The organism is Streptococcus sp. 3167 (assembly GCF_013277175.1).
GTDB lineage: Bacteria > Bacillota > Bacilli > Lactobacillales > Streptococcaceae > Streptococcus > Streptococcus pseudopneumoniae.
Window position 1 is genome coordinate 1 of record NZ_VMML01000048.1, and the last position, 57,671, is coordinate 57,671.

Sequence of the window (57,671 nt, forward strand, 5' to 3'; positions counted from 1 at the left end):
AACTCTTACTATTATACAGGCTTTTCTAACTTTGTCAACACCTTTTTCTAATTTTTTTCATTTTTTTTGCATGAATTCCTAATGAGTACGGATGTCAAACTCTTTAAACACAATACGTAAGTCCTTTAGCACTCTTTGACGACCTCGGAATCGTTCATTTCTTAAGACGCGTTCTAGTTCTTCTTGTTTCTCTTTACTTTGTTTGTTTCTATAATCTCTTAGTGTTTCATGAAAGAGATAATAATCGTCTAGCCAGAGACCTCCCTCACTTATACGATGACTGATTTCACCCACTTCTTCATAGGGTTCTTTATTATATCTTCGTTTGTGGCTTTCTTGCTTACGGATATAGTCTAAAATTCGATTTCGAAACTTGGTTTTGAAATATTGCCTTAAACGAGGGATATCTTCTACCAATTCTTCTTCTCTACTAATCAATTCATGTAAGCAAATCATTCCCTCTTGGTCCCAGTCCGATAGCTCCCACAAATGAAGGTAATATTCATTTCTACACTTGTATACAATTCCTTGGACTTCTTCATATAATTCTTTAATCATAATATTCCCCTTTCTGTTTACAGTCTAACAGATTCAGAAACACTTTTAGCAAATTTCATCCATTCTGCTCCCTAAACCGTCTAAACTGCACAAAAAAGAGAGGTCTTGCCTCTCTCAGGGTTATAATTCTGCGATTTGGTTTAGGTTTACTTCTGCAACTGTGTCATTACCAAACATAGAGATAATCATTTTCACTTTGTTATTATCAATTTCTGTAATCTTACCAGTGTAATCTGCAAAAGCACCATCAATAATACGTACGGTTTGACCAACCTCAACATCGAAATCAAATTCTTGAACAGTTTGTCCCATAGATACCAAAATGTCACGAATTTCTTGTTCCAATAATGGAGTTGGTTTTGATCTGTTGCCGTGTGATCCTACGAATCCTGTAACGTTTGGTGTGTTTCGCACAACAAACCAAGCTTCATCTGTCATGACCATTTCTACAAGAACATAACCTGGAAATCGATTTTCTTCTACTTCTTTTCTCTTTCCATTTTTTTCAACTTGCACTGTTTGCGTTGGAATTTCAACACGTAAAATATTATCCAACATATTGTAGGTTTGCGCACGTTGCAATAGATTTTCTTTTACCTTATTTTCATAACCAGAATAAGTTTGTAAAACAAACCACCCTTTATCAAAACTATCCATGATATTTCCTTTCATAAATAGAAGATTTCTAGTGTAATTAACTCCACTAACCTTCTAAAAAATGTTAATAAATCGAATCAAACCTGAAACAATCAACTGGTCAAAAATGTAAATAATTACTACAAAGAAAGCTGTGTATTCCATAATAGAACGAAAATCTCTCCAGCTTTCCTTGCGAGTTGGCCATGTTGTGTCTTTAAGAAGTCTAAAAATATCTCCAATAAAACGCATCGCTCTCTCCTATCTCGTTTCTCTGTGTGTAGTGTACTTGCCACAATGTTTACAAAATTTATTTACTTCTAGTCGTGTAGGCTTGGGGGTTCCACTGATCTTGATTGAATAGTTTCTCGAACCACAAACCGCACAAGCTAGGCTTGCTTTTTTTAGTGCCATAACGCCTCCATCTTATCTATTATAACAAGAAAGCTAGGCTTTGACAAGCATCTTAGCGAAATAGATTGACTACCGAATCCCATATTGTTTGAGCCTTTTCCTTAATCTTCGCATCCGAGATAGCCCGACTAGCCTCATCTACTAGACTTTGCGCACGTCCTCGAATATCAGACAAATTATCATCTGTCTGGCTATTATCATTGGTTTGTACTTGTCTTTTTGTATTGGCTGGTGCAATTCCATTTTGCTTATAAGCATTTTCAACCGTAAAGGTACTTCCTGGCGTATAAGGTAAAATGGTATTTGCAATATTTCTAAAGACATGGGCTGCACCGTTTGAAGTAGAACCTGCTAGATAGTGATTTTCATCAGTGGTCGGAAAACCAAGCCAATGACTAATCACCACATCAGGAGTATAACCAATCACCCACTGGTCACTTGTGTACTCCGGATTGAAAACTGCTTCAGTTGTTCCAGTTTTCCCTGCCATGACATAGTCTGCAGGCGATGAACTAATACCGGTTCCGTTAGTGAATGTCCCCAACATCATACTGGTCATCTTGTCAGCTACAGACTTATCAATCACCCGTTTTTGTGAATTTTTATGGCTCGCAATGACCTGACCACTAGCATTTTCAATTCTACTAATAAAATGAGCTTCAGGCATTAAACCTTCATTTGCAAAGGCTGCATATGCTTGAGCCATTTGCAGAGGATTGGTTTCGACGCCACTTCCCAAGGCGACACCAAGAACACGGTCGACCTTATCCATGTTGAGTCCAAATTTTTCGCCTGCCTCAAAAGCCTTATCAACACCCAAATCATTAACAGTAGCAACAGCAGGTAGATTAAGCGATTCTGCCAAGGCTTGATACATGGGAACTTCTCGACTCTTTTTAATTCCTGCATAGTTATCAACCTTATAGCTGTCATACTGCATGGTATGGTTATCCAAGAGCTTATTCAAAGCCCAACCTGCTTCAACTGCTGGCGTATAAACAACTAAAGGCTTAATTGTAGAGCCAGGGCTACGTTTTGATTGAGTTGCATAGTTGAAATTCCGGAATCCAGTTTTATCATTGTCAGCAATCTGACCGACAACCCCACGAACTCCACCTGTTTTCGGTTCGAGAGCTACACTTCCTGATTGAGCAAATGTTCCATCCTCTGCCCTCGGAAATAGCGCTGTGTTTTCATAAACAACCTGCATATTTGCTTGGTAGTTTTGGTCCAGCTCTGTATAAATGCGGTAGCCATTATTGACAATTTCTTCCTCTGTTAGATTATACTTAGAAACAGCTTCATTAACAACCGCATCAAAGTAAGAAGGATAGCGGTAATCTGAGATTTTTCCTTCATACTTATCGTGCAATTGCGAAGTCATATCAACTTCTGCAGCTTCGGTTTCTTGGTTTTTATCAATATATCCTGCTGCAACCATATTTTGTAAGACAGTGTCGCGACGATTAGTTGAATCTTCTACGGAATTCAAAGGATTATACAATTCCGGCCCCTTCAGCATCCCTGCCAGAGCCGCAGCTTGATCCAAACTCACTTCTGATGCAGAAACTCCAAAGTATTTCTTACTCGCATCTTCTACACCCCACACACCATTTCCAAAATAGGCATTGTTAAGGTACATGGTTAAGATCTGATCCTTACTATATTTTTTTGTTAATTCTAAGGCAAGGAAAAATTCTTTCGCTTTTCTCTCAACAGTTTGACCCTGTGACAAATAGGCGTTTTTAGCCAGCTGCTGGGTAATAGTAGAGCCACCACCTGAACGACCAGCAGTGACAATCGCCAAGAAGAAACGACCATAGTTAATCCCATCATTTTTATAGAAAGAACGGTCTTCTGTCGCAATAACAGCATTCTGCAAGTTTTTACTGATGTCAGTCAGTTCAACGTAGGTTCCCTTTTGACCAGACAAGGCACCAGCCTCTTTTTCTTCACGGTCAAAAATGATAGTCCGAGTTTTCAAGGAATTTTGCAAATCATTGACATTGGTTGACTTGGCTACAGCAAACAAATAGGTTCCAACTAGCAAGCCTGCACTCAAACCTAGTATAAGGACAATCTTTGTTAGATGATAACGACGCCAAAATTTTCGAATTGGACCTACTTGGGCCAATTTTTTTCGATCACTACGAGAGCGACGTAGGCTAGTAGAATCAGAGTCCTCTAGTTCACTTGTTTCTTTTTTAAAAAGAGAAAGAAATTTCTCGAATAATTTATCTAATTTCATGCGTTTATTTTATCATCTTCATCATAGGAAGACAAGAATTTAGCTATTTCCTATCCAAATAGGGCTTTTTTTGTTACAATATCTGTATGCAATTCACATTTACATTACCAGACTCTCTACCTCAAATGACGGTAAAGCAATTACTGGAGGAGCAACTCCTCATCCCTAGAAAAATCCGTCATTTTTTAAGAATCAAGAAACACATTTTGATTAATCAGCGAGAAGTTCATTGGAACGAGATGGTAAGTCCTGGAGATGTTTGCCAGTTGACTTTTGACGAGGAAGATTATCCCGAAAAAGAAATCCCTTGGGGCAACCCAGACTTAGTGCAGGAAGTTTATCAAGATCAACACTTGATTATTGTCAACAAACCAGAGGGGATGAAAACCCACGGTAATCAGCCGAACGAAATCGCCCTTCTTAACCATGTCAGTGCCTATGTTGGCCAAACCTGCTATGTCGTTCATCGTCTGGACATGGAAACCAGTGGTTTAGTTCTCTTTGCCAAAAATCCTTTTATCCTACCTATTCTCAATCGCTTATTGGAGAAAAAAGAGATTTCTAGGGAATATTGGGCACTCGTTGACGGAAATATCAGCAGCAAAGAACTTGTTTTCAAAGACAAAATCGGACGTGATCGCCATGATCGTAGAAAAAGAATAGTTGATACAAAAAATGGGCAATATGCCGAAACGCATGTAAGCAGATTAAAGCAATTTCCAAACAAAACTTCCTTGGTTCGTTGCAAACTAAAAACAGGGCGAACCCATCAGATTCGTGTGCACCTTTCGCATCATAACTTCCCTATTTTGGGCGACCCTCTCTATAACAGCAATTCAAAGACTAGTCGGCTTATGCTTCATGCCTTCCGACTTTCCTTTACCCATCCGCTTACTCTAGAGAAATTAAGCTTCACTACCCTATCAGATACTTTTGAAAAAGAATTAAAAAAGAATGGATGATTGTGTCATCCATTTTTTCATATAAGAAAAGCAAGACCAGAGGCCTTGCTTTTTATCGACTCATGAATTATTTAGCGATTTTTGCGAAGTATTCAAGAGTACGAACAAGTTGTGCAGTGTATGACATTTCGTTGTCGTACCATGATACAACTTTAACCAATTGTTTACCGTCAACGTCAAGAACTTTAGTTTGAGTTGCGTCAAACAATGAACCGTAAGACATACCTAGGATATCTGAAGATACGATTGGATCTTCAGTGTATCCGTATGATTCGTTTGAAGCTGCTTTCATAGCTGCGTTCACTTCGTCAACAGTAACGTTCTTTTCAAGAACTGCTACCAACTCAGTTACAGAACCTGCTGGAACAGGAACACGTTGAGCAGCTCCGTCCAATTTACCGTTCAATTCTGGGATTACAAGACCGATAGCTTTTGCAGCACCAGTTGAGTTAGGAACGATGTTTACAGCACCAGCGCGAGCACGGCGAAGGTCACCACCACGGTGTGGTCCGTCAAGGATCATTTGGTCACCAGTGTAAGCGTGGATAGTAGTCATCAATCCTTCTACAACACCAAAGTTGTCTTGAAGAGCTTTAGCCATTGGAGCCAAGCAGTTTGTAGTACATGAAGCACCTGAGATAACTGTTTCAGTACCGTCAAGAACGTCGTGGTTAGTGTTGAATACAACTGTTTTAACGTCGTTTCCACCAGGAGCAGTGATAACAACTTTTTTAGCTCCACCAGCGTGCAAGTGTTTTTCAGCAGCTGCTTTCTTAGCAAAGAAACCAGTAGCTTCAAGAACGATTTCTACACCGTCGTTAGCCCAGTCGATTTGTTCTGGATCACGTTCAGCAGAAACTTTGATGAATTTACCGTTAACTTCAAATCCACCTTCTTTAACTTCAACAGTACCGTCGAAACGACCTTGAGTTGTGTCGTATTTCAACAAGTGTGCAAGCATAACTGGATCTGTAAGGTCGTTGATACGAGTAACTTCAACACCTTCTACGTTTTGGATACGACGGAAAGCAAGACGACCGATACGTCCGAAACCGTTAATACCAACTTTAACTACCATTAGTGATTTCCTCCTTATGAAAATCATGAAATTTTTATTGTGAAAAGAGTAACTTGAATCACTACAAATCACCTTTCAACAAACCTATTATATAACTATTTGAGTTGAATTGCAAGTACGGGCATTGTTTTTCTATGTTAGTTTCTTTTTGGGAGACGATAATCTAGTAACACCCTTGACTATTCATAGCGTAGCGATTCTACAGGATCCATTTTACTAATTTTACGTGCTGGGAAGTAGGCTGAGACATAACCAAGTAATAGAGCGAAAACTAGAGTTCCTAAAACAGATAACAAATTTAATTCAAAAACCTTAGTGATGGATGGGTAAAAGTGACTTACAATCGCATTCGCCAAACTTCCCACCCCTTGTGCAACCAAAAATGCCAGCAGCAAGGCGATTCCTACAATCCAGATAGCCTCGTAAATAAAAATTCCTTTGACATCACGATTTTGATAACCAACTGCCTTCATGACACCTATTTCCTTAGAACGTTGCATGATATTGATGTAAATAATGATACCAATCATGACCGCTGCTACCACAATAGCTTGTGATGAAAGTACAATCAACAATCCCTGAATGACACGAATAAAAGTAATCACAATATCAAGAACCTTCTGTTGAGAAAGAACAGTATACTTCTTGTTTTTCTGTAATTCTTCTGTTATCGCTTTTGTTTGTGATGGATCTTTGAGTTCCAAGATAAAATAAGATACAGCTTTTGTAAATCCAGCTTCTTTCAAAATCGTTTCCATTTGATGAGACGGCATGAAACTGTTGCTGTCCTCCAGGTCATCTTCATCATTGATCACACGTACAATCTTTGTTTGAAATTGAGCAGTCTTGCTAGCTTCAGCAGCATTTTCTACAATGCTGGCTGAGACTGATTTGCCAATAACATCACTAGCTGTCAGATTTTTTCCTGTCTGTTCATTCCAATTTTTTAGTAAACTGCTTGGAATCGTCAAGCCCTGTTCATTTGAATCAGTATAGAGGGAACCGGCTAATACTTTGTCCGCCTCATTACTACTAACAGAAATACTTGTATCCTCATATAGACTCACTACTTGAGCATAAGAAGGCATCGTTTGACTCAGATCCATTTCTTGACCATCTATAGTCATATTTGACATGATCATCCCAAAAGGACTCTCCAAATATTTAATAGCTTCTTTGCCAACTGTATCCGTGATATAGTTCTTATCATCTTGGTTCAAAAAGCCTCGTCCAACATTTTTTGTGTTTAAAGCAATCTGAACTTGAGAAGGGATTTGACCTCCATTCGTATTTTCATCAATCATCGAAATCAATGCATTTCCCAAGCCGAAAGAAATTAAGACTCCTACAAAACCGATTGAGGTTGCTAGCGCAATCAATAGGTTACGCCACTTTCTTTCCAGAAAGTTATTTAAAGAAAGTTTGAATTTATTTTTCAATGATAATCCTTTATTTTTTGACTTCTTCAACAACTTCACCATCCTTCATTTTGATAATCACGTCTGCATATTCAGCAACCTCTGGATTATGGGTTACAATCAATACTGTTTTCCCTGTTTGGGCTAATTTTTTAAACACTTCCAATACCATTTCTTGGGATTGAGAATCCAGCGAACCCGTTGGCTCATCTGCTACAATCATATCAGGCTGATTTACCAGTGCACGCGCGATTGCTACGCGTTGCTTTTGCCCGCCAGAAAGCTGTTTAACATTTTTAGCCATAAAAGTCTCCATGCCCAAGTTACTTAATTGCTCCTTTGCAATCATTGTCATCTCCCTGTCAGATAAATCTTTGACATAGAGAGGTAGCTTGACATTGTCTAAGACAGACTGATGAGGAATGAGGTTAAAGTTTTGAAACACAAATCCAATCTTATCTTTACGAAATTGAGTTAGTTCAATCTCTGATAAGTCACGGAGGGATTCCCCTTTAAAGTCTAAAATTCCCTCGTACTCCCTATCTAAACCACTGATAATATTTAATAGACTGGTTTTGCCACATCCTGACGGACCATAAATCGCAGTGATTTTCCCTTCAGCAATCTGCAGGTTAATATTTCTTAGAGCCTGCTCTTTCTGTTTGCCGTCCAAAGCGTAAAATTTTGAAATATTTTTAATGGATAAAATGGACATTCTTTCCCCCTTGTTTAAAACTGTTATCGTCATACATCATACTGATAGAAAATCTTTCAAGTTGCATCAGCACCGATTGACCCTATGGGCCTACTAGCTTAGAATTTTTTCTCTATTGCCTAGTTTGCTTCTGGATGTATAGCAAGTAATACTCTTCGAAAATCTCTTCAAACCACGTCAACGTCGCCTTGCCGTACTCAAGTACAGCCTGCGGCTAGTTTCCTAGTTTGCTCTTTGATTTTCATTGAGTATAAAATTCATTGTAACAAAAAAGCGGCATTTCCTCAATGACAGAAATGTCACTCCTATAAACTCTTTAACGATATCTTTCTAGATCCTCGCTCCATTCATTATCTAAACTAACGATTAACTTCTCATTGCCAAACATCCTCGCCATCATTTTTGCTTCTTCATACTTTTGTTTGGCTGTATCATAATCCGTCTGAATATAATATTTCCACTCCACCATCAAGACAATCGGTTGTTTTTGAAAATCTCGTGTTTTCTGCCCTATTTTATTTAAGGTCTCGACTGCCCTCTTAAAATAATGAAGCAACCCCATAATCTCTATACAAGTTAAAGAAGCTAACAAGGAGTCTCTAAGTAAGTCCAAACAATCGAACTCTATCTTATCAACCTGAGAACTTAATTTATCATGAAAACAAAGAATAGTTTCATGCTCAGACTTTTTTATCTCACCCTCGTTTAAACCATCCATTAACTGACAAAGAAAATACAGTCTCAATTTCAACAATTCCTCAGCCCTATATACATCTCTGGATAGTAAGTCTTGAAGACTGTCCTCAATCACACTGCTTCCATATAAGGAATTACTAGTCGCTCTCACTTCATCTATGGCTTGAAGACAATCCACTACCACTTTCTCATCACGTGGCAAATCATCATAAAAACACTCAAAAATCTCATCGAAATATTCTTCCTTTTGTTCCTGCAACTCCTTGTCTCCGTAGTCAGGATGATGTAAAAGAAAGTACTTTAATTCTTGGTAACGCTTCGGTAATTCCTTATAATCTGGCATCAAGACGTAGGACGGAATTTCTAGTCTATCTGCAATATATTCTAGTGTTTTTATCGTCGGGCGAAATTCTCCTTTTTCTATCCGCACCAGCTGACGGACTGATAATTCAGACTCATCCCCGCAAAAAACTGGACGACTAAGTCCTTTTTCTTCTCTTAAGCCTCTTACTTTTTCACCAAAACTGTTCATTCCTTCGGTTTTCTCCTATATTTTAAAAATATAATTTTTTATATTCTATCATAGTTTGGTGAAAACGACAAAAAAGAGACAGGAAATTCCTGCCTCTAGGCTGATAACAATTATTTACGGCGTCCTGGTCTTTCTTTGTAACCATAGTAAGAATCTTCGATGATTTCTTGCATATGGTCAACCATTGGAAGACGTGGGTTAGCTGGTGAACATTGGTCTTCGTAAGCAAGGAAGGCCAATTCACGAGAATGTTCTTTCCATTCTTTTTCATCAATTCCTTGTGCTTTGAAGTTCATTTGGATACCTACGCGCTCACCAAGTTCGTAGACAGCTTTTGCGTAAGATTCCACACCTTCTTCTGGAGTAGAAGCTGGAAGTCCAAGCATGCGTGCGATATCTTGGTATTTTTCATCTGCACGGTAGTAGTTGTACTTAGGCCATGTTGCTGTCTTAGCTGGACGTGTACCGTTGTAGCGGATGACGTATGGAAGCAAGATAGCATTAGTACGACCGTGGATTGTGTGGAATTGGGCACCAATCTTATGGGCCATTGAGTGAGAAATACCTAGGAAGGCATTTGCAAAGGTCATACCAGCAATAGTTGAAGCGTTATGCATTTTCTCACGTGAGTGGAAGTCTGCATTCTTAACTGAGCTTTCAAGGTTTTCGAATACAAGTTTGATGGCTTGAAGTGCAAGACCATCAGTGTAGTCGCTAGCCATTTGTGATACGTAAGCTTCAGTCGCGTGAGTCAATACGTCCATACCAGTGTCCGCAGCAACAAATCCAGGAACTGTCAATACCAAAGCAGGGTCTACGATTGCCACAGTTGGTGTCAATGAGTAGTCAGCGATTGGGTATTTACGGTTGTTTGCTTTATCAGAGATAACGGCAAATGGTGTTACTTCAGACCCTGTACCAGATGTAGTTGGAATCGCGATGAATTTAGTCTTCTTACCAAGCAATGGGAATTTGAAGGCACGTTTACGGATATCCATGAATTTTTGAACAAGGTCACGGAAGTCCACTTCTGGTTGTTCGTAGAAGAGCCACATTACTTTAGCAGCATCCATTGGAGATCCACCACCAAGAGCGATGATTGTATCTGGTTTGAAGGCACGCATAATCTCAGTACCACGGTTTACAGTTGTGATATCTGGATCTGGTTCTACATCAGCAAAGATTTGGTAAACAACCTTATTGCGACGAAGGTCAAGTTGTTCGATGATACGATCAAGGAAACCAAGCTCTACCATGGCATGGTCAGTAACGATCATGACACGTTCAACGTCACGACATTTTTGAAGGTATTGAATTGAATCACGTTCAAAGTATGTTTTTGAAGGAAGTTTCATCCATTGCATGTTATTTCTCCGTCTTCCGACTTTTTTGATGTTCAAGAGGTTAATGGCACTAACGTTATCCCCAACTGAGTTGCGTCCGTAAGAACCACATCCAAGTGTCAATGATGGCAAGAAGGCATTGTAAACGTCCCCGATACCACCGAAAGTAGAAGGTGAGTTACATATAACACGAATAGCTTTAACAGCTTTACCAAATTCTTTAGTCAATTCTTCGTCAGCTGTGTGGATGGCTGCTGAGTGCCCAAGACCGTTAAATTCAACCATTTGACGAGCCTTAGTAATACCATCTTCACGGCTTTCAGATTTTAAAACTGCGATAACTGGTGACAATTTTTCACGAGTCAATGGCTCATTTTCACCAACTTCTTTACATTCAGCAGCAAGAATGTTTGTTCCTTCTGGAACTGTAAATCCTGCTTGCTCTGCAATCCAAGTTGCTGGTTTACCAACGATGTCAGCGTTCAATTTCGCGCCAGCACAGTTTTTGCTGTTTGCTTTCACGCCGAAGCAGAACTCTTCAAGAAGAGTTTTTTCTTTTTTGTTTACAAAGTAAGTGTGGTAAGATTTGAACTCTGCTACAAATTCATCGTAAATTTCTTTATCAATGATAACTGCTTGTTCAGATGCACAGACCATACCGTTATCAAATGATTTAGACATAACAATATCGTGTGCAGCTTGACGGATATTTGCTGATTTTTCAACATAAGCTGGAACGTTTCCGGCACCTACCCCAAGAGCTGGTTTACCACATGAGTAAGCCGCTTTAACCATGGCATTACCACCAGTTGCAAGAATTGTCGCAACACCTTCGTGGTTCATAAGGGCACTTGTTGCTTCCATAGATGGTTGAGTAATCCATTGCACACAGTTTTCAGGAGCACCAGCTGCGATAGCTGCATCACGAACGATTTGAGCTGCGTGAGCTGATGACTCTTGAGCTGATGGGTGGAAGGCAAAGACGATTGGATTACGTGTTTTCAAAGCAATCAATGATTTGAAAATAGCTGTTGAAGTTGGGTTGGTTGTTGGAGTAATACCACAAACAACACCAACTGGTTCAGCAATAAGAGTCAATCCTGTTACATCGTCTTCTTCGATAACGCCAACTGTCTTAGTGTGGCGCATGTTGTTTACTACGTGTTCACAGGCAAACAAGTTCTTAGTTGCTTTATCTTCAAATACACCACGTCCTGTTTCTTCAAAGGCATGTAAAGCCAATTCTCCGTGGGCATCCAAAGCTGCTACTGATGCTTTGGCAACGATGTAGTCAACTTGCTCTTGATCCAATTTACGCATTTCTTCAAGGGCAACTAGAGCTTTTTGAACCAACTCATCTACGTGTTTTTCAGCAACGAGTTTCTTTTCCTCTGGTGTCACAGTTTTTTTATCAGCCATATTTTCCTCCATAGCTTTCAAGGATCGATATCCTTTGTTAATTTTTTCACAAGTTTATTATAACGCATTATTTCAACTTTGTAAACAGTTTCATAAACATTTCACAAAGAATTTTTAAACTCTTGTGAAACTTTTCTCATTTTCTTTTCTTATCAGGTTTTATCTTTGAAGTTTGTGAAATTTATTTCAAATATTTTTTATTTCACAAACTTGCTTGGAAGAGGGATTTGGAAAGAAAAGGATTTGCAAGTAAGCGCTTACTTAAAACTTCTAACAATACCTCCTTTGATAAGGAGGCTTTATTTTTGTTGAAAAACCCCTTGTTTAAAAGTCCCTTCATAAACAACTTCTTGTTCTGTTGTTAGTTTTCCTTTTCCTTCAGCCTGACCATTTACAAAATCACCTTCGTAGGTCCAACCTTCTTTAGATTGAAAAGTACCTTTTCCATTGAAGGCTCCATTGTTGAAGCCACCTGTATATTGGTCTCCATTTTGGAAGGTAATGGTACCTTGCCCATTCATTTTACCACGGACAAGACTGCCATCGTAAACAATCGTTCCATTATCAAGCTTTAGAACACCTTTTCCGGGAATATTTAGAAAAAAGACGAGTACAGCACAAAAAACAATGGTAACTACTGCTAAAAGCTCTAAACGTGGACGAGTCAGATACACTCGATACTTTTCATAAAAATTCTTAAGATTTTCCACCTTCACTCTCCTTTTCTAAACGTTCTAGCCAAACTTGACAGCCCTCTTGAACACGTCGATAGGTTTCCTCAAAATCTCCTGTATACCAAGGGTCTGGAACACTTTCAGATGCAAATGAGCAAATCTTATCTTGACAGTCTGCTGGACACATCTGACGTAAGTCAGAAATATTTGAAGCGTCCATTCCGATAATATAATCAAAGGCTTCAAAATCTTCCTTACTAATCTGAAGCGATGTCTTGTTCTTGTCATGAGGAATCTCATACTGTTGAAAAATTCCCTGAGTCCCCTTATGAATCGGATTGCCATGTTCCCAAGAGGAAGTTGCTCGACTTTGGATTTCGTAGTTATCTGTCATTGATTTCATAACAAACTCGGCCATAGGGCTACGGCAAATATTTCCCAGACAGACAAAGACTAATTTTTTCATCCCACTTCCTTTCTTTTATAGAAAAACGGGAGTTCGTGATCCCGTCTTATTTTTCAATTGCGCCTTCTAGTGAAGCTGTTTCTTTCAGCGGTAATACTGTCTTGATAGCAGCTAGTTCAAAAGTCAAGTAAACTCCATCTACGTCAAGAACAATTGTTCCCTTCTCCGTATCTACTTCATCGACTGTTCCATAAAGGCCCCCGATTGTAATCACTTCATAGCCTTTTTGTAATTTATTCAAGCTTTCCATACGCTTTTGTGCTTGTTTCTTTTGAGAGCGTTGCGTAAAGAACATCAAGCCCACCATAGCCACAAGAATGATTAAAAATGTATATTGTGATTCCATTATATTCTCCTTTGTCTTTTACATAGAACTACTATATCAAATTTCAGTTACTTTTACAAGATTGTACCTTGCTTTTCTAGTAAGAAAAACCAGAGCTTGCGCCCTGATTTTTAGGATTATTTCAAGTTTTGAACAACTTTTACAAGATTTTCTACAGTAAAGCCATATTCTGCCAATACTTTTGGTGCTGGGGCAGAGGCTCCGAAGGTATCAATACCTAGAACGGCACCATCAAGACCAACGTATTTGTACCAGCTTTGAGTTGCACCCATTTCGACTGCAACACGACGGCGGACTGCATTTGGAAGAATTTCTTCCTTGTATGCTGTATCTTGTTTATCAAAGACATCTGTAGATGGCATGCTGACTACGCGGACTTTTGCACCTTGACTAGCCAATTCTTTGGCAGCTGAGACAGCAAGATTAACCTCTGAACCTGTCGCAATCAAGATCGTATCAAAGTCTGCTGCATTTTCATAGACAACATAGGCACCTTTTGCAACCTTGTCGAAGTCTGTTCCATCTTCAACAATCAAGTTCTGGCGTGTCAAGACAAGGGCAGTTGGTGTTTTCTCACTTGTCACTGCAAGGTACCAAGCTGCTTGCGTTTCACGCGCATCTGCTGGACGGAAAACATTTAGATTTGGCATAGCACGAAGACCGGCTAAGTGTTCAACTGGTTCATGAGTTGGACCGTCTTCCCCAACTGCGATTGAATCGTGGGTAAAGACATAAGTCACAGGAAGTCCTTGTAAGGCTGACAAGCGAACAGCTGCTTTCACATAGTCAGAGAAGACGAAGAAAGTACCACCGTATACACGAAGTCCACCGTGAAGAGCCATCCCGTTCAAGATCGTTCCCATTGCAAATTCACGAACACCAAACTGAATGTTGCGGTTCAAGCGATTGGCATCGTCTTGAAGTCCGTCAGTCTTGATATAAGTCATGTTTGAGTGAGCTAGGTCAGCTGATCCACCTAGGAAGGTTGGTAATTTAGCTGCCACAACATTCAAGGCGTCTTGACTTGAATTACGAGTTGCTTGAGAAAAACCATTTTCTAAAGCTGGGAAGTCTGCTGGAGTCACTTCGACTGGATCACGTCCGTCGATGATGGCTTCTACTTCTGCAGCCAGTTCTGGATGAGCTTCTTTATAATCTGCAACTAATTTAGTCCAAGCTTGATAAGCTGATGCGCCACGGTCTGCAACATGTTCTTTGAAATCAGCATATACTTGTTCTGGAATTTCAAATGGTTCGTAGTCCCAACCGAGGGCTTGACGAGTTGATGCAGTTTCATCTGCTCCAAGAGGGGCGCCGTGTACAGCATTAGTTCCTTGTTTGTTTGGAGAACCGTATCCAATAACCGTCTTCACTTCAATCAAAGATGGCTTGCCTGAAGCTTTTGCTGTTTCGATAGCAGCATGGATGGCTTCCAAGTCTGTTCCATTTTCAACCAAGGCAGTATGCCAACCGTAGGCATTGTAACGGTCACGAACACTTTCTGTAAAGGAATCCTTTGTCTCACCATCCAAGTTGATATCATTTGAATCATAAAGAACAACCAACTTATCCAGTTTTTGCAAACCTGCGTATGAAGCTGCCTCGCTTGAGACACCTTCCATCAAGTCTCCGTCTCCACAGATAACGTAAGTATAGTGGTCAAAGATATTGTAGCCTTCACGGTTATATTTGGCTGCCAAGAAACGTTCTGCTTGGGCAAAACCAGTAGCAGTTGAAATCCCTTGCCCTAGAGGACCTGTCGTAGCATCAATCCCTGCCGTATGACCAAATTCTGGGTGACCTGGTGTTTTTGAACCCCATTGACGGAAGCTCTTGATTTCATCCATACTAACATCTTCAAAACCAGAAAGGTGAAGAAGAGCATAAAGGAGCATTGAACCATGACCTGCTGAAAGAATAAAGCGGTCGCGGTTAATCCAGTTTGGTTGAGCTGGATTGATATGAAGTTGTTTTGTAAAGAGGCTGTAAGCCATCGGAGCCGCTCCCATAACCACACCTGGATGACCTGAGTTGGCTTTGTTGATGGCGTCAATACCTAGGAAACGAATTGCATTAACAGATAGATTTGACATAGAATTTCCTTTCTATTTGAGGTGATTATTGAATCACACATTCTATTCTACTATTATATGAAAATTATCCGTATCATGCAACATACGGATAACCTCCAAAGAATATTTTTATATTATAGCAAAGCTTTAAATTGAATGTTAGAGTCTTGTTCAAAACAATCGTCAAAACCACGTGGATGATGGTATTCTACTAAGTGTTGATCTTGAGGATAAGTATACTTACCGCCAACTTCCCAGATAAATGGATGGAAATCGTATTGCAAGCGATCTTTTCGCATTTTCCAAAGTTCTAGAATCTCATTAGTAGAAGCCATGAAGTTAGACCAGATATCATAGTGAACTGGGATAATGACTTTGGTACGCAGATTTTCTGCCATACGAAGAAGGTCGATAGATGTCATTTTGTCTTGGATACCTACCGGATTTTCACCATAGTTATTCAAAGCAACATCAATTTTAAAGTCTTTACCATGTTTTGCAAAATAGTTTGAGAAGTGAGAATCTGCACCATGATAGATGGTTCCACCTGGTGTTTCAAAGATATAGTTAACAGCCTTTTGAGCCATTTCTTCATCTGTAACAGCCAAGCCAGCAAGTTCACCGCCTGTCTCATCAGCACCGTTCACTGGGAGAGTTACCAAGCAAGTACGGTCAAATGATTCTACTGCATGAATCTTCATATCTTTTAATTCGATAGTGTCACCTGGCTTCACAACGATGATACGTTCTTTTGGAACCCCCCATCCTTCCCAGATTCGTCCACAGTGGTAAGGACCGATAAACTTAACATGCTCTAACTTAGGATTGTTGAGAATTGCTGCAGCTGTGTATGGGTCGATATGATCACTGTGGAAGTGTGAAACTAAGTAATAGTCTAGTTCGTTGATAGCAAATGGATCGATAACCATTGGCTGAACACGCAAGTTTGGTTGCAACTTACGAACACCTGCCATATTTGCCATTTGGTGCCCACGAACCATATCTTTCACTTTTTTGGTTGATTTTCCACGGTTTGACCAAAGGTCCATGACAACGTTAGCACCAGCTGGTGTCTTAATCCAAGTACCACAGTTGCCTAGCCACCACATGGCAAAGTTGCCTTCAGGTACGACTTCTTCTTCGATTTCTTCGTTCAACCAGGTTCCCCACTCTGGGAAAGTGGCTAAAATCCATGACTCTCTTGTAATTTCTTTGACGTTTGGCATATGTCGCCTCCTTTGGATATAATTGTTATCTTTGAGATTAGTATACCACCCTTCAAAACACTAAAAAAGACCAAGAAAAACACAGGTTTGTGTTCATCATTGGACTGTCCTTCAAATATCTTCCAAAAAAGCTTGAACTACTATTTCTTGATTTATAAGTGTTTGAACCTCTTCTTGGAACTTACTAGCCAACTTGCTGTCTGCAATATAAGACGAAATAAGACTAGAAAGATTTTCACTGAAACTTTTGCCCTCATTACCAAATATATTGTGTTTAAGATAGTCTAGCATTCTCAAAATATCTTCTGCTTCAAGGATAGGATTAACCCTTAAAATCGGAAATCTGCTATCCAAATCATCATTAGTAGTAATCACTACATCAACTTGTGCAATATCTTCCACACTCTTAAATTGTTCTGTTGTAAATACAGTGTCAATTTGCTCATTTGGAAAATAGAGTTTGCATTGTTTCAGCAAAAGTCTCGAAACCGCAACACCTTCATCACAAACGAGATAAACTTTTTTCATATTTTTTTGAGACGATGGTGTATACTTTAAAAATCCTCCAATATGAATCGTCAAATAGGCAATATCATCGTCTGTTAGCCGAATAAACCATGCTCCTTCTAAAATTTCCGCAGATTTTCTAGTGACTAAAAATAATTCTCCATACTTGGATCGAATTTGTTTTGTTAGAGGATTTTTAGAAAAAATACCGTAAGTCTTTCTAAATAACAAGGCTTTACAGTGGATCATCAAATTTCGTAACAAATCATCCTTGTTCTCAATCTCCATTCGGATTTGTGATTCAAAATACCAGATAAATTCTTCTAAAGCAAGTTTTAATTGCCGAAAATCATCACTTTCTGCATGAATATCCAAATCTTTACGATAGGAGAGGAGGAGAACAGCTACAAGAGAAACTTCAAGTCCTGACAAAGAAATTTCAAACTTTTGAAACAACCGTTCTCCTAATTTCTTAGACACCTGATACTCTATTCTTTTTCTTATCAAAGAAAATTCTTTCTCTATATCCTGATGTCTTTCTTGATACTGTTCAACATTATGACAGCTTAACAGCAAATAAGGTAGAACCTGCAACATAAAAGTTATTTCATGATGGTTTATTTTCTTCCCTAAATCTTGTTCAACTAAAGGAACCTGTTCCTTAAAAAATTGGTTCATTTCAACAGAAAGCAAACACTCATCATCTAACCTCTCTTTCATCTTATCTTCTAAAATAGATACAAAAGTGGCATTTTCTTCCATAAAAATATGATATAGAAGCGATTGAAGATACTGAATTTTATTAAGAGGGTGGGCATGAAGGTGGTATCCCTGTGACTTGCTCACTTGCAAGGTCACCTGATATTGTTCCAAAGTTAGTTGATAACGAATGCTATTCAAATCATTGAGAACAGTATTCCTAGATACCTCTGTTAACTCTATCAATTTTTCAATCGTAATACGTTCTTTAGAAATACCTATCCATAGCAACATTATCATCATACGTTCATGCGCACTCATGATATAATCGTACGAATCTACTTCCAATAATAGTTTACAACAAGCATCTCTCTGCTCTTCCGTTAAGTGAATACCAATTCGTGGAATACTAATGATGTGAAGCGCCTCGTCAACCAGAGCAGCATTGATTTTGTCAATGTGATAATAAATTTTCCTTCTTGACTCTTTCAAATCTTTCGAAATCGCCATAATCGTTTTGGACGTTTCTTGATCCATCAAATATTGAAGCAAATCACAACTTGCCTTATCCAGTACCATATTAAAAAATCCCCCAAATCTATTGATATCACAGCAATTCTTTTTATTTTACCATATATATCAAGCGCTATTTCTAAAAAATCTTTCAAAATTACTTCAACTCCAACTTTACTCTCAATAAAAATCAAATGTAAAAAGAGGAGCTAAATTTATCTTTTTCTCCTCCTTCATCGTTCTTACTTTTGACCATAATAAGCATTTGGTCCATGTTTACGTTGGTAGTGTTTTTCTAGTATGTACTGGGGAGCAGGTTCAACTCTTGGATTGATTTGTTCTGTAAAGCGATTCATCTTTGATACTTCCTCTAGTACGACAGAGTGATAAACAGCATCCTCTGGATTTTTGCCCCAGGTGAATGGACCGTGATTGCGTACAACAATTCCTGGTACTTCAACCGGGTTAAGTCCGCGATGTTCAAACTCTTCTACGATAACCAGGCCAGTATCTTTTTCATAGGCCACTTCTACTTCGTCCTTGGTCAAACTACGGGCGCAAGGGATTGAACCGTAGAAATAATCTGCATGGGTTGTTCCGTAGAAAGGAATATCACGACCTGCCTGAGCCCAACCAACAGCTTCTGTCGAATGGGTGTGAACCACACTACCAATTTCTGACCAAGCCTTATATAATTGCACATGAGTTGGGAGGTCGGAAGATGGTCTTAAATCCCCTTCTAGGATCTTACCATCTAGATCAGTCACTACCATGTTTTCAGGTGTCAATTCGTCATAATCCACGCCTGATGGTTTGATAACAATGACACCGAGTTCGCGATTGACTTCCGATACATTCCCCCAGGTAAATTTGACAAGTCCATGTTTTGGCAATGATTGATTGGCATCACAGACTCGTTTACGCATAGCATTGATTACTTGATTCATCTTACATCAAACCTGCTTTCTTAATGAGTGGATAGAGAAAAGCTTGCGCCTCTTGAACGGCTGCGCGTATTTCTTCTACTGTTTCACAATTTTCAGACCACATTTCGATTAGGAAAGGTCCATTATAATTGGTTTGTTTTAAAATATCAAAAGCTTCTTCCCATTTGACACAACCTTGCCCAAAAGGTACATCTCGGAACTGGCCCTTTGAACTTTCTGTCACTGCATAAGTATCCTTGAGATGGAGAGCTGCGATGGCATGATGACCAAGATAAAACTCACTATAGATATCATTATGCCATGCAGACACATTACCAATATCTGGATATACAAAGAGGAAGGGAGAGTCAATCTCTTTTTCTATAGCCAAATATTTTTCGATGCTATTGATGAAAGGATCATCCATAATTTCAATAGCAAGTACCACCTGAGCTTCTTCAGCCCAATCACAGGCTTTTCTCAAATTTTTGATAAAACGTTGGCGTGTCTGGGGTGACTTTTCCTCATAGTAAACATCGTAACCAGCTAATTGAATCGTACGAACTCCCAAGTCTTGAGCTAATTCGATACATTTTTTCATGAGTTCTAGAGATTTTTCCTCTAGAACTGGATCTTTTGAACCCAATGGGTAGCGACGATGGCCTGAAAAACAGATAGAAGGAATACGAACACCAGTTTCATAGATTGCTTTGACAATTTCCAAGCGTTCTTCCTTACTCCAGTCAAGTCTTGCTAAACGCTCGTCACGTTCGTCAATAGACATCTCGACAAAATCAAAGCCTAACTCCTTGGCAAAATTTAAACGTTCTAGCCAAGTAAAGTGTGTTGGGGTTGCCTTCTCATAAATTCCAATCGGACGTGCCATGGTTTACCCCCAAATTCGTTTGATTTCATCCTTGAAGGCACGCGCTGCTCCTGCTGGATCCGCAGCCTCCGTAATTCCACGACCTGCGATAAAGGTAAAGACATCAACACCTTCAAAGAGTTTGAGAGTATCTACATCTAGACCACCTGTTACAGATACACGGAAGCCCATGTCAATGAGTTTTTTAACCTTATTAAGGTCTTTTTCACCCCAAGTTTCACCAGCAAGAAGAGCATCACGAGATTGGTGATAAATAGCTTGTGAGATACCTGCATCTAGCCAAAGCTGAGCTTGTTCAAAAGTCCAATCGCCATAAAGCTCGATCTGGATTTCGCCTCGTTCTCCTCGTTCAGTCTTGATAGCCTTTAGAGCTGCTTCCATAGTAGGGATGGTTGCACAACAGATACAAGTCATCCAGTCTGCTCCACGAACCGCATTATTTTTAGCAACTGTTCCACCAGCATCAGCACATTTTGTGTCTGCCACAATAATCTTATCTGGGAAAAGGCTACGCAAGACTTCAGCCAGTTCACTTCCAACTTGAAGCAAGCAAACAGTTCCAGCTTCGATAATATCTACTTCCTGACCAACAGAAACAGCTGCTTTAATCGCTCCTTGCAAGTCTGAATGGTCTAATGCAACTTGTAAATTAGGTATTCTTTTTGTCATTTCTTTATTCCTCTTTCTAACTTTCCAAGTCCAATCCTTCGAGATAAGGGCTATCCTTAGATTCTTCAATCATAGCCAAGACATCTTCTTTAGTCTGGCAAGCCTGTAAACGTGCAATAGAATCGTCTAATTCAAACAGGGCAATAATTTGTGGAATGGCTACACTTGTGTGAATTTTTGAGCTTGTTGCTGCCAGTGCCAACAAAACAGATACCTCTTTCCCATCTGAAAATACAACAGGATTTTGTAAGGTAATCAATGAAAAGGCATCACTTTGCACACCAGCTTCAGGTCTAGCATGGGGCATAGCCATACCTGGCATCAAGATATAGTAAGGCCCATACTCTTCAGTCGATTCAATGATAGCATCGTAATACTCTGGCAAAATTGCCCCACTTTCAATTAAGGGATCTACTGCTACCTTGACTGCTTCTTTCCAATCGTTAGCCTCTAAACCTAGTCGGATCGAGTCATTGTCAATTAAAGCTTGTTTTAAATTCATATCTGCCTCCTTTATTTAAGAGGGAGAAGGACAGAAACGATAACTCTCAGTTTCTGTCCAGCCCCCTCCAACCTTTTACTGTAGTGCTTGACTGAGTTTTTCGGTGATTTCTTTATCATCCATCAAGTTATCAAGCCCAATTAACTTCCCATTAGTTCGCCCTTCCAATTCTTGAATCAAATGAAGAGAAGCGATTACGATGTCATATCCTACTGCTAAACCTTTAGCTTCACCGACACTGCATGAATTGACTGTAAAATCTGTTTGATTAAGCTTACGGAGAGCATTTTCAACCTTCATCTTGATAACCATTGATGAACCCATTCCATTTCCGCACGCTGCTAATACTTTAACCATTTTATTTCTCCTTTTCTAGATACTAAGCTTCTTCTTGAACTTCACCGTTGTAATATTTCTCTTTATCTTTTGCTTTGGCAAATTGAAGTTGAGGAATAACAAGCAAGAAGAGACACACAAGTACATAACCAACAATAGCAAGGTATTTGAAGATATATCCAAATCCAAGCCATGGGAATTCAAAGTCGATATTTCCATGGTAGCCACCATAAGATGCCAAATCGAGAAGAGCCACACAAAGAGCTCCTAGAGCAACTTGAAGGACACCTGATATAAAGGAAAGGATAACAGCCGCTTTCCATCCGCCGCGTTTATCAGCGTAGACCGCAATGGCTGCATTGTCAAAGAACACTGGTACAAATCCTGTAATAATAAGAATCGGATTTTTAAAGACGATGAGCAAGACAATTGTAATCAATTGACCAATCAAACCAAAGGTAAATCCTGACAAGACAGCATTTGGAGAACCAAATCCATAAGAAGCTGCAACGTCAACCGCTGGGAATGAACCTGGCAACAATTTGTTTGAAATACCTTGGAAGGCGTTTGTCAACTCAGATACGAACATTCGGACACCTTGCATCAAAACGAACAGGTAAACTGAGAAGGTAAAGGCTGTTTGGATAATGTACATAAAGAAATCTTGTTTAGCAGGATTGAATAGAGTTCCTGAAGTGATGACTTCTTTATTAGACATAATGTCTGGACCCAAGATTAAAAGAATGACTCCGAAGAATACGAGCATCAAGGTAGCAGATGCAACAACTGTATCGTGGAAGATTGAGAGGAACTTAGGTAATTTAAGATTGTCTAAACTTTCTTCTTTCTTACCAAAGCGTCCTGCTACTTTATCTACAAACCAGATTGCAAATTGCTGTTGGTGACCAATCGCAAATCCGCCACCACCAGTCAAGCGTTGAGTTGCCTCAACAGTCATATTTGAACTAACTGCCCAGTAAAGTCCACAGATGATACCAATCGCTGCTGTACCGTAAGCATTGCGCAATTGTGGTACTAAGAATAGAATCATAAGAGATACTGTTGCAGCTTGTTGTACCATGATGTGACCAGTAATAAAGAGGGTTCTTACCTTCGTAATCTTTCGAAGAGCTACGAGCAAGATATTTATTCCGAAACCAATCAATAGAGCTGTAGTTGCAGTTCCAACAAAATCTGGAAACTCTGCTGCAATTTTGTTGTTTGCTGCAGCAAGTCCAAAGTAAGGGTCGATAACCGCTGCACCAATTTGGAATTTGTAGTTAAGAGCTGCTAAGATTGGACGAAAGGTTGTAACCAAACCACCAGCACCCACGTTAAGCAACATATACCCTACTGTTGCTTTAACAAACCCTGAAAAAACGTCATGGGCAGGTTTTTTCAAAAGTGCATATCCTATCAACACCAATAAACCTACGAAAAATGCGGGATTCTGCAAAATATTGCTAGAAAACCAATTTAGAACACTTGAAACGACTTCCATAATTGTTCTCCTTTTGAATTGTTTTTGTAAGTTTATTATATAATGCGAAAGCGCAAACAAAAAGACCAAGAATTACACAGCGGACTGTTCACTCTTGGACTGTATGATTTATGATGTTTTACAAATTATCTTATTTTCTCGTAGCTAGATAATAGGGAAGAATTTTAGAATAAGACTTCAATAAGCCTTCTACGATTTCTTCTTCAGACGACTTTTCTGTCATAGAAACATCTGCCTTAACTAGCACTTTTCGGATTTCTTGACTGCCTATCTTCTCGACTAAAGTGCGACGCTTTTCTTCGTTCGCCTCCCACCGTTGACTTTGGCCATCAGAGTAGGCTAGATAATAAATTCCTTTAACGGTTGGAATGTCTAAAATCTTGGCCTGTTTCTCTAAAGTTTGCTCATCCTTCTTACGTTCGATGAAACTGACTTCCAAAGAAATTCCAAAGTCAGTAGATGTCCCATACAAACGTAAGGCCATCATAGGTTCTGTCACTTGTCCGTCTCTCTGTAGATAAACCCAAAAATGTGGTCTCAAACGCTGGGCCTGATTCATCCACTGACTAGTCTGTTGGAGTTGCCATTCTGGATGGCTTGCTTGAAAGGCTTTGGCCAGTTCTGTAAAAGCCTTTCGTGCCTCTTGGCCTTTATAGCGCAATTCCAGCATCTTCTCTCGCTCTGCTCCCGCTTTATCAGGATTACGGTACTGCAAACCAGCAAAGTCTAAATAATCTCTTATCTTATTCAGCATCCGTTTCATCTCCTCTAGCTAGCAAAAAATCAGGATAAACCTGATTTTACTTATTCTGTATCTACAACGACATAGCGATTGGGCTCGTCACCCTCAGAGTAACTAGTCACGCCATCCATACGTGAAATAATACGGTGGATAATCTTGCGTTCGCTATTTGACATGGGATCTGTTTGATGACTGCGGCCTTCTTCTAAAACACGAGTCGCCAATTTTTGCGCATAGGTCTGCAAGACTTCTGCACGGTGTTCAACATAATCATTGACATTGATTGTAATATAGAAGGTTCTTGAATAGCTATTATAAAGATAATTTTGAGCCAACAGTTGCAAGGACTTCAAGACTTTACCATGGTAACCGATAATACGACCTGGTTCGTTGGTGTTAATTTGTAGATTGATGCTACGACGGTTATAGTCATTTGAAATCGTCGCCTCAACGTCCATGTCATCCACAATCGCTTGAACATAGGCAGTCACATCCGTAGCCACCTGGGCAATATCAAAGCTCGGTTCAACTTTCAAGCCCATCTCTGTCAAGTCTTGATTTTCAGTCTGGTCTTGCTCAGTTTCAAGGTCATCAGCGCCCGTTTCTTCCCTCATCGCTTCCTCGATTTGAAGTTCATTTAAAATCTCAATGTGACCAGTTTCTTCTAAGATAGTGCTGGCATGTCTTTCATGTTTTAAGATTTCAGCCTTGACTTCATCAGAAATACCTTGGCCTTCTTCCTCAATCTTTTTAATTGCCTCTACAACATGACCCAAATCAACGGTCGCTTCACTAACTGTTTTAACAGGCTCATTCAAATCATTGATTTGTTTTGGAACTCCCTTTACAGCTTGTTGATTTGCTTTGACAACAGTCGTTTCACTAATCGCTTCAATATGCACTTGGGCTGGTTTTTTACCAAATAAACCAAGAAAGCCTTTTTTCTCCCTAGAAATGACTTTAATATGTGCCTTCTTCCTTGGAATATCTAATTCTTTCAATCCTTTCTGGATTGCTTCTTCAACAGTTGAACCTGTAAATACTACCATTACCAGATTCCTCCTTATTATTTCGTTTTCTGAGCCTTTTTCTTGGCTTTTCTTTTTCTATTTTCCAAATCTTTCTGTGCCTGTACTACAGCCTCGCGCTCTGCGATAATCTTGAATGGATTGTTCAAGAAATAGGTTTGCAAGACTTGGTAAGCATTGGACACTGTCCAGTATAGGGCGACTCCACCTGGCGCATAAACTGCAAAGATAAAAATCAAGACTGGAATCCCATACATCATCGCTGTCGTAGCTCCATTACGCTCAGACAAGGCTTTATTAGACAACCAAGTACTTAAAAAGGTGAATACTGCTGCTAAAATCGGAAGAACAAGGGTTGTATCTACACCACCAAGGTTAATCCATAAGAAATGACCTGTCTTTAAAAAGTCAACTCTTGATAGGGCTTGGAACAGGGCCAAAATAACCGGCATCTGAATCAAAATCGGCCAAAGAGAGTCTGACTGTCTGACACCCATTTCTTTAAATACTTTACGCATTTCCTGCTCTAGTTTGGTTCTGCTTTCCATATCTCGACCTGGATATTGTTCTCGAAGCGCCTTAATGCGTGGCTGAGCTTCCTGCATTTTCCTAGAAGCCACCATTTGCACCTGAAAGACTGGCAAGAGGACTGTACGAATCAAGACCGTAAAGAGAATAATCCCCACTCCGATACTAATATCAAACGATAAAAAGCGAATGATTTCCGCAAAGAAGTAAACCAATTTACTCCAAAAATCAGCCGAATCGGCTGTAATATCACTAGTTGTCCCATTTGTTGTACAGGCTGCCATGATCAATAGAGACAATCCTAGCAAACTAGTCAACTGTAGTTTCTTTTTCACTCCCATTTCCTTCCTGGTAAATCTTTGATAATTTTAATACATGGAGTAGATTTTTCTCCATCTCTGCGTATCCCAAGGTTTCAACCCCTTTTCGAGCAATGACAACAAAGTCGACATCTTCTACCAGACTCCCTTTTGCATTCTGGATAATATGTCGGATTCGTCTCTTGATTTGATTTCTAGTGACCGCATTCCCCAGCTTTTTGCTAACTGATAGACCTACTCGAAAATGGTTTTTCTGGTTTTCTAGTTGGTAGACGACAAATTTGCGATTGGCAAAACTTGTCCCCTCCTTGAAAATCGCCTTAAAATCTTTCTCTCTTTTTACACGAAAGTTTTTCTTCAAAACTCAACTCCATCTATTAAATTACTACTATTATACCATATTTTTCAAAAAAGCCAATCATAGCAAGGTTTTGGACAATTTCATCAGAAAAAGAAGCTGGAAAAATAACTTTCCCAACTCCTTGTATTGAATATTTTTTTAGTTTCACTTATTTTTTCAAGCGTTCAACATCACGGGCAATGACTAATTCTTCATCTGTTGGAATAACCAAGACACGGATCTTCGCTGCATCTGTTGAGATGTCTCCTGTCACACCAAAGATATTCTTTTCATCATCAACATCACAACCAAACCACGAAATTCCTGAGATTACATCATGACGGAAATTTTCTGCATTTTCACCAACACCTGCTGTGAAAACAATGGCATCTGCTCCATTTAGTACTGCAAGGTACTGACCGATATGTTTTTGAATACGGTCAACATACATTTCATAAGCCAAGCTAGCGTCGTGATTCCCTTCTGCTACAGCAGCTTCTATGTCACGCATATCGCTAGAATTAGCAGAAACTCCCAAAAGACCCGATTCACGATTAAGAACACTACTGATATCTTCTGGTGTATTAAAATCCTCTGTATATTGCATTAAATAAGGAATGATAGCTGGATCAATGTCCCCTGTACGCGTTCCCATCATAATACCACCCAGAGGAGTGAAGCCCATAGAAGTATCAACAGATTTGCCGGCTTGCACAGCTGTAATTGAGCCTCCGTTACCAATATGACAGGTAATCAACTTCAAGTCTTCTAATGGACGTCCCAAGAGTTTTGCAGCTTCTCCTGCTACAAACTGGTGACTTGTACCATGAGCACCGTATTTACGAACCTTGTTTTCTGTGTAATATTTTGTTGGTAGAGGGTAGCGATAAGCTTTCTCTGGCATACTTACGTGGAAGGAAGTATCAAAAACAACTACACTGGTAATGTCTGGCAACAATTCCTTGAAGGCACGAACACCTGCTGCATTGGCTGGATTGTGGAGAGGAGCCAACAAGCTCAACTCTTCAACTTTTTCTAAAACATCCCCCTCAACAACTGTTGATTCTTTGAAATATTCTCCACCCGCAACAACACGGTGTCCAACACCTGTAATCTCATCATAAGCCTTGATAATATCGAAACGAATCAAGTCATCCAATAAGATTTTAACAGCTTGTGTGTGATTTTCGATATCTAAAATTTGTTGTTCAGAACGGCCATCAAATTTTACAGTTGAAATTGAATCTTTCAAACCGATACGTTCAATCAAGCCTTTCGCCAATACTTTTTCTTCTGGCATTAAGTATAATTGCCATTTTAAACTTGAACTTCCTGCATTTATTGCGATTGTTTTTGTCATTATCAATTACCTCTTTTAAGCGTTTTCAACTATTATAACAAAATCTATTTTATATTTCAGTACCTTTGCTCCAATTTTGAAAATTTTCTTTGAATTTCATTAAAATGCTTGCATCTTGCAAGCTAGCAAGTGGATACACAAAAGGCTCTACTGCTATTTCATTTTTCTTCTGTAAGATAAAAATAGTCTTAGATTGGTTGACATTGGCAAAGAGATTTTCAGGCAGACTAATCATAGCAACCAGACTCGCCTCTTCTTTCAGCCACCCTTTTAACAAATCACTTTGAGGGCTGGTCAACAAATCACTCGGAGCTAGAAAAATAGCGTATCCGTCTAACTTGAGATACTTAAGCCCTTGTTCCATGAGCAAGTGATGGGCGTAAGTATATTCTTGGCTAGAAGCAACTTGATGACGCGACGCAACGGCATCATCAGGATAATAGCCGACCGGCAAGTCGCTGATGACCACATCGCTTTCTTTGAGCATTTGTGGACGAACGGCATCTCCTTGGACAAAGCCAGCCTGCAATCCGATCACGTCTGCCATGCTAGCTGCCAAATCAATCAGCAAATCATCCACTTCCATTCCCAAGTAATCCACCTTTTTATCAAGCGAGGTCAAGAAAGTAGCGCCCAGAATTCCCATGCCAGAACCCATTTCGAGGATAGTGATTTCTTCCTCTGTAAACAACTCTTCCACAATAAATACCAAAAGCAAGGCAATAGCATCTGGCGTAAACTGGTGATTAGCCTGCAGGGGCTCTGTCTGCCCAGCCTTCATAAAGAGAAACTGGTAGGTCTTGAGCCATTCTTCTTTGAGAAGCGCTAAGCGTTTAAGAACCTGATTGTTGTCTTTGACCTGATTTAGCTCAGTTTCACCGTCCAGATAGATGCTATTTTGCTCCACCAAGGCGTCATAAAAGTTGGTCGTCAAATCATTTTGGATGACTTGGACATTCTCTAGTAAATAGGTATAAGCTTGTTCAATTTTTTCAAAATCCATATTCCTATCTTACCAAATTTCCCTTCTTTTTTCCATCCTTATAGAAAATCCTATATGAAAGAGTATAAATGACAAGTTGGGCATCTAAATCTGACAGCAAAAGTTTCGTTGAATTTATTTCTATTGACTCTTGGCAGGGATGTTTATTCCGACAAATGGTCATAGAAATATAGCCGCCCAACTTCCCTAGAGAAAAAACGAAGCATGAATTGACTTACTATTTTTACAGAGTTTTCCAAGTGTTATACTAAGTTTCCATTTATATCTTTTCCCATTTTCCCAACAAAATTTTAAAGAGTTTTTATTTATTAGACTTCCTGCGAAACAAAACATGGTATAGTAGTTCTATGAATTATGAAGCAAGTAAACAACTAACTGATGCACGATTCAAGCGTCTTGTTGGTGTTCAGCGCACCACTTTTGAAGAGATGTTAGCTGTATTGAAAACAGCTTATCAAGGTAAACACGCAAAAGGGGGACGAAAACCTAAACTAAGCCTAGAAGACCTTCTTATGGCGACTTCAATATGTGCGAGAATATCGAACTTATGAACAAATTGCGGCTGATTTTGGTATCCACGAAAGCAACTTAACCCATCGGAGTCAATGGGTTGAAGTAACTCTTGTTCAAAGTGGTTTTACGATTTCAAGACCTCCTCTCAGTTCTGAGGACACGGTAATGATTGATGCGACGGAAGTAAAAATCCATCGCCTTAAAAAACAATTAGCGAATGATTCTGGTAAAAAGAAATGCCACGCTATGAAGGCTCAAGCGATTGTCACAAGTCAAGGGAGAATTGTTTCTTTGGAGATCACTGTGAACTATTGTCATGATATGAAGTTGTTCAAAATGAGTCGCAGAAATATCGGACAAGCTGGTAAAATCTTGTCTGACAGTGGTTATCAAGGGCTCATGAAGCTATATCCTCAAGCACAAACTCCACGTAAATCCAGCAAACTCAAGCCGCTAACAGCTGAAGAGAAAGCCTGTAACCATGCGCTATCTAAGGAGAGAATCAAGGTTGAGAATATTTTTGACAGAGTATAGTAGATTGAAACTAGAATAGTACACCTCTACTTCTAAAACATTGTTAGAAATCGATTTGACTGTCTTGATCGATTTGTCCTGTTCTTATTTCATTTCACTATAAAAACGTTTAAAATGTTTTCAACAACCTATCGAAATCATCGTAAACGCTTCGGATTACGAATGAATTTGATTGCTGGTATTATCAATCATGAACTAGGATTCTAGTTTTGCAGGAAGTCTAATAATGAAAATAAAGGACTAAAGTAATAACTCTAAATATATCTGATTTTTATAGGACATTTCATAAAAAAATCTACATACCTAGAGTCCTATTTAGTTATGTATCTTACATAAAGAGAAAGGAATTAATTATCATGAAATTATCTTTGTATAGTGAAGTTGACCATTACCATTCTTTAAGTTCTTATTCTTTAAATGATATTACACATACTGATACCCCAAAAAATATTATTGAAAAGTCTAAAAAAGATAAGTATAGATACCCAATAGTAATACTTAATAAAGAACATAAAGTAATTGGATTTTTTTGCCTACACCTAAACACTGGTCCTAAAGAGTATGGCTATTATCAAAATGATTATGCGCTTATTAGAGGATTTTCTATTGATGATAATTTCAGAAATCAAGGATATGGTTCTAATGCTCTGAATAAAATATTTGAATTCATAGACTCAACTTTAAAATTAGAAATTAACCATATTGTATTGGCTGTAAATGAAAAAAATATATTGGCTCAAAAAGCATATAGAAATTCAGGTTTTTTTGTTGTGAAGAAAGATTTAGAAGGAAAAAAGGGGAAATTAATTATTATGGAGAAAAGCAGAAACTAGTATCATTTCTAGTTTCTGCTTTTCACTAAGTCTGCTATAAATTTAGTATTCTAGCTTATTTGCATATTTTGAGAGGAATAATCTATATACTAAACTTTTATGTTTATAATTCATTCCTTTCGTTTCACTCAAGGCACAAGACAGAATGAAAAAGTGGTGTGCTCTTTATTTTGTTTTATAATAATAGTGAGAAAGTCTATCACTACTACAAATCACGTGGAGGTGAATAAGTGAGTGATACAGCCACTACCTCGCATATTTATAGGTGTCATTCTTTCCATCAAGCACAAGAACTGTGACTAGGAGAACGTAAACTTATAATTGAATAAGCGAATCGTTTGTGAAAAGGAAAGAATAGTCAAGGGATAGGCAGACTCAAATTTGGTAAAGGGAGACTCCTCATGTTAAAAGCCAAATTTCAATTTAAAAAATTTTAAAATTTGTTTCGCATTTACTACTCCTTGCATTTATATTGGATTGATTAACAGAACCTTTCGCGATGTTCCTTAGCAACTTCTTTGTACTAGGAAAATTTAAAAATTCGGATAGGTATCTACCCCGATTATTCACAAAAAAAGCATCCAAAATTTCTTTGTCTGATAGAAGATCAATCTGTTTCTCGACTGCTTGACAAACCAAGTTTGCAAGGAAGATATTTTTAGGGGAATCAAAAGTTTCTGCTTTGTGGTTAAAATCATGTCTCATATTTTTAGTTTAGCACAAAGTAGCTTGATTGGCTAGGAATTCTCTTTCTTTTCAACCTTCTCTTCTGATTTTTTCTTCTCTGCTTGATTACTTGAATCAGTCACTACCTCTTCCTTTTTCTCTGTTTTCTCTTCTTTGATTTTGACTGAAGGAAACAGAAACTCATATTGACTCTTCGGCGTACGAACCCTTGTCACCAAGCTTGTTTTCTTATTTTGATAGCTCACCTGACCCAGATTAAAGGTCTGTTCCCCACTTTCTTGCTCAACCTTATCTTTGGCTCGATTGGCCATGGCAAAAGCGACCAGCTTTTCTTTATTTAAAGCGTAGTCTTGATAGTGGGCGACTTGTCGGTTCAAGTAAAATTGTAACAAAAGACTAAAGATGGCTGCCATGGTGACTGCATAGAGGAGAACACCTGCCTTAACTTTTTTCTTTTTCCACACGATAGATGAACTCCCTTTCTAAGCCTTTTTGGAATTGAAAACGAAAGCGAACCACTTGATTCTCCTCTGTAATCTGCGCAGATTTGAGACCATAAACCATAGGCTGATAGCCTCGACCACTAGAATCTGTTTTACGAAAATCATCTGATCTGGACTTGCCAATGGCTATGTCCTTGCCATCTTGCTTCATATAGAGACGATTGCCCTCCACTTTTTCGAACTGCGAACGGTCTAATTCTGCTTCCAACTGGTCCACAAACAAGAGCCACTCTTTTTGCTCGCTCTGTTGCTGGTAGCGAACTTCTGAAATGAGAAGCTGACTCATGGCTTGAAAGAGGAGTAAGCTTCCACTGATGACAATGAGGGCAATCAGGGATTCTAATAAGGTAAAAGCCTTGACCTTATGGCTCTTTGATAGCCAACAACTGTTCTGAACCATGGTAGACCTCCAATCCCTTTTCACTAGAAAACACCTGAATCTCAACTCCGTTTATGTTTACCTGATTTTGACCTGTCTGCAAGGCCATCTTAGCTACCCTCAAGACTTCTTCCTTTTGCAAGATTTTTGCTTCCTCTTGCCTATTTTTTTGAATTTGTCCCAAAAGGAGGGTCGCAATGCTGGCAAAGATAGCTAGAGCGACTACTGCTTCCAGTAAAATCACTGCCCTAATTTTTTGTTTCCTTAATGCGTTTAATTTTTCCATTTCCTAGATATAATTGATAGCGAATCGCTCCTTTACTGGTCTGAAATTCAACCTTAGCTAAGGACGAATTGCCCCCAGCTCGGTCAAATGTAATACTTTGGCCTGATGGTGCCTGAATTCCTTTAGGAACTGTCAAGTTTTGACTGCCATTGCTAATGGTCTGCCCATCTAAGTTCAGACTAGTCTTTTGTTGACTAGCTACACTGCGTTTTTGGGTTTCCCGATAGAGTTCTTCAAACTCCATAAAGAAAATCTGTTCCTCTACCGCCGCAAAAGTGGACTGGACAGAGCCTGACAAGCCCAAGGCAAGGATACTCACAAGTCCCAAAACCAAGAGACTTTCAAGCATGGTAAAGGCCTTAATCCGCGACCGTTTGAGTCTTATTTTGTTTTGCATGATATTCTTTATAAGCTTTAGCTTGCTCTTCTGTGATGCGATCATCTGCTTGTAATTTGCTTAGAGTAGCCTCTTCATTTTTATTCAAACTATAAAGCTCTGCCTGACTTTCCACCACCTTAACAACAGCAGCTTTTCCTTTGTCGTTGACTGCTTCTTTTTGCTTGGTCAAATTAGGTACAAAAAGCAAGAGAAGTACGCTGATGATGAGCAAGACCACCAACATCTCCACAAGTGTGAAAGCTTTAACCTTAGCTTTTTTCAAGAATGTCATCATTTTTTTCATTTTAAAAATTCACCTCCATATTTTGATACATGGGCATGAGCATTGCCGCATAAAGTAAAACGATAATCAGTGCCACAAAGATAAAAACCAGTGGCTGCACCAAATTCATGGTGCGGTTGACTCGGGTAAAAAAGGCTTCCCAAGTTTTTTCAGCATAGATTTCCAACTCACTACCCAGCTTGGACTTGACTTCCCCATACTCGATGATGAGACTCAACTCCTTCTTAAAGAAAGGATAGGTTCCTATCGTCTGAGAAAATTCTCGGCCATTTTGCAGGGCTTGAGCCAGGTCTTGACCGATTTCTTTAAAGAGCTGGGAACCTTGTTCCTGCATCATTTGAAAAATCTGCGTCAGCTCCATTCCCTGCGAAATCATATTCCCCCATTCACGCGCATAATAGGCTGTCAGATAGGTCTGCACAAAAATTCCAAGAAAGGGAAGGCGTGCTAAGATAGAAAAGACTCGCATCTTAGAACTTCTTTTATAAAAAGTTAGCGCTAAAAGGGCAAGTATGGAAACAAAACCTACCATTCCTAGAAAAATTTGTGGGAGATTGCCAATAATGTAGGTGGCAATATTGCTACTATCCAGTTGTGGTAGTAGGTAGTTCCGTAGTCCCAGCATGATTAAGAGAAGAAATCCCAGCAAAATCAAAGGATAAGTCGCTACTTCAATTAATTTTTTCTTGACCTTGGCCAGATTGTCTAGATATTCTTCTATCTTTCCCAAACTCAGGTGGAGATTTCCATGGACTTCCGCTAGGGATAACTGAGTGACAATAGCGCTTGAAAAGCCCAAACTAGCCATCATTTCTGAGAATGATTTCCCCTGAGACAAGCCCGTGCGCATCTGGGTCACGCACTGCTTATCCAACAAAGCACTCCTATCTAAAAAGGAGATGGTCTCCACCAGATGAAAACCGCTGGAAAAGAGATTGTTAAACAAGGTGATGATATTTTTTTGCTTAGCTGTAGCTAATTTTTTCCGTTTCAGCCTGAAGACTTGTGATATGTCCATCTTTAAGAAGCTGGTCAATCTGTTCATTCCACTTGGCTGCTTGGTGTTCTTGATAATCTCTGCTTGCAAAGTCAACGATTCCTCCTCCCCCGATTAATCTCTGGTAGCAGACTCCTTGCAGAACAACTGCCAATTCTTCTTCACTCACACCCAACTCCAGCAGACGCTCATAAACACCTCGGATACTCTTGGCGTGAATGGTTGAAAAAACTGTTGCACCTGTCAAACTAGCTCTGACCACTGCACGCGCCGTCTCGCTGTCCCGAATTTCTCCGATAATCAAGAGATCTGGTCGATGACGCAAGGAAAGTTTGATTAGATTTTCATAGGTTAGGCCGATTGCTTCGTTCAACTGCAACTGAAGCATGTCGTCCTGCTTGATTTCGACAGGATCTTCGATGGACATAACTTGCTGTCCTTTAAAGAGTGACTTGGACAATTCATGCATCAGGGTCGTCTTACCACTCCCAACCGGGCCAGCAAAAAGATAGAGTCCCCGTTGCCTGTACTGCTTGCCTAATTCTTCAATATCCTGAAACCAAAAATGCAAGTCCTGCTCTTCATCGTGCAACAAGCGAATGACTAAACTCTCATGCCCTCGATAATCGCCTACGGTAGATAAACGTAGGGACGCCATCTTCTGGTCATATTCATAGTCACAGGAACCGAGTTGACTACGTCGCTTTTCTCCCACATTCATACCCGCCACAAACTTAAAGTGACTGATGACGGCCGCAAATTTTTCGAAGTTATAACAGCCAATTTTACAGCGCTCGTCTCCTACCCTCATATGAAGCTCATAGGCATCTAACTTAGGGACAAAATAAATATCTTGCGCTCCTTTTTTCCGGGCCGAACGAATGATTTCTTGTGCAATTTCTTGAACCATACCTACCTCCTCACCTATACTATTCGCAAAGATTTGGAAAAAATAAAAAAGCAACTCCAAAAAGTTACTTTTTCTCTATTTTACTTTCATACGGCAAGAACGGTGCCTTTCCTTACCTGTTTGTTTTTCATAGCCTGGACGTAGTTTTTCATCTGGAATAACCTGCTCATCCTGTAAAAGAGCCAAAGAATGGTATTGTTGTAAATACTCATCACATTCATCACACCAGCGTTGATCTTCCGGGTCCCAAAAAATGGTCATCAAGTCCCTTCTACTTTTATAAAGAGGGGATTCTTGTTCCAATCTAAACCAGCAAGTCTTGTAGTATTTGAGAGCATCATAATACTGGTCAAATTTCTTACTTGCTACAATATCTTCTTCCCAACCTTCTAAGAACCACCAGGGTTCAAAATCTCCGTACATTTCTATAACACGATACATATTCATTCATTCCTTTGTACCATATATTATAACCAATTCCGCTAAACAAGGAAAGAAATATGCTCATTTCTTAATTTTTTTGATAAAAAATCCAGCCATCCTATGATGACTGAATTTCTATTTGCTTATGTTCCAAAATCTTTTTACTACTTAAGCCTCTGAAATATCGTTTTCGATGATGACCTTAATGGCATGGTGGTCTGCTGCCTTACCGAAGACTTCGTAGGCTTTTTCAATTTCACTGAGTTTGAAATAGTGAGTTACCAATTTTTCTGGTTCAATCTTATGACTTTCAAGTGCTTTCAACAATTGTGGAGTTGTATTTGTAGATACCAAACCAGTTGTTACATTGATGTTGCGAATCCAAAGTTTGTCCAAATCGAATTCAACTGGTTTACCATGTACACCACAGTTGGCAACTGTTCCGTCTACACCGATAATCTTTTGACAGAAATCAAATGTTACAGGAATACCAACAGCTTCGATAGCGACATCTACACCACGGCCATCTGTCAAATCATAAATTTCTTTAATCGCTTTTTCAGGGTCTGAAGAATTAACCTTGTGAGTCGCACCAAATGATAAAGCAGTTTCCAAGCGGTTATCGTCTAAGTCCACCATAATCAATTTGGCTGGTGAGTAGAACTGAGCTGTCAAGAGAGCAGCCAATCCAACTGGACCTGAACCAATAATGGCTACGCTACAACCAGGTTCTACTTTTCCTTTCAAGACACCAATTTCATACCCAGTAGGCAGAATGTCTGATAGCATAACCAAGGCTTCATCTGACAAGTCTTCTGGAGTGTGGTAAAGAGTGTTATCTGCATGAGGGACACGTAGATACTCAGCCTGCATACCATCAATCAAGTGACCAAAAATCCAGCCCCCTTCGTCTTCACAGTGGGCATAAATTCCTTTTTTACAGTAGTAGCATTTACCACAGGCACAGACACAAGAAATCAAGACCTTATCGCCTTTTTTGAAGTTCGAAACTCCTTTTCCAACTTCTTCCACAATCCCAATCCCTTCGTGACCAAGAATGGTACCACTTTGGCAAGCAGGGACATCCCCTTTGATAATATGGAGGTCTGTTCCACAAATAGTGGTTTTTACGATACGCACAATAGCGTCTGTTGGCTTGCGAATAACTGGTTTGTCTACATCAACAAAAGAAGCAAGTCCTGGTTTAACATAAGTATAGGCTTTCATAAAGCACTCCTCCGTTTTTTAAATGTACTATTTATAATATAATTGCAAGCCTTTTCAATTGGCTCTTTAGGTATTTTTGTGATATTTTTAACTTTTTTATTTACCGGTAAAGCAATGTAGATAAAAAAGCAGAAGCTAGCCTCTAACTTCTGCTTTCTCTCTTATGACTCATCTCCAATTTTTCTGATACCTGCAACAAAAATCGAAGATAATAATAATTGGGTAACACTCAACTGATCAAATCCAAAAATGTAATGTGCTAGCAAATGAAATAAGAAAACAAACAAAAACAAAGATAATAAAATCTTACACATAGATTTAAGCCCAGAAATTAATCCGTCCATTATTTGGATATACATCCCTAGCATCAACCCATTGAGCTACCGCATAACCTACATTGTAGAAAATGTTAATATAATCAAATATACGTTCAAGAAGTTCAGATAACCGATTGCTATAAATGCCTAAACGAATAGCAGCTTTTTTAGCTACCCTACTTAAAGTAGCTTTAGCAACTGCCAATCCTTTTTTCTTTACCAAATTACCAATGCCTGCCACACCACCGGAAATAGCAGTAGCAATTAGATTTTCTACTTTTTTAAACTTTTTTCATTTTTTCAAGTACAGTTTTTCAAATTATAGTAAAAAGAGCCAGAATTATACTGACTCTTCTATTGATTATTAAACTTAGAAGCACGTTCTTCTCCCCACCAATAGGGCATTAGTTCTGCGGCTTTCACTGTCTTTCTTGTATCGTAGTCCATCATGAATTCTGCATCTTTATTTTCAGCGTTCAACTCTAAAAGGAATTCTCTGCAAGCGCCACAGGGCATTCCTGAACTTCCACCATAAGGTGCTTTATCTCGAAAGGCTAATACTTTCTTAACCTTAGTTTGTCCTGAAAATTGGTACATATTGAAGAGGGCCGCCCGTTCTGCACAGAGATGGAAAACACCACAGGTTCCCTCCATACAGAAACCTGTAAATATTTGTCCATCTTCTGCTTCTACTGCAGCTACAACATGATTGGCATAAACAAAGTCTGATACTTCATGTGGATTGTATAGTTTCTGTGCTTCTTCGTACATCTTTTCCCAGATGTCCATTATTGTACCCTTCTTACTTAGAGATTTCCTTTAACATATTTTCGATATGCTGGATTGATTTTTCACGTCCAAGCAAGAAAATTGTATCTGGTAATTCTGGTCCATGCATTTCACCTGAAACTGCGATACGAATAGGCATGAAAAGATTTTTCCCTTTAATACCTGTTTCCTTTTGGACTGCTTTAATTTGTGGGAAGATATTCTCTGTCACGAATTCATCATCTGTCATCACTTCGAGTTTTGCTTTGAAGGCTTCAAGAACTGTTGGGACTGTTTCACCTGCCATGACTTCTTTCTCAGCCTCAGTTAATTCTGGGAAGTCTGAGAAGAAGAGGTCTGTCAATGGGATAATCTCATCTACTGATTTCATTTGTGGTTTATAGAGCTCAACTAATTTTTCAGCCTTGTCAGTCAATCGACCTGCTTCTTCTAGGAATGGTTTTGCCATTTCAAAGATAGTTTCTAGGTCTGCATTCTTGATATAATCATTGCTCATCCAGTCTAGTTTTTTCTGGTCAAAGGCTGCTGGAGACTTGCTGAGGCGGTTTTCATCGAAAAGTTTAATCAATTCTTCACGAGAGAAAATCTCATCTTCGCCACCTGGGTTCCAACCAAGAAGAGCAATAAAGTTAAAAACTGCTTCTGGAAGGTAACCTTTCTTTCGGTAATCCTCGATAAATTGAAGTGTATTAGTATCACGTTTAGATAACTTCTTACCAGTCTCAGAGTTGATGATTAAGGTCATGTGACCGAACTCTGGAGCTTCCCAACCAAGCGCTTCATAAACCATAAGCTGTTTTGGTGTATTAGCAATATGGTCATCTCCACGGATAACATGAGAGATTTGCATATCGTGGTCATCGATGACAACAGCAAAGTTGTATGTTGGGTAACCGTCTTTCTTTTGGATAACCCAGTCACCACCGATATTGCCACCTTCAAATTCGATATCACCTTTGACCATATCATGCCACTTGTAGATACCTGACTCATTGACCGCCAAACGAACCGTTGGGATAATTCCTGCTGCTTCACGTTCTGCGATATAAGCTGCTTTTTCTTCTTCACTCATACCAAGGTATTCATTGATGTAGCGTGGTGTTTCGCCAGCTACTTCTTGGCGTTCGCGTTCAGCTGCCAACTCTTCTTCTGTAACGTAAGATTTATAGGCTTTTCCTTCAGCTAATAGTTGGTCAATGTATTTTTGATACAAGTCCAAACGCTCAGACTGGCGATAATTCTCATGTGATTCTGGACTTTCATCCCAATCCATGCCTAACCAGCGAAGGTTTTCAAGTTGTGAACGTTCACCATCCTCGACATGGCGTTTACGGTCAGTATCTTCGATACGAATGAGAAATGTTCCACCATGATGGCGCGCATACAAGTAATTAAACAATGCTGTACGGGCATTCCCGATGTGTAGTAGTCCTGTTGGACTTGGTGCGTAACGTACGCGGATATCTTTTGACATAGTTTCTCCTATAAAGTCTCTAGGCGTCTGCCTTTTTGCTCTCTATATTATATCACAAGTCTTGGCTGAGTCCAATTTCTATGAATAAAGAGAGTAAAAAGAGTGGACAAACCACTCTTTTCTTCTATTATAGACGTGCGTTAAGTTCTTTGCTCAATTCTTCAAATCCTGGTTTTCCAAGAAGGGCAAACATGTTACGTTTGTAAGCTTCAACACCTGGTTGGTCAAATGGGTTGATAGCATTCAAGTAACCTGAAAGAGCGATAGCCAATTCGAAGAAGTAGATTGTGTAACCAAGAGTGAAAGCATCTTGCTCTGGAAGAGTCACGTACATGTTTGGTACGTCACCATCTGTGTGGGCAAGAAGAACACCGTCAGTCGCTTTTTTGTTTACAAAGTCAACGTCTTTTCCTTGAAGGTAACCAAGTCCATCAAGGTCTTCTTCCAAGCTAGGGATAATCACGTTCTTGCGAGGTTTGTCAACACGGACTACTGTTTCAAACATGATACGAGTTCCTTCTTGGATAAATTGACCCAATGAGTGCAAGTCAGTTGAGAAGTTGGCTGAAGTTGGGTAGATACCTTTTTGGTCTTTTCCTTCTGATTCACCAGCCAATTGTTTCCACCATTCTGAGAAGTATTGAAGTGATGGCTCATAGTTTACCAAGATCTCAGTTGCATAGCCTTTACGGTAAAGGATGTTACGAACTGCTGCGTATTGGTAAGCTTCGTTTTCAGAGATTTTATCTGAAGTGTAGTCCTTGCGAGCTGCATTCGCACCTTCCATAAGGGCTTTGATGTCAGCTCCTGATGCTGCGATTGGAAGCAAACCAACAGCTGTCAAGACTGAGAAGCGTCCACCTATGTCATCTGGAACAACAAATGTTTCCCAACCGTTAGCATCTGCTTCAACCTTAACAGCACCTTTTTGGCGGTCAGTTGTTGCATAGATACGTTTGTTGGCTTCTTCTTGACCGTATTTCTTAACCAAGAGTTCTTTGAAGACACGGAAAGCGATCGCTGGTTCAGTTGTTGTACCTGATTTAGAAATCACGTTTACTGAGAAGTCTTTGTCTGCAACATACTCTACCAAGTCAGCAAGGTAAGTAGATGAGATTGAGTTTCCAGCGTAAAGGATTTGTGGAGCTTTACGTTCTTCTTTTGTTTGCAAGTTAGCAAAGTGGTGGTTCAAGAAATCGATTGCTGCTTTGGCACCAAGGTAAGATCCACCGATACCGATCACAACCAAAACATCGCTGTCTGATTTGATTTGCTCAGCAGCTTTCAAGATGCGGTTAAATTCTTCGCGGTCGTAGTTTTCAGGAAGGTCCAACCATCCCAAGAAGTCGCTACCAGCACCAGTTCCTTTACGGATCAATTCATCTGCTGCTGTTACTTGTGCTTGCATGTATTCCACTTCATGTGGTGCAACAAATTTGTCTAAAACTTTTGAATAATCAAATTTAATATGTGACATGTTATTCCTCCAATATTTCTTCTTTTCTATCATAACGCTTACCTTCGTTTTTTTCAAGCTTTTTTGTCGAATTTCTCCAATTTTTATCAGAATTCAAACGTTTGCGTAAAAATGTCACATTCCAAAAATTTTGAAAAAATAAAAGAAAGAACGACTAGATGTTCCAGTCGTTACAGTTCATTCAATAAATACTCAAATAATTCTAAATTACCATCTTCTTCATTAACCAGAAACTCTGGATGCCACTGCAAACCGATAATGCGGTGTTCGTCGATAGATTCAATCGCTTCAATGGTTTGATCTCTCGGATCAATAGCAGTTACACGGAAATTAGATGCCAATTCTTTGATACTCTGACGATGGACGGAATTGACCTGACTTTCTTTTCCAAATAGCTTGGCAACCACGCTTCCTTCCACTGTCTCAATAGAGTGAGATGTTCCGAAAGGTAGTCCTTGCCAGTGACCTTCGATTTCTTGATTGAGGGTTCCACCAAAGGCAACATTGACAAGTTGAACACCGCGACAGATTGCCATAATTGGTTTATTCTGACGGAGTGCTTCTTTCAAGAGTGCCAATTCAAATTCATCACGGACCAGATTATAATCATCGCTCTCGATGGTCTTTTTCTCTCCATAAAACTGAGGATGAACATTTTGGCCTCCTGTCAAAATCAATTTGTCAATCATTTCTACATAATCGCGTACAACTGACTCATCACCAACAGGAATGACTAGAGGGAGACCACCGACTTGACGAATGCTCTCTGCGAATCTACAAGATACAGATGAATGAATGTTTTTGCCTTCTGTGTCTACGGGACATAGATTTGCAGCAACTCCTACAACGGTTCTAGGCATGATGTCTCTCCTTTCGAATATTAATACTCTTCGAAAATCTCTTCAAACCACGTCAGCATCGCCTTACCGTATATATGTTACTGACTTCGTCAGTTCTATCTACAACCTCAAAGCAGTGCTTTGAGCAACCTACGGCTAGCTTCCTAGTTTACTCTTTGATTTTCATTGAGTATAACGATAGTCCTATCATATCACTCAAAGCGTCTTTCGTCTAATATGTTTTTTTTAAGACTGTGATAAAAATTTTTTATGGACAAGAAAAAGCTGCCCCATAGGACAACTTCTTTCTTATTCAAAAACAAATTGATTGTGATAGAGTTCTGAGTAGAATCCACCTAGCTTCAAGAGTTCATGGTGGTTACCACGTTCAATGACCTCTCCATCTTTAAGGACAATAATCTGATCAGCATTGAGAATAGTTTTCAAGCGGTGGGCAATAACGAAACTGGTTTTGCCTGCTACAACTGCCTCCATGGCATGCTGAATCTTGCTTTCTGTCACCGTATCTACGTTTGAAGTGCCTTCATCGAGAATGAGAACTTCTGGATCTGTCATCAGGGTTCGAGCAATGGAAATCAATTGCTTCTGCCCTGTCGAGAAGATACTCTGCTCATCATCAATAAGAGTATCGTACTTATCAGGCAAACTTTCGATATAGTCGTGAATGTGGCTTGCTTTGGCTGCTGACTCAACCATTTCCTGACTGGCATCTGGCACACCGAAACGGATATTGTCTCGAATGGTTCCGCTAAAAAGAACGGAATCTTGCAAGACAATTCCCACTTTACTTCTAAGACTATCTAAATCATAGTCACGAATGTCTTTATCATCAAAATAAATACCGCCAGCATCAACATCATAAAAGCGATTGATGAGGTTCATAATAGTGGTTTTCCCTGAACCCGTTGGCCCAACAACTGCAGTCATCTGGCCTTTAGGGGCAGAAATGTTGACATCTTTCAAAATAGGTTTATCAGGCAAGTATGAAAAATCGATATGACTGATTTCAACACCTTCTTGCAACTGAGTGAAGATTGGAGCCTTTTCAGGTCGGATTTCTTCCTCTGCATCAAACATTTCCTGTATCCGTTCAGCCCCTGTAAAGGCCAACTGAAGACTTCCCCAACTAGCTGCAACTTGAATAATAGGCTGGTAGTACTGTTGTGAAAATTGGGCAAACATCACAATCAAACCTAGGGCTGTACTTGTTTCAATAGTCTTATCGTTTAATAGAACGGCCGAACCAGCAAAGATAACGACGGCTGTATTAACCAGACTCATCCCATTCATGACAGGGAACAGAATTCCTGAGAACATCCTTCCTTTAAAGGTTGCCTTGCGTACGCGCTCATTTTGTTCAAGAAATCCTGCCATCATATCCTCTTGAATTCCTTGCACAATCACGGCTTTTTGGCCTGAGATACTCTCATCCATATAGGCGTTGAGCTTCCCTACCTCTTTCTGCTGGAGATTGGTGTATTTGCGTGCCATTTTCACGATGAAAATCAGCATAAGGAAAGCCAATGGGGTGCTGGCAATGGTGATAAGAGCCAGCGTCACATTTCTCGAAAACATGACAAGAATCAGACCAATGTATAAAACAATATTGCTCATGACCTGAATCAAGCTTTCGTTAAAGGCTTGGAGGATATTATCCAAATCACTGGTAAAATGAGACAGGATATCGCCATCTTGTCGACGGTCAAAGAAAGAAACCGTCAACTGAGCAAGCTTACCAAAGAGACCTTTGCGCATCTCGTTGGTCGATTCTGCAATCACGCGCGTCATGAGACACATGTATATGACACTAGAAATAAATAAAACCAAAACCAGCAGACCAAGATTGACCATGATTCCTGATAGGCTTTGCCAAACAAGTTCTGGATTGCCATCTTGATAAGCTTGGACTAAATTAACTAGTTGCGTCACTGCTTGTCCAGAAAAGACCGGAAAGAGAGCTTGGGCAAGAGTCGCCAGAACAATCATCAGGATAACAACTACAAATGATAGCTTATAAACTTTAAAATAATTCCAAAAAAATTGAACTGTCTTCATTTTACTCCTCCTTTCCTTTCTGTGTTTCGTAGATTTCACGGTAAACAGCATTGTTGGCAACCAAGTCTGCATGCGTCCCTTGACCAATCAATCGTCCTTGATCTAGAACCAAGATTTTATCTGCATGAACAACCGAGCTAATCTTTTGCGCGATGATAATGGTTGTTGTTCCCTTCAAGTCCTTATTCAAGGCTTCTTGAACCAGGCGCTCTGACTTAGCATCCAAGGCCGAGGTCGAATCGTCAAAAATCAGAATACGTGGATTGCTGACAATCCCACGCGCAATCGACATCCTTTGTTTTTGTCCACCTGAGAAGTTGGTTCCTCGTTCCTCAACTGGACTTTCAAAGGTTTTCTCCATACGATGAATGAATTCACTAGCCTGGGCAATACTAGCTGCGCGTTCCATTTCAAATAGAGTAGCATCTCCCTTACCCTGTCTCAAGTTATCTGCAATCGTTCCACTGAAGAGAATGGCACGTTGGAGAACGATAGACACTGTTTTACGCAGGGTTCCTTCACTCACTTCTCGAATATCCTTGCCACCGATTTTAATAGAGCCTTCTTGCGGATCAAAGAGACGTGGAATCAATTGAGCCAAGGTTGACTTCCCTGCACCAGTCGCTCCAACGACACCAACCATTTGACCAGATTCAATAGTAAAGCTCACATCTTTCAGCATCGGTTCCTTATCCATTGGATAGGTAAAGGTTACATTTTCAAAGCTAAGACTTCCGACCAACTCTTCATCTGGCACATCCTTGAAGGTCATAGCTGGCTCTGCGTCAAGAATTTCTCGAATACGACGCATAGAAATCATGGCACGGCTGACAGAATTCCCTAAAAATCCAACCATAACAATGGTAAAGATAATCTGGCTCAGGTAATTAACAAAGGAAGCAATAGAGCCAACAACTGATGGATCCGACTGAACCATCCCTGCAACTAGCCAAATAGAGAGGAATACCGCCCCATAACCGACCAACATCATGAAAGGTTCCACTACTGAAAAAGCATAACCGATGTAAAGATTTTGACCGAGAAGCTCGTCTGAAACTTCCGTAAACTTAGCAAACTGCTCTTTTTCTTGGACAAAGGACTTGACCACACGAACGCCACGCAGATTTTCCTTGGCAATGGCATTGATGCGTTCAAGAAGGGTTTGAAACTTGGCAAAACGAGGCCCCATCATTCCCATCATGACGGCAGTCAAGCCAAAAATTAAGATTACCATGAGAACAATTACCCACCACAGAGAAGGTAGGGTTTGAACCGCCAGGATAAAGGAACCGATGAACAAGAGGGGAAGTCTGAAAAGAATCTGGAAGGTCATCATGACCACGTTCTGAATCTGGTTGATGTCATTTGTCATGCGAACGACTAGATTTCCCGCATTAAATTGTTCAATATTAGCATAAGAAAAGGTTTGGATTTTACGGAAGGCATCCTCCCGAAGGTCAGATGAAACTCCTTGGGCAATATAGGCTGCAAGGACAACATTGAGACCACCAGCAACCAGACCGACTACGGCCACACCAATCAACCAAGCCCCGATACTATAAATAGCTTCATATTTTCCAGCAAGGAGGGCGTCTAAGACTTCCTGCAGATAACGCGGTTGCAGAAGTGAACTAGCAACCATCAAGCCTGTCATCAGAAGCGAAGTCAAGGCCTGCCACTTGTAGGTTTTTATTTTCTGAATCAGCATACTTTCTCCTTAAAAAATAGACAAAAGGGAGCGACAATGTGTCAGCTCCTTCTCATTCTGTTTGTGTGATGTTATTCTAGCAAAAAAGTGGGGGATTGTCAAAGAAGTCTCCTTGATACAGCTAGAATGACTAGTAATTTTCTCTTTATAGTTTCTGTTTTAACTCGACCAAGACATTCATAGCCTGCATAGGTGTCATATTGTAAACATCCAGTTTAGCTAATTCTGCTAGGATAGGATGTTCTTCAGTCGTATCAAAGAGTGAAATTTGTTCTGAGACAGTACTTGTTTGTTTCATAGGAGCAGGACTTTCTTGCCCCTGACTCTCCAGTTGCGTTAAAATCTTATCCGCTCTCGCTAAAAGATCAGCCGGTAAACCAGCAATCTTGGCAACATGGATACCATAGGATTTATCAGCTGGCCCTGGTTCAATCTTGTGAAGGAAGGTGACCTGCCCATCCTGCTCCAAGGTTGCCACGTGGACATTAACCAAGTGTTGTAAACTAGACTCCAGACTAGTCAACTCATGGTAGTGGGTCGCAAAGAGGGTCTTGGCTCCGATATGTTCATGGATGTATTCGATGATGGACTGGGCAAGAGCCATCCCGTCATAAGTTGCAGTTCCACGACCTAACTCATCAAAAAGAATCAAGGAATTCTTTGTTGCATGCGAAATGGCATTGTTGGCCTCCATCATCTCCACCATGAAGGTTGATTGGCCTGAAACCAAATCATCGGCTGCTCCGATACGGGTAAAGATAGCATCAAAAATAGGTAAATGGGCGCTTTCTGCTGGCACATAAGAGCCCAACTGGGCCATTATCGCCGTCATGGCTAACTGACGCATGTAGGTTGACTTCCCGCTCATGTTGGGTCCTGTAATCAGTTGAATACTGGTATCTTCTGCCATCTGAATCGTATTGGGAATATAGGTCTGAGCCCCCATAACCTTTTCAACGACAGCATGGCGTCCTTTCTGGATATCAATTCGCGAATCATCTCCGAATTCAGGTCGAATCAAATGCTGGGTTTCAGCTACAACCGCCAGACTTTGCAAGACATCAACGGTCGCAATTCCTTGAGCTAGAGCCTGTAAACGCTGGATATACTTGTTAACTTCCTCACGGATACGCATAAAGATTTCATACTCTAGGTTGGCTGACTTCTCACGCGCCTCCAGCATGTCGCCTTCGATACGGGCCAATTCCTCAGTCCCAAAACGTTCTGAGTTTTTCAGCGTTGCCTTGCGGAAAAAGTGAGCAGGCACATTTCCCAGTTGAGAATTGGTCACATGGAAATAGTAACCATCCTTTTTATTGTAGTCAATCTTAAGCGTACTGATACCAGAGTTTTCGCGTTCCTTAGCCTCAATCTCAGCAATCCAACCAGTCCCTTCTCTGAGAACGCGACGGTACTTGTCTAAAGTCTCATCAAATCCAGTTCGGATAATTCCCCCATCTGTAATCACATGAGGAGCTTCAGGAGCAATCGCTGCGCTAATCAAACTCTCCAACTCAGGAATTCCATCCAGTTGTGCGATGAGATAGGCTAGAGCAGGTTGCTCCATCCCTTCTAAAATCGCACGAATCCGTGGCACACTAGATAAGGTGGCCGCCAACTGCAAGAGATCCTTTGGGTTGGTCTTGCCAAAAGAAACACGACTAGCCAAGCGCTCAATGTCATAAACACCCTTGAGACTGTCTGTCAAATCACTGCGCTCAAAGAAATGGCCGAGAAAGACCTGCACCACTTCTTGACGTTGGATAATTCGTTCCTTATCAATCAAGGGGCGATGAATCCAAGAACGCAAGAGCCGCATACCCATAGCTGTTTTGGTTTCATCCAAAAGCCAGAAAAGGCTGCCTTGCTTCTTGCCCGAACGAGCATTCTCAACCAAATCCAGACTAGCCTTGGTCGCATAATCCATCTGCAAGAAATCTTTGATTTCATAGCGGATAACAGGCTTGAGGTGGTTCAATTCCCTCATCTGAGTCCGATGAACATACTGGAGCAATTTACTAGATGCCGCTTGCTCCACAGCTGCCAGTCGTGAATCCAGTAAATGAAGGTCTTCAAAGCCTTCTTTTTCATAGGAAAGTACCAGATTCATCTGACGACTGAGGATTTGTTCTTCCTCCTCAGACAAGTCATAGCCCAGCACCACTTCGCGCGCCTTGAGATTACGGATTTCCCCACAAACCAGCGTGAAATCCAAAAGACCTGTCACATAAAAGTCACCCGTCACCAGGTCCATATAAGCTAGGCCAAATTGATTGCCAGCACGGTCTATGGCAACCAAAAAATTATTCTGACTGTCCAGCTTACTGCTATCGACCACTGTCCCTGGCGTAATAACCTGAACAACTTCTCGTTTCACAACCCCAACCGCTTGTTTAGGATCTTCCATCTGCTCTGCGATAGCCACCTTATAGCCCTGCTCAATCAAGACATCGATATACTGTTGGGCAGAATGATAGGGGACACCCGCCATAGGAATCGGATTGTCGGCATTCTTGTTGCGACTCGTTAAGGAAATTTCCAGAATCTGCGCAGCATTGACCGCATCCTCATAAAATAATTCATAAAAATCACCCATCCGAAAGAGCAAAAACGCATCTGGATATTGCTTTTTAATCTCCACATACTGTTGCATGCCAGGTGATAGCTTTTCTGTCGCCATTGTCCGTCTCTCCTTGTCAAAAATAAGTCTTGAGAGCAACTCTCAAGACCTTACTTATCTTTCATCAAATCTAGCAAACGATCTTCCATGAGTTTGGCAACGTGCTGGTCTCGACAAATGACCAATAAGGTATTGGCACCAGCAACTGTTCCTAAAATCCATTCATCCTTGTTTGCATCTACAATATTTGCCAAAACAGAAGCTTCTCCCAGTTTGGTATGAAGCACCAAGGTAAACTCTGCTCTTGCAACACCTTCTAAATGATGAGACAAAAATTCCACCAAATCAATCTTTTCTGTCTCATTTGCTAGTACATAATACACCATATCATTTTTCTTGACCTTGGTCAAGCCGATTTCGCGCAAATCACGAGACAGGGTTGTCTGCGTCACACAAACATTGTGTGCCTCCAACCGATCTTGAATTTCTTTTTGTGTACTTAATTTCTCCTCAGTAATCATTTTTTTTATTAACTGATGACGATCTCTTTTTCTCATAAAATCCTCTTATGTGAATATTTATAACTATTTTTATAACTATATTATACCAAAAAAATAGGAGATTTCAAAAATTTTTTCTTCTTTCTTTAAAATTGTGATAAAATAGTAGAAAAGTCCAAAAAGGAGCTCTTAATGAATACAAAAGAATTGATTGCTAGCGAATTGGCTAGCGTCATTGATAGCCTGGACCAAGAGGCTATTTTAAATTTACTGGAAACCCCTAAAAACTCAGAAATGGGAGACATTGCTTTCCCTGCTTTTTCTCTTGCAAAAGTCGAACGTAAAGCACCTCAAATGATTGCGGCTGAACTGGCTGAAAAAATTAACAGCCAAGCCTTTGAAAAGGTTGTTGCAACAGGACCTTACGTCAACTTTTTCCTTGATAAATCTGCCATTTCTGCTCAAGTATTGCAAGCTGTTATCACTGAAAAAGAACACTATGCTGATCAAACTATTGGCAAACAAGAAAATGTTGTTATCGATATGTCTAGTCCCAATATCGCTAAACCATTCTCTATTGGTCACCTGCGCTCAACTGTCATCGGAGATAGCTTATCACATATCTTCCAAAAAATCGGTTATCAAACGGTCAAGATCAACCACTTGGGAGACTGGGGTAAACAGTTTGGAATGCTGATTGTAGCCTACAAAAAATGGGGCGACGAAGAAGCTGTAAAAGCTCATCCAATTGATGAACTTCTTAAACTCTATGTCCGCATCAATGCTGAGGCTGAAAATGACCCTAGCTTGGATGAAGAAGCACGCGAATGGTTCCGTAAGCTTGAAAATGGAGACGAGGAAGCTCTCGCTCTTTGGCAATGGTTCCGTGATGAAAGTTTAGTGGAATTTAACCGCCTTTACAATGAATTGCAAGTCGAATTTGACAGCTACAATGGAGAAGCCTTCTACAACGATAAGATGGATGCAGTTGTAGACATTCTTTCTGAAAAAGGACTACTTGTTGAATCAGAAGGTGCCCAAGTTGTCAATCTTGAGAAATATGGAATTGAACATCCAGCCCTTATCAAGAAATCTGATGGTGCAACTCTCTATATCACACGTGACTTGGCTGCAGCCCTTTACCGTAAAAACGAATACCAATTTGCTAAATCTATCTATGTCGTTGGTCAAGAGCAATCTGCCCACTTTAAACAACTCAAAGCTGTCTTGCAAGAGATGGGTTACGATTGGAGTGACGACATTACCCACGTTCCTTTTGGTTTGGTTACAAAAGAAGGGAAGAAACTCTCTACTCGTAAAGGGAATGTCATCTTGCTAGAGCCTACTGTTGCAGAGGCTGTTAGCCGTGCCAAAGCCCAAATCGAAGCAAAAAATCCTGAATTGGAAAATAAAGATCAGGTAGCACATGCTGTTGGGGTTGGAGCCATTAAATTTTATGACCTCAAAACCGACCGTACAAATGGATACGACTTCGACCTAGAAGCTATGGTATCCTTCGAGGGTGAAACTGGACCTTATGTTCAATACGCCTACGCTCGTATCCAATCGATCTTACGCAAAGCGGATTTCAAACCAGAAACAGCTGGCAACTATAGCTTGAATGATGCTGAAAGCTGGGAAATCATCAAACTCATCCAAGATTTCCCACGTATTATCAACCGTGCGGCGGATAACTTTGAACCTTCTATCATTGCTAAATTTGCAATTAGTCTGGCTCAAGCCTTCAACAAATACTATGCACATACGCGCATCTTGGATGAAAGTCCAGAACGCGACAGCCGTCTAGCCCTTAGCTACGCAACCGCAGTCGTTCTCAAAGAATCCCTTCGCTTGCTTGGGGTAGAAGCGCCAGAGAAGATGTAAATCGCCAAAGTTACTTGATTGCAAAGCAATCTAAGTAACTAACGCCAAATCCTATCAGGGATTTGGCTAGGCGCTTCACTAGTTCTGGAACATAAATATTATCGATTTATGTTCCAGAACGTCGTAATCTTAAAGCTATTGGAACTAAAGTTCCTAATTGTTAGACGCTAGCCGCGTATATGCGGACTAGCTAACTGCTTCACTAGTCATAGTCTCTAAATATAATCGATTTAGAGACCATGACGTCGTAACCAGAGATACTTGCCTAAACACTTTACTAATTCACCAAACTAAATAATATCGATTTGGTTTGGTTCATGTCGTAATCTTTTAATTACTTGATTGTTAAGCAATCTAAGTAACTAACGCCAAAGCCTATCAGGTATTTGGCTAGGCGCTTCACTAGTTTTAGGACATAAATATGATCGATTTATGTTCTAAAACGTCGTAATCTTAAAATTATTGGAACTAAAGTTCCTAATTGTTAGACGCTAGCCGCTTATATGCGGACTAGCTAACTGCTTCACTAGTCATGGTCTCTAAATATAATCGATTTAGAGACCATGACGTCGTAACTAGAGACACTTGTCTAAACGCTTTACTAATTCATCTAACCAAATAATATCGATTTGATTTGGTTCATGTCGTAATCTTTTAATTACTTGATTGCAAAGTAGTCTAAGCAACTAACGCCAAATCCTATCAGGGATTTGCTTAGACGCTTCACTAGTAAAGAAACATAAATATTATCGATTTATGTTTCTTTACGTCGTAACCAGAGACACTTGCCTAAACGCTTCACTAATTCACCTAACCAAATAATAGACTTCCTGCAAAACTAGAATCCTAGTTCATGATTGATAATACCAGCAATCAAATTCATTCGTAATCCGAAGCGTTTACGATGATTTCGATAGGTTGTTGAAAACATTTTAAACGTTTTTACTTTGGCAAAGATGTTCTCAACCTTGCTTCTCTCCTTAGATAGCGCATGGTTATAGGCTTTCTCTTCAGCTGTTAGCGGCTTGAGTTTGCTGGATTTACGTGGAGTTTGTGCTTGAGGATATACCTTCATAAGCCCTTGATAAGCACTGTCAGCCAAGATTTTACCAGCTTGTCCGATATTTCTGCGACTCGTTTTGAACAACTTCATATCATGACAATAGTTCACAGTGATCTCCAAAGAAACAATTCTCCCTTGGCTTGTGACAATCGCCTGAGCCTTCATAGCGTGGCATTTCTTTTTACCAGAATCATTCGCTAATTGTTTTTTTAGGACGATTGATTTTTACTTCCGTCGCATCAATCATTACCGTGTCCTCAGAACTGAGAGGAGTTCTTGAAGTTGATAAGGATTATGCTCTGGTTTCTTGTCTTGTTGCTCCTGGTTTTGAATTTGAGGATTTTGAATTATTTGAAAGGGTAGATCTACTGGCGACCTATCTAGAGCACAAGGAGATGATTGAGCGTTTGACCAGATCCTAGTCTTGATAAGCAAATTTAATCTGATTTAGCAATGTTAGGATTTCTGATAATTGTGTTATAATGTTACCAATAGGAGATAATAGATGACAAAACAAGTCTTATTAGTGGATGATGAAGAACACATTCTGAGATTGCTTGACTACCATTTAAGTAAGGAAGGCTTTTCTACTCAATTGGTAACAAATGGACGGAAGGCCTTAGCTTTGGCAGAAACAGAACCCTTTGATTTTATCTTGCTTGATATCATGTTACCACAATTAGATGGCATAGAAGTTTGTAAGCGGCTGAGAGCCAAAGGCGTCAAAACTCCAATTATGATGGTTTCTGCGAAAAGTGATGAATTTGATAAGGTTTTGGCCTTGGAATTAGGGGCTGATGACTACCTGACAAAGCCTTTTAGCCCTAGAGAATTGCTGGCGCGTGTCAAGGCTGTCCTCAGGCGAACTAAAGGAGAACAAGAAGGAGATGATTCAGATAATATCGCTGACGATTCTTGGCTATTTGGGACCTTGAAAGTATACCCTGAGCGTCATGAAGTCTACAAGGCGAATAAGTTACTGAGTTTGACCCCAAAAGAATTTGAACTCTTGCTCTATCTTATGAAACATCCCAACATGACACTGACTAGAGAGCGTCTTTTGGAACGTATCTGGGGGTATGACTTTGGGCAGGAAACACGTTTGGTGGACGTTCATATTGGTAAGTTGAGGGAAAAAATTGAAGACAATCCTAAAGCCCCTCAATTTATTCGAACCATTCGGGGTTATGGTTATAAGTTCAAGGAGTTATAGATGAAACGCTACCTTCAATTTTGGCTAGTCAATCTAAGTGTTAGCCTCATTCTGATTGCAGGGATGGCATTAACTTGGATCAGTAAAGGCATCGGTCTCTTTCTTCTAGCCCTTTCTTTGGGACTAGGTAGCTACTGGCTCTTTTGCCTTTGGAAATGGGAAGTTGCTTTTGAGACCTTGCACCAACCTCTCTTGACCAGTAGTGAATACTTTTTAGAAAAAGGGCAAGAAGACTTAAAGTCTTTGGCTCAGTATGTGTCTGGCCTAAAAACCAAAGTCTCCCAACAGGATCAGCAATACAAGGACCTAGCCGAAACAATGGAGGTTCTCCTGTCGCACCTAACCATGGGGACGTTTTTAGTTTCCGCTCAAGGTCAGATGTTATTATCCAGTCGCTCTCTGCCTCATTATTTTCCCGATGTGGACGGCGACATAAGTTCACTTGATGACCTCAAACGGATGGATATTCGGAATTTAGTTCACCAAGCCTTTGATCAAAAAACAAGGTTAAAACAAGAAGTAAGTGGGTTTCATGAGGGTGACTTGATTTTAGAAGTGACAGCAGTTCCCGTTTTTAGCCCCACCCAATCTGTGGAAGCTGTGCTCGTCTTGCTATATGATTTAACAACGATTAGAACTTATGAAAAGTTAAATTTAGCCTTTGTCTCAAATGCCTCCCATGAGTTGAGGACACCAGTTACTTCGATTAAGGGCTTTGCTGAAACCATTAAGGGGATGTCAGTTGAAGAAGAAGCGCTCAAGGATGACTTTCTAGACATTATTTACAAAGAAAGCTTGCGTCTTGAGCATATTGTTGAGCATCTTCTTACCTTATCTAAGGCTCAACAAATGCCTGTACAATGGACGACCCTTTCTTTGGCAGAATTTGTACAGGATTTGACTCAAAGCTTGCAACCTCAGCTCAAGAAGAAGGATTTACAGCTAAAGGTGCAGGTGCCAGATGATGTCACCCTCGTATCAGATAGTCAATTACTTTCCCAAATCTTACTCAATCTTTTAACCAATGCCATCCGTTACACTGAACAAGGGGGAAAAATTGAGGTCAAGACCCAAAAGGTGAACGAAGGCATTAAGATTTCTGTGTCAGATACAGGGATTGGTATTAGTCAATTAGAGCAGGATCGTATTTTTGAACGTTTTTACCGAGTTAATAAAGGTCGAAGCAGACAAACTGGTGGCACTGGTCTTGGCCTTGCTATTGTCAAAGAACTTAGTCAATTATTAGGTGGCCAAGTCACGGTGACGAGTCAGCTTGGCAGAGGCAGTTGCTTCACGATTTTTCTTCCTAACCAATCTTTCGCACAGGACTAATAATTTTTAAAGCTATTTTTAGGAGCAGCCACTTTTCAAAAGTGGCTTTTTTTGATTCTTTACACAATCTTTACATGAATCAGTGATAAACCTTTACAAAGACTTGTTAGACTATAAGTGTAGTAATCCTACACAAGAAAAATACATAGAAATAAAGGTGATTATTATGAAATTCAAAAAAATGCTTACTCTTGCAGCCATTGGCTTATCAGGATTTGGGCTTGTTGCCTGTGGCAATCAGTCATCTGCTTCCAAACAGTCAGCTTCAGAAACGATTGAGGTGATTTCACGAGAAAATGGCTCTGGAACACGGGGTGCCTTCACAGAAATCACAGGGATTCTCAAAAAAGACGGTGATAAAAAAATTGACAACACTGCCAAAACAGCTGTGATTCAAAATAGCACAGAAGGTGTTCTCTCAGCAGTTCAAGGGAATGCTAATGCTATCGGCTACATCTCCTTGGGATCTTTAACGAAATCTGTCAAGGCTTTAGAGATTGATGGTATCAAGGCTAGTCGAGACACAGTTTTAGATGGTAAATACCCTCTTCAACGTCCCTTCAACATTGTTTGGTCTTCTAATCTTTCCAAGCTAGGTCAAGATTTTATCAGCTTTATCCACTCCAAACAAGGTCAACAAGTGGTCACAGATAATAAATTTATTGAAGCTAAAACCGAAACCACAGAATATACAAGCCAACACTTATCAGGCAAGTTGTCTGTTGTAGGTTCCACTTCAGTATCTTCTTTAATGGAAAAATTAGCAGAAGCTTATAAAAAAGAAAATCCAGAAGTTACGATTGATATTACCTCTAATGGCTCTTCAGCAGGTATTACCGCTGCTAAGGAGAAAACCGCTGATATTGGTATGGTTTCTAGGGAATTAACTCCTGAAGAAGGTGAGAGTCTCAGCCATGATGCTATTGCTTTAGACGGTATTGCTGTTGTGGTCAATAATGACAATAAGGCAAGCCAAGTCAGTATGGCTAAACTTGCAGACGTTTTTAGTGGCAAATTAACCACCTGGGACAAAATTAAATAAAATGTTTGCTCCATAAATCTCTAAAGAGATGCAGACGTTTCATCGTACAATAAGATAAAGAAGGCAAGTAGGGAGGTGTCGCATCTCCCTTACTTTCTTCACTAGAAAGGACAAAATGTGACAAAACAAGCCTTCAAAGAAGCAGTTTTTAGGGCAATTTTTTTCATGAGTGCAACAGTAGCTGTTGTAGCTATTTTGCTAATCTGTTTCTTTATTTTTAGTAATGGCTTACCTTTCATGGCTAACTACGGCTTTGCCCGTTTTTTATTAGGCAGTGATTGGTCGCCAACGAACATTCCGGCAAGCTATGGTATTTTACCAATGATCGTTGGTTCCTTATTAATTACCTTAGGAGCGATTGTGATTGGGGTGCCAACAGGCATCTTGACATCGGTGTTTATGGTTTATTATTGTCCAAAGCCCGTCTATGGCTTCTTAAAATCAGCTATCAACTTGATGGCGGCCATTCCATCTATTGTTTATGGTTTTTTCGGCCTACAATTATTGGTGCCTTGGATTAGAACCTTTTTAGGAAATGGCATGAGTGTCCTAACCGCTTCGTTACTATTAGGAATAATGATTTTGCCAACCATTATCAGTTTGTCAGAATCTGCTATCCGAACAGTTCCCAAAACGTATTATTCTGGTAGCTTGGCTCTAGGAGCTAGTCATGAACGGAGTATTTTTAGTGTCATCTTGCCAGCTGCGAGATCTGGTATTTTATCAGCAGTTATTTTAGGAATCGGTCGCGCAGTAGGTGAAACCATGGCAGTTATTTTGGTGGCAGGCAACCAGCCGATTATTCCAAGTGGGCTCTTTTCAGGAACCAGAACCTTAACAACCAATATTGTTCTGGAAATGGCTTACGCATCAGGTCAGCATAGGGAAGCCCTTATTGCAACCTCAGCAGTTCTCTTTTTCCTTATTCTCTTGATTAATGCCTACTTTGCCTACTTGAAAGGAAAATCATCTTATGAGTAAATACCTGCTAAAACTTCTCGTTTATTGTTTTTCAGCTTTAACCTTTGGCTCTCTCTTTTTAATCATTGGTTTTATCCTCATCAAAGGCTTACCTCATCTAAGTCTATCCCTCTTTTCTTGGACTTATACTTCTGAGAACATTTCCCTTATGCCAGCGATTATTTCCACCGTTATTCTGGTCTTTGGTGCTCTTCTTTTAGCCTTGCCCATAGGGATTTTTGCTGGTTTTTATCTTGTGGAATATACAAAAAAAGATTCCCTTTGTGTTAAAATCATGCGATTGGCCTCAGATACCTTGTCTGGGATTCCTTCCATTGTTTTTGGTCTGTTTGGCATGCTCTTCTTTGTAGTCTTCTTAGGTTTTCAATACTCTCTGTTATCAGGAATCTTAACCTCAGTCATCATGGTGTTGCCAGTCATTATTCGCTCAACAGAAGAAGCCCTTTTATCTGTTAGTGATAGCATGCGTCAAGCAAGTTATGGACTTGGGGCAGGTAAGTTACGGACTGTTTTTAGAATTGTTCTACCAGTTGCCATGCCAGGTATTTTAGCTGGAGTGATACTAGCTATTGGCCGTATCGTTGGTGAGACAGCTGCCCTCATGTATACATTAGGTACCTCTACCAATACGCCAAGTAGTCTCATGTCTTCAGGTCGTTCTCTAGCCCTGCATATGTATATGCTGTCAAGTGAGGGGCTACATGTCAATGAAGCCTATGCTACCGGTGTGATTTTGATTATTACTGTTTTAATGATAAATACTCTATCAAGCTTATTATCTCGAAAACTTGTGAAAGGAGCTTCCTAGTATGGGAACATTTTCAGTCAGACACCTAGACTTATTTTACGGGGACTTTCAAGCCTTAAAAAATATTTCGATTCAATTACCAGAAAGACAGATTACTGCCTTGATAGGCCCATCTGGTTGTGGTAAATCAACTTTTCTAAAAACCCTTAATCGGATGAACGATTTGGTTCCTTCTTGCCATATTGAAGGCCAAGTCCTCTTAGATGAGCAAGATATTTATAGTAGCAAATTCAACCTTAATCAGCTACGTAAGCGTGTAGGGATGGTTTTCCAACAGCCTAATCCCTTTGCCATGTCTATCTATGATAACGTGGCTTATGGCCCAAGGACACATGGTATTCGAGACAAAAAACAATTAGATGCCTTAGTGGAAAAATCTTTAAAAGGGGCAGCCATTTGGGACGAAGTCAAAGATAATCTTAAAAAGAGTGCCATGTCCTTATCAGGCGGTCAGCAGCAACGCCTTTGCATTGCGCGAGCTTTAGCAGTAGAACCTGATATTCTGTTAATGGATGAGCCTACTTCAGCCTTAGACCCTATCTCCACTTTAAAAATTGAAGACCTCATTCAGCAACTAAAAAAGGATTATACGATTATCATTGTTACCCATAACATGCAACAAGCTTCACGTATTTCAGATAAAACTGCTTTTTTCTTAACAGGAGAAATTTGCGAATTTGGAGATACCGTTGACGTGTTTACCAATCCAAAAGATCAGCGCACAGAAGACTATATTTCAGGACGGTTCGGATAAGGAAGGAAAAACCTATGAGAAATCAATTTGATTTAGAATTGCATGAATTAGAACAATCCTTTTTAGGACTAGGACAACTTGTCCTTGAAACAGCTTCAAAAGCCTTACTGGCCTTAGACTCCAAAGACAAGGATATGGCAGAGCTAATTATCAATA

General features: G+C 39.9%; 57 protein-coding genes and 5 pseudogenes (1 of these 62 running past the window's edge). 13 read left to right on the plus strand and 49 right to left on the minus strand.

What is annotated here, in order from left to right:
- Nucleotides 1–78 precede the first annotated feature (78 nt).
- The 5 genes from HT678_RS07305 to pbp2a all read right to left on the minus strand — a co-directional run bounded on the left by HT678_RS07305 (nt 79) and on the right by pbp2a (nt 3,856).
- Entirely contained in the window at nt 79–558 is a 480-nt protein-coding gene (locus tag HT678_RS07305; RefSeq protein WP_172924774.1) for a sigma-70 family RNA polymerase sigma factor, read from the minus strand.
- A 120-nt stretch (nt 559–678) separates the two neighbouring features.
- Entirely contained in the window at nt 679–1,215 is a 537-nt protein-coding gene (gene nusG, locus HT678_RS07310) for a transcription termination/antitermination protein NusG (protein WP_000376739.1), read from the minus strand.
- A 54-nt stretch (nt 1,216–1,269) separates the two neighbouring features.
- Complete coding sequence (gene secE, locus HT678_RS07315; protein WP_001210991.1) at nt 1,270–1,446, minus strand: preprotein translocase subunit SecE; 177 nt, start codon at nt 1,444–1,446, stop codon at nt 1,270–1,272.
- A 9-nt stretch (nt 1,447–1,455) separates the two neighbouring features.
- The gene (rpmG, locus tag HT678_RS07320) at nt 1,456–1,608 is read right to left on the minus strand and encodes a 50S ribosomal protein L33 (RefSeq protein ID WP_014017356.1); all 153 of its coding nucleotides are present in this window, start codon (nt 1,606–1,608) and stop codon (nt 1,456–1,458) included.
- A 52-nt stretch (nt 1,609–1,660) separates the two neighbouring features.
- Nucleotides 1,661–3,856: a penicillin-binding protein PBP2A gene (gene pbp2a, locus HT678_RS07325; protein ID WP_172924776.1), complete on the minus strand. Its 2,196-nt coding sequence runs from the start codon at nt 3,854–3,856 to the stop codon at nt 1,661–1,663.
- An 86-nt stretch (nt 3,857–3,942) separates the two neighbouring features.
- Between pbp2a and HT678_RS07330 the strand changes: the two genes are divergently transcribed.
- Nucleotides 3,943–4,818 carry an RluA family pseudouridine synthase gene (locus HT678_RS07330; RefSeq protein WP_345890410.1) on the plus strand — a complete coding sequence of 292 codons (876 nt, stop codon included), beginning with the start codon at nt 3,943–3,945 and terminating at the stop codon, nt 4,816–4,818.
- A gap of 67 nt (nt 4,819–4,885) precedes the next feature.
- On the opposite strand, the gene gap is transcribed toward HT678_RS07330, so the two are convergent.
- From gap to HT678_RS07445, 24 genes are all read right to left on the minus strand, one after another.
- Nucleotides 4,886–5,896: a type I glyceraldehyde-3-phosphate dehydrogenase gene (gap, locus tag HT678_RS07335; RefSeq protein WP_000260662.1), complete on the minus strand. Its 1,011-nt coding sequence runs from the start codon at nt 5,894–5,896 to the stop codon at nt 4,886–4,888.
- Nucleotides 5,897–6,075: 179 nt separating this feature from the next.
- Entirely contained in the window at nt 6,076–7,377 is a 1,302-nt protein-coding gene (locus HT678_RS07340) for an ABC transporter permease (protein WP_172924777.1), read from the minus strand.
- Entirely contained in the window at nt 7,346–8,029 is a 684-nt protein-coding gene (locus HT678_RS07345) for an ABC transporter ATP-binding protein (protein WP_172924779.1), read from the minus strand. Before HT678_RS07345 ends, HT678_RS07340 begins: the two co-directional genes overlap by 32 nt.
- 316 nt (nt 8,030–8,345) lie before the next feature.
- A complete protein-coding gene (locus tag HT678_RS07350; RefSeq protein ID WP_172924781.1) occupies nt 8,346–9,257 on the minus strand; it encodes an XRE family transcriptional regulator in 912 nt (303 codons plus the stop codon).
- 110 nt (nt 9,258–9,367) lie between these two features.
- Nucleotides 9,368–12,019: a bifunctional acetaldehyde-CoA/alcohol dehydrogenase gene (gene adhE, locus HT678_RS07355; RefSeq protein ID WP_172924783.1), complete on the minus strand. Its 2,652-nt coding sequence runs from the start codon at nt 12,017–12,019 to the stop codon at nt 9,368–9,370.
- 299 nt (nt 12,020–12,318) lie between these two features.
- Nucleotides 12,319–12,729: an MORN repeat-containing protein gene (locus tag HT678_RS07360; protein WP_020902388.1), complete on the minus strand. Its 411-nt coding sequence runs from the start codon at nt 12,727–12,729 to the stop codon at nt 12,319–12,321.
- Nucleotides 12,716–13,159, minus strand: a complete 444-nt coding sequence (locus HT678_RS07365; protein WP_172924785.1) for a low molecular weight protein-tyrosine-phosphatase — start codon at nt 13,157–13,159, stop codon at nt 12,716–12,718. Before HT678_RS07365 ends, HT678_RS07360 begins: the two co-directional genes overlap by 14 nt.
- Nucleotides 13,160–13,205: 46 nt before the next feature.
- Nucleotides 13,206–13,505 carry a preprotein translocase subunit YajC gene (gene yajC, locus HT678_RS07370; RefSeq protein WP_023937006.1) on the minus strand — a complete coding sequence of 100 codons (300 nt, stop codon included), beginning with the start codon at nt 13,503–13,505 and terminating at the stop codon, nt 13,206–13,208.
- 116 nt (nt 13,506–13,621) lie between these two features.
- Nucleotides 13,622–15,598 (minus strand): transketolase, encoded by a 1,977-nt coding sequence (tkt, locus tag HT678_RS07375; protein WP_101514720.1) that lies wholly within the window; start codon nt 15,596–15,598, stop codon nt 13,622–13,624.
- A 113-nt stretch (nt 15,599–15,711) separates the two neighbouring features.
- Complete coding sequence (gene ulaG / locus HT678_RS07380; RefSeq protein ID WP_001134220.1) at nt 15,712–16,803, minus strand: L-ascorbate 6-phosphate lactonase; 1,092 nt, start codon at nt 16,801–16,803, stop codon at nt 15,712–15,714.
- A 111-nt stretch (nt 16,804–16,914) separates the two neighbouring features.
- Complete coding sequence (locus HT678_RS07385) at nt 16,915–18,588, minus strand: transcription antiterminator (RefSeq protein WP_172924787.1); 1,674 nt, start codon at nt 18,586–18,588, stop codon at nt 16,915–16,917.
- A 176-nt stretch (nt 18,589–18,764) separates the two neighbouring features.
- Nucleotides 18,765–19,469 (minus strand): L-ribulose-5-phosphate 4-epimerase, encoded by a 705-nt coding sequence (locus HT678_RS07390; RefSeq protein WP_016398039.1) that lies wholly within the window; start codon nt 19,467–19,469, stop codon nt 18,765–18,767.
- A gap of 1 nt (nt 19,470) precedes the next feature.
- Entirely contained in the window at nt 19,471–20,334 is an 864-nt protein-coding gene (locus HT678_RS07395) for an L-ribulose-5-phosphate 3-epimerase (protein WP_172924789.1), read from the minus strand.
- Nucleotides 20,335–20,337: 3 nt separating this feature from the next.
- Nucleotides 20,338–21,003, minus strand: coding sequence for a 3-keto-L-gulonate-6-phosphate decarboxylase UlaD (locus HT678_RS07400; RefSeq protein ID WP_000166727.1), 666 nt, complete (start codon nt 21,001–21,003; stop codon nt 20,338–20,340).
- Nucleotides 21,004–21,019: 16 nt separating this feature from the next.
- Nucleotides 21,020–21,505 carry a PTS sugar transporter subunit IIA gene (locus HT678_RS07405; protein WP_001049927.1) on the minus strand — a complete coding sequence of 162 codons (486 nt, stop codon included), beginning with the start codon at nt 21,503–21,505 and terminating at the stop codon, nt 21,020–21,022.
- Nucleotides 21,506–21,580: 75 nt separating this feature from the next.
- Nucleotides 21,581–21,862 (minus strand): PTS sugar transporter subunit IIB, encoded by a 282-nt coding sequence (locus tag HT678_RS07410; RefSeq protein WP_000241469.1) that lies wholly within the window; start codon nt 21,860–21,862, stop codon nt 21,581–21,583.
- Between the two features lie 22 nt (nt 21,863–21,884).
- Nucleotides 21,885–23,342, minus strand: a complete 1,458-nt coding sequence (locus tag HT678_RS07415) for a PTS ascorbate transporter subunit IIC (RefSeq protein WP_050261053.1) — start codon at nt 23,340–23,342, stop codon at nt 21,885–21,887.
- Nucleotides 23,343–23,472: 130 nt separating this feature from the next.
- Nucleotides 23,473–24,096, minus strand: a complete 624-nt coding sequence (locus HT678_RS07420) for a ribonuclease P (RefSeq protein ID WP_172924805.1) — start codon at nt 24,094–24,096, stop codon at nt 23,473–23,475.
- 50 nt (nt 24,097–24,146) lie between these two features.
- Nucleotides 24,147–25,133, minus strand: a complete 987-nt coding sequence (gene jag / locus HT678_RS07425; RefSeq protein WP_000260001.1) for an RNA-binding cell elongation regulator Jag/EloR — start codon at nt 25,131–25,133, stop codon at nt 24,147–24,149.
- Between the two features lie 17 nt (nt 25,134–25,150).
- A complete protein-coding gene (locus tag HT678_RS07430; RefSeq protein ID WP_345890411.1) occupies nt 25,151–25,975 on the minus strand; it encodes a membrane protein insertase YidC in 825 nt (274 codons plus the stop codon).
- On the minus strand, nt 25,950–26,321 hold the full coding sequence (gene rnpA, locus HT678_RS07435; protein WP_000739245.1) for a ribonuclease P protein component: 372 nt from the start codon (nt 26,319–26,321) through the stop codon (nt 25,950–25,952). Before rnpA ends, HT678_RS07430 begins: the two co-directional genes overlap by 26 nt.
- 16 nt (nt 26,322–26,337) lie before the next feature.
- Nucleotides 26,338–26,469: a hypothetical protein gene (locus tag HT678_RS11770; protein ID WP_000768904.1), complete on the minus strand. Its 132-nt coding sequence runs from the start codon at nt 26,467–26,469 to the stop codon at nt 26,338–26,340.
- Complete coding sequence (locus HT678_RS07440; RefSeq protein ID WP_172924792.1) at nt 26,470–27,660, minus strand: acetate kinase; 1,191 nt, start codon at nt 27,658–27,660, stop codon at nt 26,470–26,472. It abuts the gene before it with no gap.
- 49 nt (nt 27,661–27,709) lie between these two features.
- On the minus strand, nt 27,710–28,663 hold the full coding sequence (locus HT678_RS07445) for a class I SAM-dependent methyltransferase (protein ID WP_172924793.1): 954 nt from the start codon (nt 28,661–28,663) through the stop codon (nt 27,710–27,712).
- A gap of 347 nt (nt 28,664–29,010) precedes the next feature.
- Here HT678_RS07445 and HT678_RS07450 point away from each other — a divergent pair.
- The 3 genes and pseudogenes from HT678_RS07450 to HT678_RS07460 form a co-directional block, all read left to right on the plus strand.
- Nucleotides 29,011–29,707, plus strand: a pseudogene (locus tag HT678_RS07450) (IS5 family transposase); the annotation flags it as partial.
- A 102-nt stretch (nt 29,708–29,809) separates the two neighbouring features.
- Nucleotides 29,810–29,917 (plus strand): annotated as a pseudogene (locus HT678_RS07455) (IS5/IS1182 family transposase); the annotation flags it as partial.
- A gap of 149 nt (nt 29,918–30,066) precedes the next feature.
- Entirely contained in the window at nt 30,067–30,543 is a 477-nt protein-coding gene (locus tag HT678_RS07460) for a GNAT family N-acetyltransferase (RefSeq protein ID WP_000777684.1), read from the plus strand.
- Between the two features lie 579 nt (nt 30,544–31,122).
- Here the strand turns inward: HT678_RS07460 and HT678_RS07465 are convergent.
- The 19 genes and pseudogenes from HT678_RS07465 to argR form a co-directional block, all read right to left on the minus strand.
- Nucleotides 31,123–31,248 (minus strand): annotated as a pseudogene (locus HT678_RS07465) (SAM-dependent methyltransferase); the annotation flags it as partial.
- 32 nt (nt 31,249–31,280) lie between these two features.
- Complete coding sequence (gene comGG / locus HT678_RS07470) at nt 31,281–31,694, minus strand: competence type IV pilus minor pilin ComGG (RefSeq protein WP_000265633.1); 414 nt, start codon at nt 31,692–31,694, stop codon at nt 31,281–31,283.
- Nucleotides 31,672–32,133, minus strand: coding sequence for a competence type IV pilus minor pilin ComGF (comGF, locus tag HT678_RS07475; protein ID WP_000250513.1), 462 nt, complete (start codon nt 32,131–32,133; stop codon nt 31,672–31,674). The genes comGG and comGF overlap by 23 nt, the downstream gene beginning before the upstream one ends.
- Nucleotides 32,096–32,398, minus strand: coding sequence for a competence type IV pilus minor pilin ComGE (gene comGE, locus HT678_RS07480; protein ID WP_000413380.1), 303 nt, complete (start codon nt 32,396–32,398; stop codon nt 32,096–32,098). Before comGE ends, comGF begins: the two co-directional genes overlap by 38 nt.
- Nucleotides 32,361–32,795 (minus strand): competence type IV pilus minor pilin ComGD, encoded by a 435-nt coding sequence (comGD, locus tag HT678_RS07485; protein ID WP_007284894.1) that lies wholly within the window; start codon nt 32,793–32,795, stop codon nt 32,361–32,363. Before comGD ends, comGE begins: the two co-directional genes overlap by 38 nt.
- Nucleotides 32,758–33,081 carry a competence type IV pilus major pilin ComGC gene (gene comGC, locus HT678_RS07490; protein WP_000738649.1) on the minus strand — a complete coding sequence of 108 codons (324 nt, stop codon included), beginning with the start codon at nt 33,079–33,081 and terminating at the stop codon, nt 32,758–32,760. Before comGC ends, comGD begins: the two co-directional genes overlap by 38 nt.
- Before the next feature lies 1 nt (nt 33,082).
- Nucleotides 33,083–34,099: a competence type IV pilus assembly protein ComGB gene (gene comGB / locus HT678_RS07495; RefSeq protein ID WP_079230797.1), complete on the minus strand. Its 1,017-nt coding sequence runs from the start codon at nt 34,097–34,099 to the stop codon at nt 33,083–33,085.
- On the minus strand, nt 34,047–34,988 hold the full coding sequence (gene comGA / locus HT678_RS07500; protein WP_000249547.1) for a competence type IV pilus ATPase ComGA: 942 nt from the start codon (nt 34,986–34,988) through the stop codon (nt 34,047–34,049). The genes comGB and comGA overlap by 53 nt, the downstream gene beginning before the upstream one ends.
- Nucleotides 34,989–35,063: 75 nt before the next feature.
- Entirely contained in the window at nt 35,064–35,429 is a 366-nt protein-coding gene (locus tag HT678_RS07505; protein WP_000286404.1) for a DUF1033 family protein, read from the minus strand.
- A gap of 150 nt (nt 35,430–35,579) precedes the next feature.
- Nucleotides 35,580–36,638, minus strand: a complete 1,059-nt coding sequence (locus tag HT678_RS07510) for a zinc-dependent alcohol dehydrogenase family protein (protein WP_000649463.1) — start codon at nt 36,636–36,638, stop codon at nt 35,580–35,582.
- 318 nt (nt 36,639–36,956) lie between these two features.
- On the minus strand, nt 36,957–37,196 hold the full coding sequence (locus HT678_RS07515; RefSeq protein WP_000907299.1) for a hypothetical protein: 240 nt from the start codon (nt 37,194–37,196) through the stop codon (nt 36,957–36,959).
- A 113-nt stretch (nt 37,197–37,309) separates the two neighbouring features.
- Nucleotides 37,310–37,744 carry a cytidine deaminase gene (locus HT678_RS07520; RefSeq protein WP_000355903.1) on the minus strand — a complete coding sequence of 145 codons (435 nt, stop codon included), beginning with the start codon at nt 37,742–37,744 and terminating at the stop codon, nt 37,310–37,312.
- 13 nt (nt 37,745–37,757) lie between these two features.
- The gene (gltX, locus tag HT678_RS07525; protein ID WP_100104832.1) at nt 37,758–39,218 is read right to left on the minus strand and encodes a glutamate--tRNA ligase; all 1,461 of its coding nucleotides are present in this window, start codon (nt 39,216–39,218) and stop codon (nt 37,758–37,760) included.
- A 127-nt stretch (nt 39,219–39,345) separates the two neighbouring features.
- On the minus strand, nt 39,346–40,695 hold the full coding sequence (locus HT678_RS07530) for a glucose-6-phosphate isomerase (RefSeq protein WP_100104285.1): 1,350 nt from the start codon (nt 40,693–40,695) through the stop codon (nt 39,346–39,348).
- Between the two features lie 170 nt (nt 40,696–40,865).
- Entirely contained in the window at nt 40,866–41,555 is a 690-nt protein-coding gene (locus HT678_RS07535) for a gamma-glutamyl-gamma-aminobutyrate hydrolase family protein (protein ID WP_023934053.1), read from the minus strand.
- Between the two features lie 288 nt (nt 41,556–41,843).
- Nucleotides 41,844–43,610 (minus strand): multidrug efflux ABC transporter subunit PatB, encoded by a 1,767-nt coding sequence (patB, locus tag HT678_RS07540; RefSeq protein WP_054393129.1) that lies wholly within the window; start codon nt 43,608–43,610, stop codon nt 41,844–41,846.
- 1 nt (nt 43,611) lies between these two features.
- Entirely contained in the window at nt 43,612–45,318 is a 1,707-nt protein-coding gene (gene patA / locus HT678_RS07545; RefSeq protein ID WP_101514615.1) for a multidrug efflux ABC transporter subunit PatA, read from the minus strand.
- 145 nt (nt 45,319–45,463) lie between these two features.
- Nucleotides 45,464–47,998, minus strand: a complete 2,535-nt coding sequence (mutS, locus tag HT678_RS07550) for a DNA mismatch repair protein MutS (protein WP_101514614.1) — start codon at nt 47,996–47,998, stop codon at nt 45,464–45,466.
- Between the two features lie 50 nt (nt 47,999–48,048).
- Nucleotides 48,049–48,495 carry an arginine repressor gene (gene argR / locus HT678_RS07555; protein ID WP_023939905.1) on the minus strand — a complete coding sequence of 149 codons (447 nt, stop codon included), beginning with the start codon at nt 48,493–48,495 and terminating at the stop codon, nt 48,049–48,051.
- Nucleotides 48,496–48,630: 135 nt separating this feature from the next.
- Between argR and argS the strand changes: the two genes are divergently transcribed.
- Nucleotides 48,631–50,322 (plus strand): arginine--tRNA ligase, encoded by a 1,692-nt coding sequence (gene argS / locus HT678_RS07560; RefSeq protein ID WP_101514613.1) that lies wholly within the window; start codon nt 48,631–48,633, stop codon nt 50,320–50,322.
- 838 nt (nt 50,323–51,160) lie between these two features.
- Here argS and HT678_RS07565 read toward each other — a convergent pair.
- Nucleotides 51,161–51,674: pseudogene (locus tag HT678_RS07565) on the minus strand (transposase); the annotation flags it as partial.
- Here HT678_RS07565 and HT678_RS07570 point away from each other — a divergent pair.
- The 8 genes and pseudogenes from HT678_RS07570 to phoU form a co-directional block, all read left to right on the plus strand.
- Nucleotides 51,667–51,807: pseudogene (locus HT678_RS07570) on the plus strand (cupin domain-containing protein); the annotation flags it as partial. The pseudogenes HT678_RS07565 and HT678_RS07570 overlap by 8 nt on opposite strands.
- 83 nt (nt 51,808–51,890) lie before the next feature.
- Nucleotides 51,891–52,598, plus strand: coding sequence for a response regulator transcription factor (locus HT678_RS07575; RefSeq protein WP_000166478.1), 708 nt, complete (start codon nt 51,891–51,893; stop codon nt 52,596–52,598).
- Entirely contained in the window at nt 52,599–53,930 is a 1,332-nt protein-coding gene (locus HT678_RS07580) for an ATP-binding protein (RefSeq protein ID WP_023939913.1), read from the plus strand.
- A gap of 166 nt (nt 53,931–54,096) precedes the next feature.
- Nucleotides 54,097–54,972, plus strand: a complete 876-nt coding sequence (locus HT678_RS07585) for a substrate-binding domain-containing protein (RefSeq protein ID WP_023939915.1) — start codon at nt 54,097–54,099, stop codon at nt 54,970–54,972.
- 117 nt (nt 54,973–55,089) lie between these two features.
- The gene (gene pstC / locus HT678_RS07590; RefSeq protein ID WP_000165893.1) at nt 55,090–55,953 is read left to right on the plus strand and encodes a phosphate ABC transporter permease subunit PstC; all 864 of its coding nucleotides are present in this window, start codon (nt 55,090–55,092) and stop codon (nt 55,951–55,953) included.
- Complete coding sequence (gene pstA / locus HT678_RS07595) at nt 55,946–56,761, plus strand: phosphate ABC transporter permease PstA (protein WP_000049768.1); 816 nt, start codon at nt 55,946–55,948, stop codon at nt 56,759–56,761. Before pstC ends, pstA begins: the two co-directional genes overlap by 8 nt.
- 1 nt (nt 56,762) lies before the next feature.
- The gene (gene pstB, locus HT678_RS07600; RefSeq protein WP_000536446.1) at nt 56,763–57,515 is read left to right on the plus strand and encodes a phosphate ABC transporter ATP-binding protein PstB; all 753 of its coding nucleotides are present in this window, start codon (nt 56,763–56,765) and stop codon (nt 57,513–57,515) included.
- A 14-nt stretch (nt 57,516–57,529) separates the two neighbouring features.
- A protein-coding gene (gene phoU / locus HT678_RS07605; protein ID WP_050223198.1) for a phosphate signaling complex protein PhoU crosses the window boundary here: on the plus strand, nt 57,530–57,671 show its 5' portion. The gene runs 509 nt beyond the window's last position; 142 of the gene's 651 nt are visible here — the first part of the coding sequence; its start codon is at nt 57,530–57,532; the stop codon falls past the right edge of the window.

Coding starts and splice junctions, on each gene's coding strand:
- HT678_RS07305 (WP_172924774.1), bottom strand. CDS start 558: ATGATTAAAGAATTATATGAAGAAGTCCAAGGAATTGTATACAAGTGT.
- nusG (WP_000376739.1), bottom strand. CDS start 1,215: ATGGATAGTTTTGATAAAGGGTGGTTTGTTTTACAAACTTATTCTGGT.
- secE (WP_001210991.1), bottom strand. CDS start 1,446: ATGCGTTTTATTGGAGATATTTTTAGACTTCTTAAAGACACAACATGG.
- rpmG (WP_014017356.1), bottom strand. CDS start 1,608: ATGGCACTAAAAAAAGCAAGCCTAGCTTGTGCGGTTTGTGGTTCGAGA.
- pbp2a (WP_172924776.1), bottom strand. CDS start 3,856: ATGAAATTAGATAAATTATTCGAGAAATTTCTTTCTCTTTTTAAAAAA.
- HT678_RS07330 (WP_345890410.1), top strand. CDS start 3,943: ATGCAATTCACATTTACATTACCAGACTCTCTACCTCAAATGACGGTA.
- gap (WP_000260662.1), bottom strand. CDS start 5,896: ATGGTAGTTAAAGTTGGTATTAACGGTTTCGGACGTATCGGTCGTCTT.
- HT678_RS07340 (WP_172924777.1), bottom strand. CDS start 7,377: ATGGTGAAGTTGTTGAAGAAGTCAAAAAATAAAGGATTATCATTGAAA.
- HT678_RS07345 (WP_172924779.1), bottom strand. CDS start 8,029: ATGTCCATTTTATCCATTAAAAATATTTCAAAATTTTACGCTTTGGAC.
- HT678_RS07350 (WP_172924781.1), bottom strand. CDS start 9,257: ATGAACAGTTTTGGTGAAAAAGTAAGAGGCTTAAGAGAAGAAAAAGGA.
- adhE (WP_172924783.1), bottom strand. CDS start 12,019: ATGGCTGATAAAAAAACTGTGACACCAGAGGAAAAGAAACTCGTTGCT.
- HT678_RS07365 (WP_172924785.1), bottom strand. CDS start 13,159: ATGAAAAAATTAGTCTTTGTCTGTCTGGGAAATATTTGCCGTAGCCCT.
- yajC (WP_023937006.1), bottom strand. CDS start 13,505: ATGGAATCACAATATACATTTTTAATCATTCTTGTGGCTATGGTGGGC.
- tkt (WP_101514720.1), bottom strand. CDS start 15,598: ATGTCAAATCTATCTGTTAATGCAATTCGTTTCCTAGGTATTGACGCC.
- ulaG (WP_001134220.1), bottom strand. CDS start 16,803: ATGCCAAACGTCAAAGAAATTACAAGAGAGTCATGGATTTTAGCCACT.
- HT678_RS07385 (WP_172924787.1), bottom strand. CDS start 18,588: ATGGTACTGGATAAGGCAAGTTGTGATTTGCTTCAATATTTGATGGAT.
- HT678_RS07390 (WP_016398039.1), bottom strand. CDS start 19,469: ATGAATCAAGTAATCAATGCTATGCGTAAACGAGTCTGTGATGCCAAT.
- HT678_RS07395 (WP_172924789.1), bottom strand. CDS start 20,334: ATGGCACGTCCGATTGGAATTTATGAGAAGGCAACCCCAACACACTTT.
- HT678_RS07400 (WP_000166727.1), bottom strand. CDS start 21,003: ATGACAAAAAGAATACCTAATTTACAAGTTGCATTAGACCATTCAGAC.
- HT678_RS07405 (WP_001049927.1), bottom strand. CDS start 21,505: ATGAATTTAAAACAAGCTTTAATTGACAATGACTCGATCCGACTAGGT.
- HT678_RS07410 (WP_000241469.1), bottom strand. CDS start 21,862: ATGGTTAAAGTATTAGCAGCGTGCGGAAATGGAATGGGTTCATCAATG.
- HT678_RS07415 (WP_050261053.1), bottom strand. CDS start 23,342: ATGGAAGTCGTTTCAAGTGTTCTAAATTGGTTTTCTAGCAATATTTTG.
- HT678_RS07420 (WP_172924805.1), bottom strand. CDS start 24,096: ATGCTGAATAAGATAAGAGATTATTTAGACTTTGCTGGTTTGCAGTAC.
- jag (WP_000260001.1), bottom strand. CDS start 25,133: ATGGTAGTATTTACAGGTTCAACTGTTGAAGAAGCAATCCAGAAAGGA.
- HT678_RS07440 (WP_172924792.1), bottom strand. CDS start 27,660: ATGACAAAAACAATCGCAATAAATGCAGGAAGTTCAAGTTTAAAATGG.
- HT678_RS07445 (WP_172924793.1), bottom strand. CDS start 28,663: ATGGATTTTGAAAAAATTGAACAAGCTTATACCTATTTACTAGAGAAT.
- HT678_RS07460 (WP_000777684.1), top strand. CDS start 30,067: ATGAAATTATCTTTGTATAGTGAAGTTGACCATTACCATTCTTTAAGT.
- comGF (WP_000250513.1), bottom strand. CDS start 32,133: ATGGTTCAGAACAGTTGTTGGCTATCAAAGAGCCATAAGGTCAAGGCT.
- comGE (WP_000413380.1), bottom strand. CDS start 32,398: ATGGAAAAATTAAACGCATTAAGGAAACAAAAAATTAGGGCAGTGATT.
- comGD (WP_007284894.1), bottom strand. CDS start 32,795: ATGCAAAACAAAATAAGACTCAAACGGTCGCGGATTAAGGCCTTTACC.
- comGC (WP_000738649.1), bottom strand. CDS start 33,081: ATGAAAAAAATGATGACATTCTTGAAAAAAGCTAAGGTTAAAGCTTTC.
- comGB (WP_079230797.1), bottom strand. CDS start 34,099: ATGGACATATCACAAGTCTTCAGGCTGAAACGGAAAAAATTAGCTACA.
- comGA (WP_000249547.1), bottom strand. CDS start 34,988: ATGGTTCAAGAAATTGCACAAGAAATCATTCGTTCGGCCCGGAAAAAA.
- HT678_RS07505 (WP_000286404.1), bottom strand. CDS start 35,429: ATGTATCGTGTTATAGAAATGTACGGAGATTTTGAACCCTGGTGGTTC.
- HT678_RS07510 (WP_000649463.1), bottom strand. CDS start 36,638: ATGAAAGCCTATACTTATGTTAAACCAGGACTTGCTTCTTTTGTTGAT.
- HT678_RS07520 (WP_000355903.1), bottom strand. CDS start 37,744: ATGGACATCTGGGAAAAGATGTACGAAGAAGCACAGAAACTATACAAT.
- gltX (WP_100104832.1), bottom strand. CDS start 39,218: ATGTCAAAAGATATCCGCGTACGTTACGCACCAAGTCCAACAGGACTA.
- HT678_RS07530 (WP_100104285.1), bottom strand. CDS start 40,695: ATGTCACATATTAAATTTGATTATTCAAAAGTTTTAGACAAATTTGTT.
- HT678_RS07535 (WP_023934053.1), bottom strand. CDS start 41,555: ATGCCTAGAACCGTTGTAGGAGTTGCTGCAAATCTATGTCCCGTAGAC.
- patB (WP_054393129.1), bottom strand. CDS start 43,610: ATGAAGACAGTTCAATTTTTTTGGAATTATTTTAAAGTTTATAAGCTA.
- patA (WP_101514615.1), bottom strand. CDS start 45,318: ATGCTGATTCAGAAAATAAAAACCTACAAGTGGCAGGCCTTGACTTCG.
- mutS (WP_101514614.1), bottom strand. CDS start 47,998: ATGGCGACAGAAAAGCTATCACCTGGCATGCAACAGTATGTGGAGATT.
- argR (WP_023939905.1), bottom strand. CDS start 48,495: ATGAGAAAAAGAGATCGTCATCAGTTAATAAAAAAAATGATTACTGAG.
- argS (WP_101514613.1), top strand. CDS start 48,631: ATGAATACAAAAGAATTGATTGCTAGCGAATTGGCTAGCGTCATTGAT.
- HT678_RS07575 (WP_000166478.1), top strand. CDS start 51,891: ATGACAAAACAAGTCTTATTAGTGGATGATGAAGAACACATTCTGAGA.
- HT678_RS07580 (WP_023939913.1), top strand. CDS start 52,599: ATGAAACGCTACCTTCAATTTTGGCTAGTCAATCTAAGTGTTAGCCTC.
- HT678_RS07585 (WP_023939915.1), top strand. CDS start 54,097: ATGAAATTCAAAAAAATGCTTACTCTTGCAGCCATTGGCTTATCAGGA.
- pstA (WP_000049768.1), top strand. CDS start 55,946: ATGAGTAAATACCTGCTAAAACTTCTCGTTTATTGTTTTTCAGCTTTA.
- pstB (WP_000536446.1), top strand. CDS start 56,763: ATGGGAACATTTTCAGTCAGACACCTAGACTTATTTTACGGGGACTTT.